Annotated in this window: 56 protein-coding genes and 1 riboswitch (2 of these 57 cut by a window edge); of the genes, 30 read left to right on the top strand and 26 right to left on the bottom strand. The window is 59.6% G+C overall.

Annotated features, from left to right (window positions below):
• From QD409_RS17060 to QD409_RS17025, 8 genes are all read left to right on the top strand, one after another.
• Nucleotides 1–665, top strand: partial view of a PLP-dependent aminotransferase family protein gene (locus QD409_RS17060; RefSeq protein WP_430763198.1) — the 3' end only. Its footprint begins 739 nt before the window's first position; 665 of the gene's 1,404 nt are visible here — the last part of the coding sequence; the start codon falls outside the window, past its left edge; it ends in the stop codon at nt 663–665.
• A gap of 206 nt (nt 666–871) precedes the next feature.
• Nucleotides 872–1,276, top strand: a complete 405-nt coding sequence (locus tag QD409_RS17055) for a DUF983 domain-containing protein (RefSeq protein WP_430763197.1) — start codon at nt 872–874, stop codon at nt 1,274–1,276.
• 768 nt (nt 1,277–2,044) lie between these two features.
• On the top strand, nt 2,045–2,929 hold the full coding sequence (locus tag QD409_RS17050; RefSeq protein WP_430763196.1) for a helix-turn-helix domain-containing protein: 885 nt from the start codon (nt 2,045–2,047) through the stop codon (nt 2,927–2,929).
• Between the two features lie 200 nt (nt 2,930–3,129).
• The gene (locus QD409_RS17045) at nt 3,130–4,215 is read left to right on the top strand and encodes an ABC transporter substrate-binding protein (protein WP_430763195.1); all 1,086 of its coding nucleotides are present in this window, start codon (nt 3,130–3,132) and stop codon (nt 4,213–4,215) included.
• A gap of 87 nt (nt 4,216–4,302) precedes the next feature.
• A complete protein-coding gene (locus QD409_RS17040; protein WP_430763194.1) occupies nt 4,303–5,124 on the top strand; it encodes an ATP-binding cassette domain-containing protein in 822 nt (273 codons plus the stop codon).
• Entirely contained in the window at nt 5,121–6,371 is a 1,251-nt protein-coding gene (locus QD409_RS17035) for a sugar ABC transporter permease (protein WP_430763193.1), read from the top strand. Before QD409_RS17040 ends, QD409_RS17035 begins: the two co-directional genes overlap by 4 nt.
• Before the next feature lie 25 nt (nt 6,372–6,396).
• Nucleotides 6,397–7,125: an SDR family oxidoreductase gene (locus tag QD409_RS17030; protein WP_430763192.1), complete on the top strand. Its 729-nt coding sequence runs from the start codon at nt 6,397–6,399 to the stop codon at nt 7,123–7,125.
• The gene (locus QD409_RS17025) at nt 7,125–8,756 is read left to right on the top strand and encodes an FGGY-family carbohydrate kinase (protein ID WP_430763191.1); all 1,632 of its coding nucleotides are present in this window, start codon (nt 7,125–7,127) and stop codon (nt 8,754–8,756) included. The genes QD409_RS17030 and QD409_RS17025 overlap by 1 nt, the downstream gene beginning before the upstream one ends.
• 19 nt (nt 8,757–8,775) lie before the next feature.
• On the opposite strand, the gene QD409_RS17020 is transcribed toward QD409_RS17025, so the two are convergent.
• Nucleotides 8,776–9,669, bottom strand: coding sequence for a LysR family transcriptional regulator (locus tag QD409_RS17020; protein ID WP_430763190.1), 894 nt, complete (start codon nt 9,667–9,669; stop codon nt 8,776–8,778).
• A 252-nt stretch (nt 9,670–9,921) separates the two neighbouring features.
• Here QD409_RS17020 and QD409_RS17015 point away from each other — a divergent pair, with 252 nt between their 5' ends.
• On the top strand, nt 9,922–10,320 hold the full coding sequence (locus tag QD409_RS17015; RefSeq protein WP_430763189.1) for a (R)-mandelonitrile lyase: 399 nt from the start codon (nt 9,922–9,924) through the stop codon (nt 10,318–10,320).
• Between the two features lie 95 nt (nt 10,321–10,415).
• Here the strand turns inward: QD409_RS17015 and QD409_RS17010 are convergent, their stop codons facing one another.
• Nucleotides 10,416–11,291, bottom strand: a complete 876-nt coding sequence (locus QD409_RS17010; protein WP_430763188.1) for a LysR substrate-binding domain-containing protein — start codon at nt 11,289–11,291, stop codon at nt 10,416–10,418.
• A 114-nt stretch (nt 11,292–11,405) separates the two neighbouring features.
• On the opposite strand from QD409_RS17010, the gene QD409_RS17005 reads away from it, so the two are divergent.
• The 5 genes from QD409_RS17005 to QD409_RS16985 all read left to right on the top strand — a co-directional run bounded on the left by QD409_RS17005 (nt 11,406) and on the right by QD409_RS16985 (nt 16,617).
• On the top strand, nt 11,406–12,314 hold the full coding sequence (locus tag QD409_RS17005; protein WP_430763187.1) for a DMT family transporter: 909 nt from the start codon (nt 11,406–11,408) through the stop codon (nt 12,312–12,314).
• 419 nt (nt 12,315–12,733) lie between these two features.
• Nucleotides 12,734–13,111, top strand: a complete 378-nt coding sequence (locus QD409_RS17000; protein ID WP_092847811.1) for a hypothetical protein — start codon at nt 12,734–12,736, stop codon at nt 13,109–13,111.
• Nucleotides 13,112–13,666: 555 nt separating this feature from the next.
• Complete coding sequence (locus QD409_RS16995) at nt 13,667–14,371, top strand: transcriptional regulator NanR (RefSeq protein WP_430763206.1); 705 nt, start codon at nt 13,667–13,669, stop codon at nt 14,369–14,371.
• A gap of 352 nt (nt 14,372–14,723) precedes the next feature.
• Entirely contained in the window at nt 14,724–15,596 is an 873-nt protein-coding gene (gene uppP / locus QD409_RS16990; protein ID WP_430763186.1) for an undecaprenyl-diphosphatase UppP, read from the top strand.
• Nucleotides 15,597–15,856: 260 nt separating this feature from the next.
• Nucleotides 15,857–16,617, top strand: a protein-coding gene (locus tag QD409_RS16985; RefSeq protein WP_430763185.1) for an IS5 family transposase whose coding sequence is annotated in 2 segments (ribosomal slippage) — nt 15,857–16,184 and nt 16,184–16,617 — 762 coding nt in all. Because the reading frame shifts where the segments join, the coding sequence is not laid out codon by codon here.
• Between the two features lie 18 nt (nt 16,618–16,635).
• On the opposite strand, the gene QD409_RS16980 is transcribed toward QD409_RS16985, so the two are convergent.
• The 4 genes from QD409_RS16980 to thiM are packed head-to-tail and all read right to left on the bottom strand — an operon-like array spanning nt 16,636 to nt 19,650.
• Nucleotides 16,636–17,400 (bottom strand): 3-oxoacyl-ACP reductase, encoded by a 765-nt coding sequence (locus QD409_RS16980; RefSeq protein WP_430763184.1) that lies wholly within the window; start codon nt 17,398–17,400, stop codon nt 16,636–16,638.
• Nucleotides 17,397–18,218, bottom strand: a complete 822-nt coding sequence (thiD, locus tag QD409_RS16975) for a bifunctional hydroxymethylpyrimidine kinase/phosphomethylpyrimidine kinase (RefSeq protein WP_430763183.1) — start codon at nt 18,216–18,218, stop codon at nt 17,397–17,399. Before thiD ends, QD409_RS16980 begins: the two co-directional genes overlap by 4 nt.
• A complete protein-coding gene (gene thiE / locus QD409_RS16970; protein WP_430763182.1) occupies nt 18,215–18,850 on the bottom strand; it encodes a thiamine phosphate synthase in 636 nt (211 codons plus the stop codon). The genes thiD and thiE overlap by 4 nt, the downstream gene beginning before the upstream one ends.
• Nucleotides 18,847–19,650: a hydroxyethylthiazole kinase gene (gene thiM / locus QD409_RS16965; RefSeq protein ID WP_430763181.1), complete on the bottom strand. Its 804-nt coding sequence runs from the start codon at nt 19,648–19,650 to the stop codon at nt 18,847–18,849. The genes thiE and thiM overlap by 4 nt, the downstream gene beginning before the upstream one ends.
• A gap of 47 nt (nt 19,651–19,697) precedes the next feature.
• Nucleotides 19,698–19,794, bottom strand: a riboswitch (TPP riboswitch).
• Nucleotides 19,795–20,029: 235 nt separating this feature from the next.
• Here thiM and QD409_RS16960 point away from each other — a divergent pair.
• Together QD409_RS16960 and yghU are read left to right on the top strand one after the other, a co-directional pair.
• Nucleotides 20,030–20,176 carry a DUF1127 domain-containing protein gene (locus QD409_RS16960; RefSeq protein ID WP_092847790.1) on the top strand — a complete coding sequence of 49 codons (147 nt, stop codon included), beginning with the start codon at nt 20,030–20,032 and terminating at the stop codon, nt 20,174–20,176.
• A 492-nt stretch (nt 20,177–20,668) separates the two neighbouring features.
• Nucleotides 20,669–21,544 (top strand): glutathione-dependent disulfide-bond oxidoreductase, encoded by an 876-nt coding sequence (gene yghU, locus QD409_RS16955; RefSeq protein WP_430763180.1) that lies wholly within the window; start codon nt 20,669–20,671, stop codon nt 21,542–21,544.
• A gap of 72 nt (nt 21,545–21,616) precedes the next feature.
• Here the strand turns inward: yghU and QD409_RS16950 are convergent, their stop codons facing one another.
• Both QD409_RS16950 and QD409_RS16945 read right to left on the bottom strand, forming a co-directional pair.
• Nucleotides 21,617–22,993, bottom strand: a complete 1,377-nt coding sequence (locus QD409_RS16950; protein ID WP_430763179.1) for a sigma-54-dependent transcriptional regulator — start codon at nt 22,991–22,993, stop codon at nt 21,617–21,619.
• Entirely contained in the window at nt 22,990–24,852 is a 1,863-nt protein-coding gene (locus QD409_RS16945) for a sensor histidine kinase (protein WP_430763205.1), read from the bottom strand. The genes QD409_RS16950 and QD409_RS16945 overlap by 4 nt, the downstream gene beginning before the upstream one ends.
• A 233-nt stretch (nt 24,853–25,085) precedes the next feature.
• Between QD409_RS16945 and QD409_RS16940 the strand changes: the two genes are divergently transcribed.
• The 5 genes from QD409_RS16940 to QD409_RS16920 all read left to right on the top strand — a co-directional run bounded on the left by QD409_RS16940 (nt 25,086) and on the right by QD409_RS16920 (nt 30,248).
• A complete protein-coding gene (locus tag QD409_RS16940) occupies nt 25,086–26,414 on the top strand; it encodes a dicarboxylate/amino acid:cation symporter (protein WP_092847772.1) in 1,329 nt (442 codons plus the stop codon).
• Nucleotides 26,415–26,737: 323 nt separating this feature from the next.
• Nucleotides 26,738–27,238 carry an NUDIX hydrolase gene (locus QD409_RS16935; RefSeq protein ID WP_430763178.1) on the top strand — a complete coding sequence of 167 codons (501 nt, stop codon included), beginning with the start codon at nt 26,738–26,740 and terminating at the stop codon, nt 27,236–27,238.
• A 316-nt stretch (nt 27,239–27,554) separates the two neighbouring features.
• Nucleotides 27,555–27,800: a helix-turn-helix domain-containing protein gene (locus QD409_RS16930; protein WP_430763204.1), complete on the top strand. Its 246-nt coding sequence runs from the start codon at nt 27,555–27,557 to the stop codon at nt 27,798–27,800.
• Nucleotides 27,801–28,254: 454 nt separating this feature from the next.
• On the top strand, nt 28,255–28,986 hold the full coding sequence (locus tag QD409_RS16925) for a response regulator (RefSeq protein WP_430763203.1): 732 nt from the start codon (nt 28,255–28,257) through the stop codon (nt 28,984–28,986).
• Nucleotides 28,983–30,248: an ATP-binding protein gene (locus QD409_RS16920; protein WP_430763177.1), complete on the top strand. Its 1,266-nt coding sequence runs from the start codon at nt 28,983–28,985 to the stop codon at nt 30,246–30,248. The genes QD409_RS16925 and QD409_RS16920 overlap by 4 nt, the downstream gene beginning before the upstream one ends.
• 857 nt (nt 30,249–31,105) lie before the next feature.
• On the opposite strand, the gene QD409_RS16915 is transcribed toward QD409_RS16920, so the two are convergent.
• From QD409_RS16915 to QD409_RS16900, 4 genes are all read right to left on the bottom strand, one after another.
• Complete coding sequence (locus QD409_RS16915; protein WP_430763176.1) at nt 31,106–31,756, bottom strand: hypothetical protein; 651 nt, start codon at nt 31,754–31,756, stop codon at nt 31,106–31,108.
• A 204-nt stretch (nt 31,757–31,960) separates the two neighbouring features.
• The gene (locus QD409_RS16910; protein ID WP_167667973.1) at nt 31,961–32,122 is read right to left on the bottom strand and encodes a hypothetical protein; all 162 of its coding nucleotides are present in this window, start codon (nt 32,120–32,122) and stop codon (nt 31,961–31,963) included.
• Nucleotides 32,123–32,205: 83 nt separating this feature from the next.
• On the bottom strand, nt 32,206–33,057 hold the full coding sequence (locus QD409_RS16905) for a helix-turn-helix transcriptional regulator (protein ID WP_430763175.1): 852 nt from the start codon (nt 33,055–33,057) through the stop codon (nt 32,206–32,208).
• Nucleotides 33,058–33,126: 69 nt separating this feature from the next.
• Nucleotides 33,127–33,354, bottom strand: a complete 228-nt coding sequence (locus tag QD409_RS16900; protein WP_092847924.1) for a DUF1127 domain-containing protein — start codon at nt 33,352–33,354, stop codon at nt 33,127–33,129.
• Between the two features lie 206 nt (nt 33,355–33,560).
• Between QD409_RS16900 and QD409_RS16895 the strand changes: the two genes are divergently transcribed.
• A complete protein-coding gene (locus QD409_RS16895) occupies nt 33,561–34,703 on the top strand; it encodes a M24 family metallopeptidase (RefSeq protein ID WP_430763174.1) in 1,143 nt (380 codons plus the stop codon).
• Between the two features lie 68 nt (nt 34,704–34,771).
• Here QD409_RS16895 and QD409_RS16890 read toward each other — a convergent pair whose 3' ends face one another.
• From QD409_RS16890 to QD409_RS16860, 7 genes are all read right to left on the bottom strand, one after another.
• Nucleotides 34,772–35,821: a DUF2278 family protein gene (locus tag QD409_RS16890; protein WP_430763173.1), complete on the bottom strand. Its 1,050-nt coding sequence runs from the start codon at nt 35,819–35,821 to the stop codon at nt 34,772–34,774.
• Between the two features lie 150 nt (nt 35,822–35,971).
• Nucleotides 35,972–37,030: an ABC transporter ATP-binding protein gene (locus QD409_RS16885; RefSeq protein WP_430763172.1), complete on the bottom strand. Its 1,059-nt coding sequence runs from the start codon at nt 37,028–37,030 to the stop codon at nt 35,972–35,974.
• 4 nt (nt 37,031–37,034) lie between these two features.
• Complete coding sequence (locus QD409_RS16880) at nt 37,035–37,865, bottom strand: carbohydrate ABC transporter permease (RefSeq protein WP_092847750.1); 831 nt, start codon at nt 37,863–37,865, stop codon at nt 37,035–37,037.
• 3 nt (nt 37,866–37,868) lie between these two features.
• Nucleotides 37,869–38,801, bottom strand: a complete 933-nt coding sequence (locus QD409_RS16875) for a carbohydrate ABC transporter permease (protein WP_430763171.1) — start codon at nt 38,799–38,801, stop codon at nt 37,869–37,871.
• 88 nt (nt 38,802–38,889) lie between these two features.
• Entirely contained in the window at nt 38,890–40,149 is a 1,260-nt protein-coding gene (locus tag QD409_RS16870; RefSeq protein ID WP_092847747.1) for an ABC transporter substrate-binding protein, read from the bottom strand.
• A 39-nt stretch (nt 40,150–40,188) separates the two neighbouring features.
• A complete protein-coding gene (locus tag QD409_RS16865; protein WP_430763170.1) occupies nt 40,189–41,355 on the bottom strand; it encodes a PLP-dependent transferase in 1,167 nt (388 codons plus the stop codon).
• Nucleotides 41,352–42,047: a FadR/GntR family transcriptional regulator gene (locus tag QD409_RS16860; protein ID WP_092847918.1), complete on the bottom strand. Its 696-nt coding sequence runs from the start codon at nt 42,045–42,047 to the stop codon at nt 41,352–41,354. Before QD409_RS16860 ends, QD409_RS16865 begins: the two co-directional genes overlap by 4 nt.
• Before the next feature lie 205 nt (nt 42,048–42,252).
• Between QD409_RS16860 and QD409_RS16855 the strand changes: the two genes are divergently transcribed.
• On the top strand, nt 42,253–42,507 hold the full coding sequence (locus QD409_RS16855) for a hypothetical protein (RefSeq protein ID WP_092847741.1): 255 nt from the start codon (nt 42,253–42,255) through the stop codon (nt 42,505–42,507).
• Between the two features lie 428 nt (nt 42,508–42,935).
• Complete coding sequence (locus QD409_RS16850) at nt 42,936–43,076, top strand: hypothetical protein (RefSeq protein WP_430763169.1); 141 nt, start codon at nt 42,936–42,938, stop codon at nt 43,074–43,076.
• A gap of 33 nt (nt 43,077–43,109) precedes the next feature.
• On the opposite strand, the gene QD409_RS16845 is transcribed toward QD409_RS16850, so the two are convergent.
• Entirely contained in the window at nt 43,110–43,784 is a 675-nt protein-coding gene (locus QD409_RS16845) for a helix-turn-helix transcriptional regulator (RefSeq protein ID WP_430763168.1), read from the bottom strand.
• A gap of 121 nt (nt 43,785–43,905) precedes the next feature.
• Here QD409_RS16845 and QD409_RS16840 point away from each other — a divergent pair, with 121 nt between their 5' ends.
• The 3 genes from QD409_RS16840 to QD409_RS16830 all read left to right on the top strand — a co-directional run bounded on the left by QD409_RS16840 (nt 43,906) and on the right by QD409_RS16830 (nt 46,891).
• Entirely contained in the window at nt 43,906–45,042 is a 1,137-nt protein-coding gene (locus QD409_RS16840) for an aminotransferase class I/II-fold pyridoxal phosphate-dependent enzyme (protein WP_430763167.1), read from the top strand.
• A 108-nt stretch (nt 45,043–45,150) separates the two neighbouring features.
• Complete coding sequence (locus tag QD409_RS16835; protein WP_430763166.1) at nt 45,151–46,437, top strand: DUF763 domain-containing protein; 1,287 nt, start codon at nt 45,151–45,153, stop codon at nt 46,435–46,437.
• 265 nt (nt 46,438–46,702) lie between these two features.
• Nucleotides 46,703–46,891, top strand: a complete 189-nt coding sequence (locus QD409_RS16830) for a hypothetical protein (protein WP_092847728.1) — start codon at nt 46,703–46,705, stop codon at nt 46,889–46,891.
• Between the two features lie 38 nt (nt 46,892–46,929).
• Here QD409_RS16830 and QD409_RS16825 read toward each other — a convergent pair whose 3' ends face one another.
• From QD409_RS16825 to QD409_RS16815, 3 genes are all read right to left on the bottom strand, one after another.
• Complete coding sequence (locus QD409_RS16825) at nt 46,930–47,658, bottom strand: esterase family protein (protein WP_430763165.1); 729 nt, start codon at nt 47,656–47,658, stop codon at nt 46,930–46,932.
• Nucleotides 47,655–48,614: an acetylxylan esterase gene (locus tag QD409_RS16820; RefSeq protein WP_430763164.1), complete on the bottom strand. Its 960-nt coding sequence runs from the start codon at nt 48,612–48,614 to the stop codon at nt 47,655–47,657. Before QD409_RS16820 ends, QD409_RS16825 begins: the two co-directional genes overlap by 4 nt.
• A gap of 68 nt (nt 48,615–48,682) precedes the next feature.
• Complete coding sequence (locus tag QD409_RS16815) at nt 48,683–49,258, bottom strand: GNAT family N-acetyltransferase (protein ID WP_430763163.1); 576 nt, start codon at nt 49,256–49,258, stop codon at nt 48,683–48,685.
• A 226-nt stretch (nt 49,259–49,484) separates the two neighbouring features.
• On the opposite strand from QD409_RS16815, the gene QD409_RS16810 reads away from it, so the two are divergent.
• The 3 genes from QD409_RS16810 to QD409_RS16800 all read left to right on the top strand — a co-directional run bounded on the left by QD409_RS16810 (nt 49,485) and on the right by QD409_RS16800 (nt 52,176).
• The gene (locus tag QD409_RS16810; RefSeq protein WP_430763162.1) at nt 49,485–49,763 is read left to right on the top strand and encodes a hypothetical protein; all 279 of its coding nucleotides are present in this window, start codon (nt 49,485–49,487) and stop codon (nt 49,761–49,763) included.
• A gap of 96 nt (nt 49,764–49,859) precedes the next feature.
• Nucleotides 49,860–50,087, top strand: coding sequence for a hypothetical protein (locus QD409_RS16805; protein WP_430763161.1), 228 nt, complete (start codon nt 49,860–49,862; stop codon nt 50,085–50,087).
• A gap of 343 nt (nt 50,088–50,430) precedes the next feature.
• The gene (locus QD409_RS16800; protein ID WP_430763160.1) at nt 50,431–52,176 is read left to right on the top strand and encodes a diguanylate cyclase; all 1,746 of its coding nucleotides are present in this window, start codon (nt 50,431–50,433) and stop codon (nt 52,174–52,176) included.
• Between the two features lie 80 nt (nt 52,177–52,256).
• On the opposite strand, the gene QD409_RS16795 is transcribed toward QD409_RS16800, so the two are convergent.
• The 3 genes in view from QD409_RS16795 to QD409_RS16785 are tightly spaced (at most 15 nt apart) and all read right to left on the bottom strand, a layout consistent with a single transcriptional unit that may run on beyond the window.
• Nucleotides 52,257–53,219: a Csu type fimbrial protein gene (locus tag QD409_RS16795; protein WP_430763159.1), complete on the bottom strand. Its 963-nt coding sequence runs from the start codon at nt 53,217–53,219 to the stop codon at nt 52,257–52,259.
• 15 nt (nt 53,220–53,234) lie between these two features.
• Nucleotides 53,235–55,649, bottom strand: coding sequence for a fimbria/pilus outer membrane usher protein (locus QD409_RS16790; RefSeq protein WP_430763158.1), 2,415 nt, complete (start codon nt 55,647–55,649; stop codon nt 53,235–53,237).
• Nucleotides 55,621–55,986, bottom strand: partial view of a fimbrial biogenesis chaperone gene (locus tag QD409_RS16785; RefSeq protein ID WP_430763157.1) — the 3' portion only. It continues 354 nt past the right edge of the window; only the last 366 of its 720 coding nucleotides appear in the window; its start codon lies beyond the right edge, outside the window — the gene reads right to left on this strand; it ends in the stop codon at nt 55,621–55,623. The genes QD409_RS16790 and QD409_RS16785 overlap by 29 nt, the downstream gene beginning before the upstream one ends.

The following is a 55,986-nucleotide window of genomic DNA, read 5'->3' as shown; positions in this document are numbered from 1 at the left end:
AAAATCCGCTGACCCTCACTGTTCCAGAGGGACGCCGACGGGAGATCGTCGCCGTTGCCCGGCGGTATCAGGTGCCGATCGTGGAGGATGATGCCTATGGCTTCATTCCGTTACGGGGGCCGCCGCCGATTGCCGCGATTGCGCCGGATCTCACCTGGCATATTGGCGGACTGGCAAAATGCATCGGGGCGGGGCTTCGCCTTGCCTATGTCGTCGTGCCCGATACCAGGAACGCGTGGCCTTTCGTCAGCGCCATGCGGACCGGCAATGTCATGGCATCGCCCCTTAACATGGCCTTGGCAACCCGCTGGATCGAGGACGGCACGGCAGACGGCATCCTGCGCTTCGTGCGAATGGAGGCCGCTGCGCGTCAAGAGATGGTGGCGAGCATATTGCCTTCCGGCAGCTATCGGGCCGATCCGATCAGTTTCAACATCTGGCTGCCACTGACCAACGGCTGGACGCGATCCACCTTCACCAGCCACATGCGCAACGCCGGCCTCGGCGTGGTGGCAAGCGATGCCTTTACCGTCGAAGGACCAGCGCCGGAGGCCGTCCGCGTTTGCCTCGGCGGCCCCGTTGGCCGCGATAGGCTGAAGGGTGCGCTGGACTTCATGGGCCACGCACTCGAAGGGCCTCCGGAAATGGCCGCCTCCTTTTTCTAGATCGATTGCTTCGTCGCGGCGCTTGGATTGAATGCATCATGACTGGAAACGACTTGAATAAGCCTTTGCCGCCCTGTCGTTACTTCCGGCTGCGTCATTCTGGCGAATGGACTCGCATATTGCCTTCAATGTAGCTATATTGAATGCAAACAATATGGCCATTGAATGCATCATGCCGATGGCCTTCATTTGAAAGCGAGATCGCCATGGATACCGACTATCCTCCGTTAAGCCCGTTGCAGACCGGCCTTCGCTGCCGTTGCCCGCGCTGCGGCCAGGGGCGCATGTTCGACGGATTTCTGACCCTGCGCAAACAATGTGAGGCGTGCGGGCTTGATTATTCCTTCGCCGATCCGGCCGATGGACCCGCATTTTTCGTCATCTGCTTTGCCTGTATTCCGAGTGTTCTTCTCGGTGTCTGGCTGGAAGTGGCCTTCTCCGTTCCGGTCTGGGTTCACTTCCTGGTGACGGGGCCATTCATGCTGGCGACCTGCATTCCACCGTTGCGGCCGCTCAAAGGTTGGTTAGTTGCGAGCCAATATTTCTATAAGGCCGAGGAAGGCAAGCTCGTCCGCCTGCCGGAAACCGAGACGCTGCACTCAGCAAACTAATGCCTGTGGGGATTCATCTTGAATTGATGATGGCTGCGGCAAGACGGATGATGGCAACACTTATGCCCTGTGGATGCGAATCTCATGATCGAAGTTAGATTCGACGATGGTCTGAATAAAAAATGAAGCTGCTGAAGCGGCAGTTTTGAGGTGGTGCACCTCACAATAGATAGTGTCAAGTAATAGCCTGGAAATACTCAAAATGGTGGATTGGTTCCCTATAGTCTTCATTCTGTTCAAGGTTCTCGTGTTAGGCACGGGCATGTTCTTCGCCATCAAGTGGCATCACGATCAAGGGAAGAAGAAATAACGAAACCAGCGGACCGTAAGCGCCCGCCGAACACACCCTTGACGCCTCAGATTAAAGCGGAAATTGAAGCGCGTCCCACACTCAGAGGCGAATCGGCCGACCTCGACTGCCTAGTCTACTATGGCTGCCGTTCTTCTCCGCTGTGTGTGTAACTGCAACTTTCCGATACTGGCGGCTGACCAGCGGCACGCCGGCTGTAGGTTCTTGTCAGCTTTAGGCAGAACTCTCTACGCTCTGCGCCGGATATCAATGCTTCGGCATCGCAGTGCCCATCCCGCACTGCACATTCGACCAAATAAGCTGCCCTTCATGTCAAAAAAGTATCGGTTGAGCGTACGAGGCGTAGTAGCGGCAGGTTGCTGCAAGGCGTAGATTTGACCTCATAGAAGACGTTATGGCCTCTGGGAGGAGGCGCCGCAGTCCTAGTAGCGTGCGGACGGACGAAAGGAGGTTGGCTGATGAATCCCGATTTGGAAGTGGTCGCGATCGGCAGCGGAGAATCCTTCAAGGCGTGGGAACACGGTTATCCCTACCGCACGGTTCGCTGGCATTTTCACCCCGAATATGAAATCCATCACGTCGTTGCGACCACCGGGCAATATTTCATCGGCGACTTCATTGGCGAATTCGAGCCGGGCAATCTGGTTCTGACAGGCCCCAACCTGCCGCATAACTGGGTTAGCGATGTTCCGGCCGGCGTGACGCTTCCCTTGCGTTGCCGGGTTCTGCAATTCTCCGAATCCTTCCTGGCAGAGGCGAGCCGGGTCTTTCCCGAGCTAGCGGCCTGCGCCGCCATGCTGGAAACGAGCCGCCGTGGCGCGCTCTTCACCCCCGAAACTGCCGCCATCGTTGGTCCCATCCTCGGCGAACTGGTCGAGGCGACAGGTATTCGCCGCATCGAACTTTTCATGAATGTTCTCGGTGCGATGAGCAGCGCCCAGGGGATGCGCACGCTTGCCAGCGCCGGTTATCAGCCCGATCCATCTGGCTTCATGTCCGCAGGCGTCAATCAAGCACTGGCTTACATCAACACGCATCTGACCGAGCCTTTCAGCGAAGGAGACCTTGCCGAGTTGACGGGCCAGAGCGCGAGCGCTTTTTCCCGCAGTTTCCGCCGCCATACGGGGATGGCGCTGGTCCAATATGTCAATCGGCTGCGTATTAACTTCGCCTGTCATCTGCTGATGAGCAAGGCTGAGATGACGATCACCGACATCTGCTTTGCGGCAGGCTTCAATAATATCTCGAACTTCAATCGGCGTTTTCTGGATCAGAAGGGCATGGCGCCCTCCCGGTTCAGATCCCTATTGGCACAGCATGCACGCGCGGTGGAGGCCGCCTAAACACAAAGGAGGACAGGGAGGAGAGACAACATCAGGCCAAGCGAACGGGCACCTGTGTCGCCCGAGGGTGAACGCTTGTCCAAAAACAACCGCCGCCTCGGTCTGACGATCGTTGTCGGGGAAAATCAAACAAGAGCATCGCGTGCGGACAGCCGTGATGATCGAGGGAAACCATTACCATTTGGAACGGAGAATTTCCAATGACTCATGTCGCACTCAAAATCGCCGGCGCAGCCGCGCTTGCAGTCGGCCTTCTGGCCGGCACGTCCGCATTCGCCCAGTCCGCCAAGGTGACGGACGCGACCGTCGCCTTCCTGATGCCCGACCAGAGCTCCACACGCTATGAAGAGCACGACTTCCCCGGTTTCCAGGCGGAGATGAAGAAGCTCTGCGCCGGCTGCAAGGTCATCTATCAGAACGCCAATGGCGATGCCTCGCGTCAGCAGCAGCAGTTTAATTCGGCAATCTCGCAAGGTGCGAAGGCCATCGTGCTCGATCCGGTGGACTCGACGGCGGCTGCTTCGCTGGTGAAGCTGGCGCAGAGCCAAGGCGTGCGCGTTATCGCCTACGACCGCCCGATCCCCTCGGCGGCTGCCGATTACTATGTCTCCTTCAACAATGAGGAGATCGGCAAGATAATCGCCAAGTCGCTGGTTGATTACCTGAAGGCAAAGAATGTGAAGGCAGGCGATGGCGGTCTTCTCGAGATCAACGGTTCGCCGACAGATGCCGCTGCCGGCCTTATCAAGAAGGGTATCCATGCCGGTCTTGCCGAAGGCGGCTATCCGGTCTTGGCGGAATTCGATACGCCGGAATGGGCACCGCCGAAGGCGCAGCAATGGGCAAGCGGCCAGATCACCCGCTTCGGCAAGAAGATCCTCGGCGTCGTTGCCGCCAATGATGGCACGGGCGGCGCAGCCGTCGCAGCCTTCAAGGCTGCCGGCTTCGATCCGGTCCCGCCGGTGACCGGCAATGACGCGACCATCGCCGGCTTGCAGCTCATCATTTCCGGCGACCAGTATAATACCATCTCCAAGCCGAGCGAGATCGTGGCTGCCGCTGCCGCCAATGTCGCGATCGAATTGCTCTCCGGCTCGGCACCGAAGGCGGACACGAAGCTCTTCGATACGCCGACCAAGCTTTTCACGCCGGCATTGGTCACGTCCGAAAACCTCAAGGCCGAGATCATCGACAAGGCGGTCAACGGCAAGCCGATCCAGACGCCGAACCAGCTCTGCATCGACCGTTATACCGATGGCTGCAAGAAGCTCGGTATCGGCAGCTGAGTTCTGCTCTTTCTCTGAACCCGGCCGCTGCGGCGGCCGGAAACCAAACGCATCCGATAGCATCTCAACCCGAGAAGGTGGCGAGTCATGAGTGACGCTTCCGACCAAAGAGCCCCGTCCGGCGAGCTTGTGCTCAGCCTCAAGGGGATCTCCAAGCACTTCGGCGCCGTCTCGGCACTGACGGATATCAACCTCGATGTGCATGCCGGCGAAGTCGTGGCGCTGGTCGGCGACAACGGCGCGGGCAAATCGACGCTCGTCAAGGTTCTGGCCGGCGTCCACCAGCCGAGTTTAGGCACGATCACGTTTCGCGGCAAACCGGTCACGCTTAGCGATCCCGCAACAGCGCTCGATCTCGGCATTGCCACGGTCTTCCAGGATCTGGCGCTTTGCGAGAACCTCGATGTCGTGGCGAACATCTTCCTCGGCCGGGAAATGAGCCCGATGAAGCTCGACGAGACCGCTATGGAAGTTCGCGCCTGGACTTTGCTCAATGAGCTGGCTGCGCGAATCCCGAGCGTTCGCATCCCGATCGCATCGCTTTCGGGCGGTCAGCGGCAAACGGTGGCAATCGCCCGCTCGCTGCTGCTGGAGCCGAAGCTCATCATGCTTGACGAGCCGACCGCAGCGCTCGGCGTGGCACAGACCGCCGAGGTGTTGAACCTCATCGAACGCGTCCGCGACAAGGGGCTCGGCGTGATCATGATCAGCCATAATATGGAGGACGTGCGCGCCGTCGCCGACCGCATCGTCGTTCTGCGCCTCGGCCGCAACAACGGGATTTTCTATCCCGACACTTCAAATCAAGAGCTTGTCAGCGCCATCACCGGTGCCGCGGAAAACTCCGTGTCGCGACGCGCCGTGCGGCGCCAGGCCCAACAGGAACAGAGAGAAGGGGGCCAGCCATGAGCCAGGATAGCAAGCAATCGACCCTGCTGCTCGATCGCAGCGACGTCCGGGTCAACCATGACACCGGGCTTGTGGCAACGATCCGCTCCTCCATCGACAAGGTGCGCTCCGGCGATCTCGGCTCGCTGCCCGTCGTTGTCGGCCTCGTCATCATCTGGACGGTGTTCGGCACACTCAACCCGACGTTCCTCTCCAGCAACAATCTCGCCAATCTGCTGTTCGACGCCTCAACCGTCGGCATCATCTCGCTCGGCATCGTCTGCATACTGATGGTCGGCGAAATCGATCTTTCCGTCGGTTCGATCAGCGGCTTCGCCTCGGCCATGGTCGGCATGCTTTGGGTGAATGAGGGCTGGCCGGTCGCTTTGGCGATCCTGGCGGCTCTCGTCGTCGGCGGCGTGATCGGCGCCATCTATGCCGTATTGTTCAACCGGCTGGGCATGCCGAGCTTTGTTGCCACATTGGCGGGACTTCTCGCCGTGCTCGGCATGCAGCTCTATCTGCTCGGTGCGACGGGTTCCATCAATCTGCCCTATGGCTCCGCGATCGTGAATTTTGGCCAGCTCCTGGTCATTCCCCGTCCGCTTGCCTATGTCTTCGCGCTCATCCCGGGTGTGGTCATGCTGGTTACCGGCTTAGGCACTGTGCGGCGGCGCAAGCGGGCGAACCTGTCGGCGCCTTCCGTCGCTGGCCTGTTGGCGAAGGCAGCCGTCATCACGGTCGCTTTGGAGTTCGTGGCCTTCTATCTCAATCAGGACCGCGGCATTCCCTGGATGTTTGCCCTGTTCGTAGTGCTGGCGATCGTCATGAATTATGCGCTGACACGCACGCAATGGGGCCGGTCGATGTCCGCCGTTGGCGGCAATCGCGAGGCGGCGCGCCGTGCCGGCATCAATGTGCGGCGGATCTATACCAGCGCCTTCGTTCTCTGCGCCATGTTCGCAGCCCTTGGCGGCGTGCTGGCGGCCGCGCGTCTGGCATCGGCCAGCCAGCAGGCGGGCACCGGCGACGTCAATCTGAATGCGATCGCGGCGGCCGTTATCGGCGGCACCAGCCTCTTTGGCGGTCGCGGCAGCGCCTATTCCGCTCTGCTCGGTATCATCGTCATCCAATCGATCGCCAGTGGCTTGACCATGCTCGATCTGTCGTCGGCGCTTCGCTACATGATCACCGGCGCAGTTCTTGCCATTGCCGTCATCGTCGACTCGCTTGCCCGCCGTTCCCGTGCCTCGCATGGGCGCGGCTGATTTCTTCAAGAAGGTAAGGATTGTTATGAGACAGGATTTTGCTGGCAAAGTCGCCGCCATCACCGGGGCTGCGTCTGGAATTGGGCTGGAATGCGCCAGATCGCTATTAAACGAGGGCGCCAGCGTCGCCCTCGTCGACCGGGCCGAAGGCAGCTTGAAAAGCCTTTGCGCTGAATTGGGGCCGAATGCCCATCCCGTCGTCGTCGATCTTCTGAACCCTGAGAGTGTGGCGACGATGATGCCGCAAATTCTCGATAAGTTCGGTAAGCTCGATATTTTCCATGCCAATGCGGGCGCCTACATCGGCGGCGAGGTCGCGGAAGGCGACCCAGATGCCTGGGACAGGATGCTCGATCTCAATATCAACGCCGCTTTCCGTTCGGTCCGGATGGTGCTGCCACACATGATCGAGCGCAGGACGGGCGATATCATCATGACCAGCTCGATCGCCGGCCTAGTGCCTGTGGTCTGGGAGCCGATCTACACCGCCTCCAAGCATGCCGTTCAGGCGTTTACGCATACGGTACGACGTCAGGTCGCCAAGCATGGCATCCGCGTTGGTGCCGTCGCGCCGGGTCCGGTGGTGACGGCATTGATCAGCGATTGGCCGCAGGCAAAGCTGGACGAGGCGATTGCCGCCGGCGGTCTCATGGAGGCGACGGAAGTGGCGGAGGCGGTCGTCTTCATGCTATCGAGGCCGCGTAACATCGTAATCCGGGATCTGGTGATCCTGCCCTTGAGTACGGATCTCTGATGACGGCACCTTATTTCATCGGCATCGATGTCGGCACCGGCAGCGCTCGGGCCGGCGTTTTCGGTGCGCATGGCCATCTGCTGGCCGCAGCCAAGCGCCCGATCACCATCTGGCACGAGACCGGCAGCATCGTCGAGCAATCCAGCGAACAGATATGGAGGGCTGTGTGCGACAGTGTCAAAGAGGCTGTTACAACGGCTGAGATAGCGGTCGATAAGGTTGCCGGCATCGGCTTCGATGCGACCTGCTCGCTGGTCGCCGTCAAGGCGGATGGCAGCCCCGTGGCTGTGGGACCATCGGGGGACGCCGATCGCAACATCATCGTCTGGATGGATCATCGCGCCGCTGGCGAGGCGGCGGAGATCAATGCCGGAAACCACGCGGTGCTGCGCTATGTCGGCGGCCGCATCTCGCCCGAGATGGAGACGCCGAAGCTATTGTGGCTGAAGCGAAATCTGCCGCAATCCTTCGCAACGGCAGACCATTTCTTCGATCTCGCCGATTATCTGACCTGGCGGGCAACGGGTTCGCTGCAGAGATCAGTTTGTACGGTGACGTGCAAATGGACCTATCTGGCCCATGAGAAGCGCTGGGACGCGCAATATTTCAAGGATATCGGCCTTAGTGAACTGGCCGATGAAGGCTTTGCGCGGATCGGCACCGAGATCGTTGAGCCGGGCACGGCGCTTGGCGACGGCTTGAACGAAGCTGCCGCCCGCGATCTCGGCCTTCCAGCTGGCACGCCGGTCGGCGCGTCTTTGATCGATGCGCATGCAGGTGGCGTCGGTACGCTGGGCGGCAAGGACGCGGACGGCAAGGCCGATGTTCGAAACAGGCTCGCCTATATCTTCGGCACATCGGCCTGCTCGATGGCGTCGAGCGAAGGGGCCGTGTTCGTTGACGGGGTCTGGGGTCCCTATTACTCGGCCATGGTGCCCGGCCTCTGGTTGACCGAAGGCGGTCAATCTGCGGCGGGGGCGGCGATCGATCATCTCGTCACGATGCATCCGGCGGCGGGAGATGCGCGTGCCAAGGCTGAAACGGAGGGACTGTCGCTGGTTTCCTGGCTCGACCGCTGGGCCATGAAGGCAGTTACGAACGCTTCCGACGCCGTGAGGCTTGCGCAATCCATCCAGGTCGTTCCCGAGTTCCTCGGCAACCGGTCGCCCTATGCCGATCCGGATGCTCGCGCCGTTATCTCCGGGCTTGGGCTGGAAACCGGTGTCGATGATCTGATGGCTCTTTATGTCGCCGGCCTCTGCGGCATTGGCTACGGCCTCCGGCAATTGCTCGAAAAGCTGGCACAGGATGGCATTGGCTGCGATCTCATCATAGCGAGCGGCGGCGCTGCCCAGAGTGGTCTCGTACGTCAACTACTGGCAGATACGACCGGTCGTCAGGTCGCCGTTGCCGATACCGAAGAACCCGTTCTTCTCGGTGCCGCCATGCTCGGCGCTACGGCCGGTGGACATTGCGGCTCTCTTGTCGAAGCCATGGCTGCCATGTCGAGGCTGGCGAAACGGTTTGAGCCGGCGGACGGTGCCGTCAAGGCACTGCATGAGCGGCGCTACGAAGCCTTCGAACTGCTTCAGTCGGCAGATCGCAGCATCCGCGCGTTGATGACATCTTAAGTCCTGCTGCGAAGCCGCATCAGCCGCGGTGGCGCAGGGCTTCCAGCACCACGGCAAAGGCTGAGGAGGGCTGGCGGCGGCTAGGATAATAGAGATGGTAGCCCGCCCAGGGTGGGCACCAGTCCTCCAGCACGCGAATAAGACGGCCGCTCTCGATATGCGGCTGTACCAGATCGCAGGGAGCATAGGCCAATCCGTAGCCGTCGACTGCAGCCGCTAGAACCTGCCGAATGCCGTTGAATGTCACCTGGCCGTCAACGCGGACCCGCAGCTCCTCGCTGCCCCTTTCGAATTCCCAGACATAGTTGCCGCCATGCGTCGGAAGCCGCAGGTTGATGCATCGGTGAGCAGTCAGGTCTTGAGGGACAACTGGCTTGTTGCGTCCCTCGAAGTAGGACGGAGTGCCGACGACTGCAAATGCCTGGTCGGGAGCGATGCGGACGGCGATCATGCCATTGGCGACCGTCTGGCCCAGACGAACGCCGGCATCGAAGCGCTCCGCGACGATATCGGTCAGGCCGTAATCATTGATGATCTCGACATGGATGTCGGGATAGTCCTTGAGCACGCCGGCAAGCTTCGGCCAGATATAGGTATCGACGGCATAGTCGACCGCCGTGATCCGGATGGTGCCGGCCGGCTTCTCGCGCAGTTCGGTGACGGCGAAGAGTTCGGCTTCGATTTCCTGGAAGCGCGGCGTCAGCGATTGCAGTAGACGCTCACCGGCGGGCGTCGGGCTGACGCTTCGTGTCGTGCGCGTCAACAACCTGACGCCCATTCGTTCCTCGAGCTGCCGCACCGTATGGCTGAGCGCCGATTGCGAAACGCCAAGCTGGGCCGCCGCGCGCGTGAAGCTCCGCTCTCTGGCAACCGCAAGGAAAAACAGCAGGTCGGTAACGTTTTCACGCAACATCTATGAGAATCCTTCATATGTCGGACGGTGTTTTTATCATGGAATAGCGGGGGGCAACATAGCGCACGGATGCGTGTGCGACCCGTTTTGCCTGGATTTCAGCGTTCCAATGGGCAATATTCCGGGAGGGACATTTATCATCATCGCTCATAAGTCTATGCATCGACGCCCCGCTATTGTTCTGTGGAACAGGCGTTAAATTAGCGCGATACGGTCGCGCCACTGCGGCTCATGACAAGGAAGGACGCCATCATGGATATCAACAGGAACGGTATGCAGCCCTCAGGAAAAGGCCCGTCGGACTGGTTCACCGGCACGGTGCGCATCGACCCGCTGTTTGCCGCCAACGAAGCACGCCGCGCCGCGGCCGGCAGCGTGACTTTCGAACCCGGCGCCCGCACCGCATGGCATACCCATCCGTGCGGCCAGACGCTGATCGTCACCGCAGGCCTTGGGCGCGTCCAGCGTGAGGGCGGTCCGGTCGAGGAAATCCGTCCGGGAGATGTCGTCTGGTTCGAGCCCGGCGAAAGGCACTGGCACGGCGCTTCGCCGACGACTGCCATGACCCATATCGCCATCCACGAACACCTCGACGGCAAGGTGGTGGATTGGATGGAGCATGTCACCGACGATCAATATCAAGGAAAGTGACGCCTTCCATCAAGATGAAGGTGTGATTGGCGTCTGCCGCGGCAAGAATAGCTGGCGGCAGGCGGTTCCCGCTGCGGTGACAACGCCTTGAAGCCCTATGGCTGCAGCAGGTTCGACATGGGCCGAAACGCTTCCCTGACCATGTCCGCAAGCTCTCGGATCGCCGCGCTCGAGTGATAAGGGTTACGGCGAAGCACGACGCGGGAGGAATCGACGGGGGGAAACCCATCCTCGAGGGTCAGCTCTCTGCAGCCATGGGGGATGTTGCTGCGCGATAGCGTCGAAACGGCAAGGCCCGCGAGAACGGCGCTCTTCAGGCCCGAACCGGTGTCTGCGATGAAGGCGACGCGATAGCGTAGGCCCGCCTGTTCCAGCGAACGCAGCGCAAAATCACGGCACCAGGTCGAATTCCGGTAGACCGCTATGGGCAGCGGTCTTGCCTCGTGCAGGCGGTGCACCAAGGAGGTGACCCAGACCGTGGGGTCGACGCAAAGAATTTCACCTGTCGTCTGGTTGCTCCAGTCGAAGACAACGGCGAGGTCGAGTTCGTCTCTCTCCAGGGCTGCAAGATTCGGGGCGGTATAGTCGCAGGAAACGGTTACCTCGACAGCCGGATGCCGGACGGCGAAGGCGGCAAGGGCCGCCGGGAGTATGGTCTGGCTATATTCCTCGGGAATTCCGATCCGTACCGGTCCGTCGAGCGGTTTGGTGCGGATAGTAGCGGCTGCTTCGTTCAGAAGCTCGATAACCCGCTGCGCATAGGGAAGCAGCTGATTTCCCGCCCGGGTCAGCGCGGCGCCCCGCGCATTTCTCTCGAACAGTGTTTCGCCGATCGTTTCCTCAAGGCGCCGGATCTGAGCGCTCACGGCGGATTGCGTGCGCCCGATGCGCTGCGCGGCAACGGAAAAATTCAACGTCTCGCTGATGACGAGGAAGGTTCGAAGCAGATCGCTTTCGATGGGTTCGCGCATGAACGACCACAAATATTTCTGATGGCTACTATCTCTACTATTCGTTTGCCTGATGTCAAATATCGGCGCACACAGATGGCATTCGATTCCTATTTTATCCTTGAGTCCTCTCAAATGACCTTCCAGCTTCCGGCCCGCTCCGCTCTAACCGGCGATTACGAGAGGGGTGTCATTCTTGTGGCGATCGCAACCCTGGCCTGGAGCTGCAGCGGCATCTATGCGCGGCTTCTGACCACCGACATATGGACGGCGATTGCCTGGCGATCGCTGTTCGGCGGCGTGTTCCTGTTTATCCCGAGCTTGTTCCTCGAAGGTGGGTTCTCGTGGCGCCAGTGGAGCTCGGTCTTTCGCCCTGCCGGTCTAGCGATGATCGCCTGTCAGGCCATCAGCCAGGCCTGCTTCATCGGTGCGCTCTACATGACCACGGTCGCAAACGTGACCATGATCTATGCGACCGCGCCTTTCATCGCCGCTTTCCTCAGCTGGACGATGCTGAAGGAGCGTGTGGCGAAGCGAACCTTGATTGCCGGAGCCATCTGCCTGATCGGCGTGGCCGTCATTGTCGCCTCGTCGATCGGCGGCGGCACCGGCGTCGGCGATCTGCTGGCGCTCGGCATGACGGTCACCTTCGCGCTCATCATCGTCATCCCGCGGATGGACCGCAGCGTGCCGATCCTGCCTTCTAGCATCGTCAGCGGCTTCCTCACATTCGTGATCTTCGTTCCTTTCGCATCGACGGCCGCGCTCGATGCCCATAACTGGTTCTTGCTGGCGGCCTTCGGCGCCACGAATTTCGCGCTTGCTTTTGTCCTGTTCCTGTTCGGATCGAGGCGAATGCCAGCAGCGGATGCGGCCCTCATCAGTTCTATGGAGATCGTGCTGACCCCCTTCTGGGTCTGGCTCATTTTCTCCGAGAGACCGCCAGCCGCGACGTTCATTGGCGGTATGATCATCTTTGCCGCGATCGTCTGGCACACAGCTGTCGACCTCCGTCAAAGCCGCCGCGCGCGCGTCTCAGCCTAGAAGACTATAGCCATACCATGACGAATGACGAGCTTTGCCTCGAGCTGAAGCCGCTCTCATGCAATCTCGGGGCTGTTGATTATCCCGCATCGATTGGCCCTTCGATGGTCGTTGCCGACCGCGATATTCGCGGAATCTCAGCTGCTGTCTGAGCAGGCACGCTCAGGATCCCGACAACGAGATTGCGGCGCGAGCGCTTTTCCGAATAGCCTGATCCAATGTGAAGGTGTTTTAGATTCGATAGTAATTTCCAGAAAAATCAATAGATTAAACGACAGTTTTGAGGATCTTTCGAGGATTTCCCCCTGCGAGGATGTGCCGTGGATCCATCATCGTCCTGAAACAAAATGTAACAACTTCAAACACTGCGTTACGTCCGAATCGGTATATTCGCCTCATCTCAAACAAGAGGCTGCTTGATGCATTCAGACAATTCGCCGTCCCTTTCGCAGACCGACGTACTAATTTGCCTGGACAATCAGCAGGCCGCGACGCGCATAGGTTCCGTCCTGTCGGAGCGAGGTCTGACGGTGGCGACCATACCCGCGACGGGCATTCAGGAATGGTTCGAGCCGAATGGCTGTCAGGTAGTGGTGACGCATACGGCGATGATCGGTGAGGTGCGCACCCGGCTGAAATTGCCGATCGTCAACCTCGAAGCTTTCATCTTCGATCGTCCAGACCATGCCACCGAAGGTGCCGCACGGCAGTTCGACGGCGATGCATTCATCAAGCGGGTCTTCTCGGTCATGGGTGACGCCCAGAAGCGCGCGCCGCGCGGATCCGTGCCAGCCTAACTTTGGCCGGCGTGATGGGCGCCTAAACGCGGCTTCGGCCCTACAGAGCATTTCCAGGAAAAGTGCGCAGCGGTTTTCTGTCCGGAATGCGTAAAAAAAAAGCAGGAAAATAGAGCGTTGTCGCGATTCGAAGAAAAGCGGAAATGCTCTCGGGAAATCTGCAAGCGCTCGCCCCTCATCAGTTTGGCTAGTTTCCCATCCCTTCGATCGGGCGCGGCACGCGCTTAGAAGTCGATCGGTTCTGCCGTCGTGCCTTAGTACCCCAGGCAAAGGGAGAGGCTACGGGCATGGTCCCGATCTAGATCCAAGTCTTCATCCGCAATCCGACGGCGAACTTTGACAGCAGTTCGCCTCAATGCTGCCCGAGGTTTCGATAGAGTAGGCAAGGGTGCTCCTTCCGCGGATGATTCTCGGATGGTGAAATCTGACATGATGAGAGCTTCCTGCTCTCCTAGCGATTTTTCACTCGGTGGCGGGCGAGTCGTCCGGTATGGGCTACCGCGGCGGTGAGCAAGAATCGATAGGGAAGAAACAGCCTTGAGCGCGCGGGGGTCCATGGGGCAGCCAGTCGAACAAATTGTACGCCGAAAACTTTCCGATGAAGTGTTCGACCGGCTGGAACGGCTGATCACGTCGGGTGAATTGAGGCCGGGCGATGAAATGCCGTCGGAGCGCACCCTTATGGAGCGCTTTGGCGTGGGGCGGCCCGCTATCCGCGAAGCCATGCAGACGCTTGCCAATATGGGATTGGTCAATATCTCTCATGGCGAGCGGGCCAAGGTGCTTGAGCTCACAGCGAAGTCCATCTTCCGGCAGGTCGATCTGACGGCGAAGATCATGCTGTCGCAGTCACCGGATTCACTGGAGCATCTGAAGAGCGCGCGCATCTTCTTTGAGCGCGGCATGACGCGCGAGGCGGCGGCGCGTGCGACTGAAAAGGATATCGCCGACCTTCGGGAGATTATCGAGCTGCAGCGGACTTGGCTCGGCCATCCTGAAGAGTTCATTTCTGCTGACATGCAATTTCACACGCGCATTGCCCAGATTTCCGGAAACCCGATCTTCGTTGCCTTAAGCGAGGCCATGCTGACCTGGCTGAAGGCCTACCAAACGGATATGCTGATCTGGACCGGCAACGAGGATTTTACCCTCATCGAACACGAGGAAATCCTCCTGCGCCTAGCCGAGAACGATGCAGACGGCGCGGAGCGGGAAATGCTGAAGCATCTGGAAAGGTCGCGCGCGTTCTATACGAAATGAAGCGCATTTTCGTCGAAATACCTCTGATGTCAGCCCCGCCGCGGCCCGATCTTCATCGCAATTTCCCTCGCTGCTCGGGGTATCGGGCTTCTATCGCGCTCCATCCGTCATCTCTGCCATGGGAAGGCCTTGCGCGAAGGTGATGGTCGAATGTCATGAAACCTAAAAACAAGGCTGGCAATTTCAGATAGAGTTCAGCCTGCCCAATTATCTTCGCCCTCGATTCCGAGCGCGAGATTGGCAAAGCCTCTGATAGGTATGGCCAGTAACGTGTCGGAAAACGGTTTCGCAGCAAAGTTCATCGCACCGTTCAGGTGCAAAGCCCCCCAAAGAGAACTGAGGATTTCGAAACGTGGCTGATGTTTGTACACAAGGCGTGGACACGGGCTTTGTCGCCCTGGGCTACGCCAAAATTGCTATTCTAGGCGTCGTGCAGGGCTTGACGGAGCTTCTGCCGGTCTCTTCCACCGCCCATATGCGCCTGGTGCCGGCCTTGCTCGGCTGGCAGGATCCGGGCTCGGCGTTTTCGGCAGCCATGCAGCTTGCCGCGCTGGCCGCGATCATCTCCTATTTCTGGAGCGACGTGCGCTACGTCACCTTCGGGTCGCTCGACGCCATCAGGCGGAGAGATTGGGGCTCGCCCGCCATGCGACTTGCGATCGCTATCGTGATCGCGACCATTCCGATCGCCATCGCCGGCCTGCTGCTGGCGTCTTCGCTGAATGCCTGCGGCACGTCGTTCCGCAGCCTGTGGGTCATCGGTATCGCCTGCGTCGTCATGGGCGTGCTTCTGGCCGTTGCGGAATTGTATAGCCGCCACAGAAAGAACATCGAACAGATGACGCTGATCGATGCGTTGTTTGTCGGCATCACCCAGGTCGGCGCTCTCGTGCCCGGCGTTTCGCGCTCCGGCTCGACGTTGACCGGCGCGCTCTTTCTCGGCCTGAAGCGCGAGGAAGCGGCCCGGTTCTCCTTCCTGCTTGGCTTGCCCGCAATCGCGCTTGCCGGCCTGAAGGAACTGTTCACGCTCTATAAGGCCCATATTCCAATGGAAGCCTGGTCCATTCTGATCGTCGGACTGATCGTCGGCAGCATCTCGTCCTTTGTAACCATCTGGGGACTTATGCGCTTCCTGGAACGGTTCTCCACCTGGCCCTTCGTGATCTACCGCGTCGTGTTGGGCGCAATTATCATCTTCGGCGTGCTGACCATGGGCTGGGCCTGACCGGCCGACCCGAACTGAGCTCAGAGAGAAAGATGGAGGCGTCGATCAAAAGTCAGCGCCTCCTTGTCGTTTTGCCTAGAGCATTTCCAGGAAAAGTGCGCAGCGGTTTTCCGTCGGGAATGCGTGAAGAAACAAGAAGATAGAGCGTTTTCGCGATTCGAAGAAAAGCGGAAACGCTCTAGGCTGTAGTGACGATTTAACGTTTTGTGGTTTCCACGCGGGAGCAAATCAGATTCAAGGCTGCCTTTTGGAGGTTGGTCATGGACGTGGATAGGCTCAGCGTTGAACAGTGGTCTCGCATCGAACCTTTTGTGCCGGGAGGGCGCAAAGGGCGGCGTGGACCGCGCTCAAACAACCGACGCTTCGTCGAGGCGCTGATCTGGATGGCCCGTTCGGGTGGACGTTGGCGTGATTTACCCGAGCGTTACGGCGATTATCAGACCGTCAAGCGGCGCTATTACCGCTGGATCGAGATGGGCGTTTTGGACGGACTGTTTGAAGCGTTGGCGCAGGAAGCCGACCTTGACTGGGTCTCGATCGATTCTACCTCCATCCGTGCCCAGCCCCAAGCCGCTGGAGCGCGGCGAAAAAGGGGGGAGCGGACGCCCAGGGCCTTGGCCGCTCACGCGGTGGGCTAGGCACCAAGATCCACACCGCCGTCGATGCCTTGGGATTGCCGGTGCGTTTCGTGCTCACACCGGGACATCGTGGCGATGTGATCTATGGCAAGCAATTGCTCCATGGCCTCAATCCCGGCCACGTCATCGCCGATAGGGCCTATGACGCAGAGCACTTTCACGACACTATTCTCGACGCCGGCGCCGTCCCAGTCATTCCGCCAAGACCCGAACGACGACGTCCGCATTCCTGCAATTGGCGCCTCTACAAGGAACGCAACCTTGTTGAGCGCTTCTTCGCAAAGCTCAAGCAATTCCGTCGGGTTGCCACCCGCTACGACAAACTCCTCGCCAACTTCAGAGGCTTCGTCATCATCGCAGCAATAACAATCTGGCTCAGATAGATAAATCGTCACTACAGCCTAGCCGAAGACCAGCCCGCCATCGACGATGAGGTTTTGTCCGGTCACCGCGCGCGCCCAAGGGCTGGCGAAGAATAGAACTGCATCGGCCGCTTCCTCCGGCGTGGTGACGCGGCGAAGCGGCGTATTGGCGGCGATGACATCGAAGACGGCTTCCGGCGTGGCGCTGCTTGCATCGGTCGTGCGCAGCAGGCCGCCCGAAACCATGTTCACAGTGATCCCGAGCGGCCCGAGTTCGGCGGCAGCTGTTCGGGTCAATGACAGGAGGGCCGCCTTCGCCGCCGTATAGTCATGGTAGGGCACGACGGGATTCTGGAAGAGGTTGGTGCCGATCGTGACGATTCTGCCAAAGCCATTTGCCGCCATCGCCGGCCGCGCCGCCTGAATAAGGTTGAGCGCCCCCTGCAGGGCCGTCTCGAGCTGCGTCGCCATCTCAGCCCAGCTCAACGCATCCAGTTTCGAGCGCGCATCGCCATTGAAGCTGAAATCGGCAAGCGCATTATGCACGACAGTGGTCGGCGCTCCGAAATGGGCGGTCACCTGTTCCACCAGCCGTTCCGTTTCGGTGAGGCTGCGCATATCGGCTTGGAAAGCCTTCGCACGATCGCCGAGCTGCGTCGCAAGCGTTTCCGCCTGCGCGCGGCTGGCTCGATAATTGATCGCGACCTTCGCGCCTTCGCGGGCAAAGGCTGCGGCGATTGCTGCTCCGAAACCACGCCCGGCGCCTGAAACGATAACGATCTGGTCCTTGATTGGCAGGCTCATCTCTTCACTCCTTCATTGTCCGCCCATAGCGCATGGAAATGCTGCACGGGCCCGTGGCCGCTACCGACCGAGAGCTGACCAGCGGCCGCGACAGCCTGGGCGAGATAGTCCTTAGCCGAGGCGACGGCTTCCGGAAGCGGTAGGCCCTTGGCGATCTCGGCGGCAATGGCGCTGGAGAGGGTGCAGCCGGTTCCATGCGTGTTCTTCGTCGGCAAGCGGTCGGTTTCGAACCAGGTGATGGTGCCGGCGCTTGCCAGCACATCGGGGCTCTCATCGCTTTCGAGATGACCGCCCTTCACGAGCACGGCTGCAGGGCCGAGCTTTGAAAGGGCGAGCGCCTGACGCGCCATATCTTCGCGGCTTCGTGCTTCGGGTTCGTGCAACAGCGCAGCCGCCTCGGGCAGGTTCGGCGTCACGACTGTCGCCAGCGGCAGCAGCTGCGTGGTCAGCACGTCGACGGCATCGGCGGCAAGAAGGGCTGCGCCGCCTTTGGCGATCATGACGGGATCAAGCACGACGGGGACATCGCGATGTCGCGTCAGGATCTCGGCAACGGCGCTCGCGATCGCCGCATTGGCGATCATGCCGATCTTGACGGCATCGACGCGGATATCGGCAAAGATCGCTGCGATCTGATCGGCGACGAATTGCGGAGGCACCGGCTGAACGCCGGAAACGCCCCGCGTGTTTTGAGCGGTCAGTGCGGTCAAAGCAGCCATTCCATAAACGCCGCAAGCCGAAAAGGTCTTGAGGTCGGCCTGGATGCCGGCGCCACCGGAGGGATCGGAGCCGGCGATGGACAGGACGTTACGGATCATTTGCGCGCCTCCCTGATGGCTTTGGCGATAAGGACTGTCGCGGCCGCGGGATCGGGCGTGCCGCATATGGCCGAGACAACGGCCAGCCCGTCTGCCCCGGCCGCCAGCACCGCAGCGGTGTGCTCGGCCTTCAGGCCGCCGATAGCGACCGTCGGAACCGGGCAGAGCTTGACGATGCCGGCGAGCCCGTCGAGGCCGATCGGCTGCTTGTGGTCGGGCTTGGTCTGCGTTGCAAAGACGGGGCCGACCCCGGCATAATCAACGATCCCCGCATCGATGGCCGAGGCGAGGGCCTCGGTCTCTACCGAAAGGCCGAGGATCATATCCGGGCCGATCATCCGTCGTGCCTCATGGGCATCCATATCCTCCTGGCCGATATGCAGGCCATCGGCGCCGATGGCGATAGCGGCCTCGACGTTATCGTTGACGATAAGGCGGGCATTACTACCGGCCAGCATCTGCTTGAGGGCAAGGCCGGTCTCGATCATGGCTGCGGTCGAGGCATGTTTGTCGCGCAGCTGCACGATGGTTGCGCCGCCGGCGAAAGCGGCACGGGCTGTTTCGACCATGCCGATATCAGCGCATAGGACAGGATCCAGAACGAGATAGAGTGAAAGATCGAAGCTTTTCATGCCGTCATGATCCTCGCTTTGGCGGATAGGGTCTCGGCGTCGAGGGCAGCCAGCGCATCGAGAAAGCGCCAGGAAAAGGAGCCGGGGCCATCGGCCGCCGCTCCGGCCTGCTCCCCGGCAACGGCAAAGACGGCGAGGGCCGCGACAGTCGCATCGAAGGGATTGTCGGGCGTGGTCGCCGCGAATGCTCCAACAAGGCAGGTCAGCGAGCAGCCGAGTGCCGTGACCTGAGGCATGAACGGCGAACCGCCGGCGATGCGTCGGGCCTCGCGTCCATCGGTCACGAAATCGGTGACGCCGGTGATGGCGACCACACATTCATGCCGTTCGGCGAGTTGCCTTGCCGATTCCTCAGCCAATTCGACGGGGTCGCGGCTGTCGACGCCCTGGCCGCGGCTGGCGCCACCGGCAAGCGCAATGATCTCCGAAGCATTGCCGCGGATGATCGTCGGCTGCAGCTCCAGCAATTGTGCGACCGCCTTGCGCCGGAAGGCCGTAGCGTAGTGAGCAACGGGATCGAGAACCCAGGGCTTGCCGGTCTCTCTTGCCGATCTTGCTGCGGAAAGCATGCCCGCGAGCCATCCGGTCGATAGCGTGCCGATGTTGATCGTCAGCGCGCCGGAGATGGTGGCGAATTCGGCGGCTTCTTCCTCGGCGTGGACCATGGCAGGGGATGCGCCGGCGGCGAGCATCACGTTGGCGGCGATATTCATCGCCACGAAATTGGTGATGCATTGTACCAATGGCGGGTTCGCCCGCATGGCGTCGAGTAGAGTGCCTGTCGTGGTTTGGTCCGGCATATCGCCCCTTTCAGGCGGGCGAGACGCATAGGGGCGCGAGCAATGTTGCAAAGCCCCGAGCGACTCCCTCCGCCAGCATGATCTGGTTCAGGTTCAAAGGGTGCTTCTCAGCCCGCCGAACAGCGGACGCCCCTGTCTCTCATCCCTTCCTTTGTCGCAGACAACGCCGGCGATGTCATCAGCAAATCGCAAGGGATGTGGTTGGCCGGTCGTGACGGGTGTCACCGGAGCCGCATTAATCCATGCACTCGATGCATGGGTGCAGTGAAGCCTTGGCGCTGCCAAAGAGCAGGAGGTTGGACTATATGTGTCTCATCGAAGTGAACGAAGCGCCAAGCACGGCAGCTCAGCTTCGAATGCCCAAGGAAAGGGGATCATCATGAACGTAGCACGCTCTTTCAATAACTGGCGCAAGTACCGTCAGACGGTCGCTGAACTGGGCCGTATGTCTACCCGCGAACTGCACGATCTGGGTATCGATCGCGGCGAAATCCGCAATGTTGCCCGCGCAGCCCTCGCTGGCTGACAGTCGGCAAGGCTAAGTTATAAGCTGTATTTTGCGAGCGCCTGCCTCCTCCCGAGCAGGCGCTTTTGTTTTGTCCGCATGAAAGCCCGAACCGTGCTCTCTGCCGAAAAATGCTCCAGTCGAGCTTTCTGCTTTTCGCATAGCGCATAGCTGTCTTGCAAAGAAATGCCTATCAACTGAGCAAAAGACTGGTATGTTTAATCCATCGAAGCGATGCACCTCCTCCCGCATCCCTTCGCTTTGCAGGCGCCCTTCTCCTCCTCCCAAGGTCGTCTGCGTGAACAGCGGAACTCCTCCTCCCATCCGCTGTTCGGTTCTTGAAGAAAGCCTGCCGCACCTCCTCCCGCGGCAGGCTTTTTTGTTCTGTCCAAGACCATCAAAGGCATCGCGTGCGCCTCTCGTAAAAATGAACCGACGTCACTATGTGCGACAGGCGTAGCGCGCTACATCGAAGATCACCTCAACCTGATTCACCGAACAAGGAGGATGCCCATGACCGGTTCTGCCGAGTATACGCCGCCGAAGATCTGGACTTGGAACAAGGCGAATGGCGGCCAGTTCGCCAATATCAACCGTCCAATCGCCGGGCCGACCCATGAAAAGGAATTGCCTGTCGGCCGGCATCCTCTTCAGCTCTATTCGCTCGGTACGCCAAACGGCGTGAAGGTCACGATCATGCTCGAGGAGCTGCTGGCGCTTGGTCATAGGGGCGCCGAATATGACGCCTGGCTGATCAGGATCGGCGAAGGCGACCAGTTCGGCAGCGGCTTCGTCGAGATCAATCCGAATTCGAAGATTCCCGCTTTGCTCGACCGCAGCGGCCCCAAGCCGATCCGCGTCTTCGAATCCGCTTCAATTCTGATGTATCTCGCCGAAAAATTTGGCGCCTTCCTGCCGACCGAGCAACCGGCTCGCGCCGAATGCCTGTCCTGGCTGTTCTGGCAGATGGGCAGCGCACCCTATCTCGGCGGCGGTTTCGGCCATTTCTATGCCTATGCGCCGACGAAGATCGAATATGCGATCGATCGTTTCGCCATGGAAGTGAAGCGCGAACTCGACGTGCTCGATCGTCGCCTCGCCGAGAGCGAATATATCGCCGGCAGCGAATACACCATTGCCGATATGGCAATCTGGCCCTGGTACGGCGGCCTTGCCAAGGGCTGGCAGTATGGCGCAGGCGAATTCCTGCAGGTCCAGGATTACAAGAATGTTCAGCGCTGGGCCGAGCAGATTTACTCGCGCCCTGCCGTCAAGCGCGGCCGCATGGTCAACCGTATGTCGGGCGATCCTTCCGGGCAATTGCGCGAGCGTCATGATGCCAGCGATTTCGACACGAAAACACAGGACAAGATCGAAGCCGTGGGCTGACCCTTAGATCCTTGCCTTGATTCAGGGATGCTCGCGGCTCAAGGCCGCGAGTTTTCGTTTTGGAGTGCCTGCTTACGAGCCCTGCCGTTCGCTTCCGTCAAAACCCGCAAAGTCACCTCTGACGATGCCGTGGCGCTGAAGCTTGTCGTAGAAGGTCTTCCTCGGAATCCCCAGAGCTTCGATAGTGCGGCGGACATCGCCGTTGTTCTGCGACAACGTCTCGCGAATGAGCTCGGCCTCATAGCGCTCCATCCGGGCGGGTAGGGATAATGCTGTATCCGTGGCAGGCGCGTCACCGGGTTTCGGCGCGGCTGCGGTTTCGAGGCCGAGCACCAGGCGTTCGGCAAAATGGGAGAGCTCGCGAACGTTTCCCGGCCAGTCGTGCTGCAGCAAATGGCGGCGGGCTGTGCTGGAAATGGCCGGCGGCTCGCGCTTGAAGCGATTGGCGGCACGCTCGGCAAAATAGCTGAAGAGTAGGGGAATATCATCGCGCCGCTCGCGCAGCGGCGGGATGGAGAGCGTGACGACATTGAGGCGATAATAGAGATCCTCGCGAAAATCCCCACGCTGGGCGGGATCGCCGAGATCGACCTTGGCCGCCGCCACCACCCGCAGATCGACGGGGCGAACCTCGTTCGTACCGAGCGGCGTCACTTCGCGCATTTCCAGCACGCGCAGCATCTGCACCTGAATCGCCGGCGGCATGCTTTCGATCTCGTCGAGAAACAGCGTACCGGCGCTTGAATGTTCGATGCGGCCGATGCGCTTCTTCTGCGCGCCGGTGAACGCGCCCGGCTCGTGGCCGAAAAGCTCGCTCTCGATCACGGTTTCGGGGAGTGCCCCGCAGTTCAGCGCAACGAAATTGCCCTTTGCGCGACGGCTCCAGCGATGCAGCAGGCTTGCCACCACTTCCTTGCCGCTGCCCGTCTCACCGGTCACAAGCACATCGACGTCCGTATCGGCGATCTGCCGCAAGGTATGGCGCAGCCGCTCCATGGCCGGAGTCTGGCCGATCAGCGGCAGATCGCCCTGCGCCTGCTCGGCGGCGAGGCGGAGCGAGCGGTTTTCAAGAACGAGCCGGCGCTTTTCTGCGGCTCGCCGCACGCTTTGCACCAGCCTGTCCGTGGCAAACGGCTTGGCAATGAAATCATAGGCGCCATCCTGGATGGCCTGCACCGCCATCGGAATATCGCCATGGCCGGTCATCAGGATGACGGGCAGATCGTCATCGCGTTTCTTGATGTGGGCAAAGAGCTGCTGTCCATCCATTTGCGGCATGCGGATATCGGAGACGACGACCCCGGCAAAACCCGGTTCGAGAGCGCCTAAAGCGTCGCTCGCCGCAGAGAAGGCCGAGACGGCAAAGCCTGCCAGTTCCAGCGTCTGCTTCGTTGCCTTCAGCAGATCCCTGTCATCGTCGATGAGAAAGACCGGAGAGCTGTCGTTCATGTCGTGGCCTTGCGCAAATGAATGGTGAAACGGGTTCCGCTGCTGCTGCTTTCGACCTCGATACGGCCGCCATAATCGACGACGATATCCTTGGAAATGACAAGGCCGAGGCCGAGGCCCTTTTCCTTGGAGGTATTGAACGGCGTGAACAGCGAGTCGAGGATTGCGGCTGGAATGCCGGGTCCGTTGTCGGAGATGATGATCTCGACGTCATCCGACGTCTCGTCCACCGAGACTTCGACCTTGGCGTGATCCCGGCCTTCGAGGGCTTCCAGCGCGTTCTGAAAGAGGTTAATCAAGACCTGCTCAAGCCGGATCCGGGTGCCGACGACGTTGACCCCCGTCGGCGGCAGTTCAATCTTGAGGGCGTCGAGGCGGCCAGCGAAACGGCTTCTGAGCAGAACGACAGCACCTTCGATGACGCTTCTCATGTCCACCGGCTCGGGCGCCGTTCGTCCCTTCCGGGCAAAGGCCTTGAGCTCCTCGGTGATCGTTCCGATCCGCTCCGTCAGTGCCGCGATGGAGGATAGGTTCTCCTTGACCGGTTCAGTCTGCTGCCGCTTGAGGAAGACGCTGGCATTCTCCGCATAGGCGCGGATCGTTGCGAGGGGCTGGTTGATTTCATGGGCGACGCCGGCCGCGACCTGACCGAGAATGGCAAGGCGGTTGGCCTGCACGAGATCCTGTTGAACCCCCTGCAGCTTCGCCTCTGTCGTGCGGTGATCGGCAATCTCCGCCTCCAGGCGATCGCGCGCGCGGCTGAGATCTTCGGTACGTTCGAGTACCCGCCGCTCCAGCTCCTCGCGGGCGATCCTGCTGACGGCGATCTGCATCGCAGAAACATCACGCCTGCGCAGCAGGAAAGCTGCGAATGCCAGGATCGGCAGCAACACGGTCAAAGTGAGAAAGCGTGTCTCGCGCACCGAGGACGCTATCGCCTGGTCGGTCGGTATCAGGTAGCCGAGCCGCCAGGGTGTCGATGGGATCGCGGTCGTCAGCTGCAAATATTCGGCGGCACTGCTGCCCGGCAAAACGGCGCGCATAATGGTCGCATCCGGACCTATGGGCTTGGGACGGCTGATTGGCAGCTGCGAGAGGGGTGCCGCGCCAAATTGCAGGCTCTTTCGAATCGCGGCGGCTTCCTCGCGTGAAAGCGGCCCCGCCGCCATGAAGCGCCAGGAGGGCAGGCTCGTAATCAGCACGATACCACGTTCGTCGATAACGTAAGCAGGGCGTCCGGTCTCGCTCCAATCGGCTTCCAGCTGATCGAATTCCATCTTCACCACAACGACGCCCAAGGCCGAACCGGCATCGCCGACGCGACGGGAAATATAGAGGCCCGGGCGATTGCTGACGGTGCCGAGCGCATAATGCTCGGCTGTTCCCGCCTCCATGGCTTTACGGAAATAGTCGCGGAACGAATAATCATTGCCGACAAAGCTCAGCGGCTCGCGCCAATTGCTCGAGGCCATGGCGATGCCGTCCTTGCCGACGACATAGAGAACCGAAGCGCTCGTGCCGGAGACCAGGCTTTCCAGTTTGCGGTCAAGAGCGATGACGGCATCGTCCTGCCGTCTTGCTAGTGCATCGCGCACCTGTTGATCATCCGCCAGCAACAGCGGCAGTGCGCGCGGACGCTCAAGCACCGCCCGCAGGAGAGCAACCTTGAGGTTCGCATCCGTATGTCCCTGCCTTTGCAGCATTTCGAGGGCTGTGAGGCGACCGTAATAGCTGGCACCGTACAAGGCGGCGGCGATGATGGCTGCGCATAGCAGCGCAAAGACAAGCCAGACCTGCCGGGATCGCCGTCCCAGTTGCTCTGGTGTCAAAAATCGTCCTGTCGCCGGCTGCTGCAGCATTCTCACATTGTGCATGTTTTCGCGCACGGCGCAATTCTTGCTGTGTGGATTTTCGCACAAATCCGGAGGCGCATTTCAGCTGAGAGAATTTAAACTCATATAAATCAATGGATTATCTCGGTGCAATTCATCTGGCACGCTCATTGCAAGGAAAAATGGAACAGTCGGAGGCTGTTGAATTCTAGTCGTCGCCCGGAGGGCCGAGAGATCGGTTGGGCTTAACGGAGGACATCATGATTGCTCCCATCGCTGCCGCCGAAACGCGCGGCAAACTTCCCTTTTACCGGCATCTCTATGTGCAGGTCCTGACCGCAATCGCCGCCGGCATTCTGCTTGGCCATTACTATCCGCAGTTTGGCGCGTCGCTGCAGCCGCTCGGCGATGCCTTCATTAAGCTCGTGCGCATGGTCATCGCACCCGTCATCTTCCTGACGGTCACCACCGGCATTGCCGGAATGTCGGATCTGAAGAAGTTCGGCCGTGTCGTCGGCAAGTCTTTCATCTACTTCCTGACCTTCTCGACCCTGGCGCTGATTGTCGGCCTCATCGTCTCGAACGTCTTGCAGCCGGGCGCTGGCATGCATATCAATCCGGCGACGCTGGATACGAAGGCAGTCAACAATTATGCGGCGCAGGCTCATGATGCCTCCGTCGTCGGCTTCCTGATGAACATCATTCCCGACACGATCGTCGGCGCCTTCGCCAAGGGCGATATTCTCCAGGTGCTGTTCTTCTCGGTCATCTTCGGCATCGCGCTCGGCGCTGCCGGCGAGCGCGGCCGTCCCGTAACCGATTTCCTGCAGGCGCTGACTACCCCGATCTTCCGCATGGTCGCATTGCTGATGAAGTTTGCTCCGATCGGTGCCTTCGGCGCCATGGCCTTCACCATCGGTAAATACGGTATCGGCACGATCGCCAATCTGGCATTCCTGATCGGCACCTTCTATGCCACGTCGCTGCTGTTCGTGCTCGTCGTGCTCGGCGCTGTCGCCCGCTACAACGGCTTCTCCATCCTGGCACTGATCCGCTACATCAAGGAAGAGTTGTTGCTCGTCCTTGGCACGTCTTCCTCGGAAGCCGCATTGCCCGGCCTCATGAACAAGATGGAGCGTGCGGGCTGCAAGCGCTCGGTCGTTGGCCTCGTCATCCCAACGGGTTACTCCTTCAACCTCGATGGCACCAACATCTATATGACGCTGGCGGCACTCTTCATTGCCCAGGCGACCGATACGCCCTTGTCCCTCGGCGACCAGATCCTGCTGCTGCTCGTGGCCATGCTGAGCTCCAAGGGGGCGGCCGGCATCACCGGCGCGGGCTTCATCACGCTGGCCGCGACGCTTGCAGTCGTGCCTTCGGTGCCGATCGCCGGCATGGCTTTGATTCTCGGCATCGATCGCTTCATGTCGGAATGCCGTGCCCTGACCAACTTCGTCGGCAATGCGGTCGCTACGATCGTGGTTGCCCGCTGGGAAAACGAACTCGACCAGACCAAGTTTGCCGCCGCCATGGCGGGGCAATTGAGTGAAGAGATCGAGATACCGGCGTTGCAGGCGGCAGAATAAGCCTCCCGTCGATGCCCCCAAGTGCGAAACGGCCCCTCTCGGGGCCGTTTTCAGTTTCAGCGCCTGACTGGATTGTCAGCTCCTGCCCCGATCACAAGGCCATGATCAACAGCTGCCTTCATAATACTGTCATTGCAACGGCTCACAGCATGATGCTGACAATTGCGAATTTCGGCAGAGCCGCAGAAGGGACAGGAGGGCAGCGTGGCGCAGAAAGTTTTGATGAGCACGCGTCTGCGAATTTCGCGGCGGCTTTGCGGCGGGCGGCGAGGTCGCGGGTAGTCGGCAGCATGGCGTCTTCATTGTCAGCGCAGGAAAAGGCCTTGAGGCGTTCAGAGAGTTTTCTTTCCGAACTTGCATTGCATGCGGACGCCCTGCTTCATGGCCCCGTCTACGAGCAATATGCCGCCATCTGCTATAGAAGGGTGCCGGAGCACCGTACTGCCGAGGTTCTTATGGTCACGAGCCGGGAAAGCGGTCGCTGGATCGTGCCCAAGGGATGGCCGATCAAGGGCAAGAAGCCGCACGAGGTCGCAGCAATCGAGGCTTTTGAGGAGGCCGGCGTGCGCGGCAAGGTGAAGAAGAAGCCTTTCGGCTACTTCACCTACCTGAAGCAGCTTGGCGACGGCAATTGCGTTCCCTGCGTCGTCGGATTGCACCTGCTCGACGTCGAACAGGTTTTTCAGGATTTTCCCGAAAAAGGCCAGCGCCGTAGCGAATGGGTCTCCTTCATCGAAGCGGCAAGTCGCGTGCGCGAACCGGAGCTGAAGGGGCTTCTGCTCGCAGCCGAACGAAAAATATCCAAGTCGAACGGTAAAAAGTAGCCGAGCCAATAATGCCTTGAGGGCTGGGTGCCGTGTTCTTCCCATTTGCGGCCAGCGCTTATTCAGTTTGAGTGATGGTGCCTGTAGTTGTTGCCTTGCGATAATGCAACCGAATGTTTGTCCATTCTGACCGTGCCAAGCGAGCTATATGCCAGGATCTCAGCTGCCATGCGCTTCGATGCTTGCCTATGCCGCATTGATGCCTATATTGACCCAGCGCTCGGCCACATTTGTTTGGGTCGTTATGCTCCATGGCTGCAATAGCTGCCTTCACCCGGCATTGATTTTGCCGGTGGACTTTGGAAGGAGAAATTTCATGTCCATTACTCAGAATAATATCGATAGTTCAAAAGCTTCCACCGTTCCGCATGGTGAAATTGCAGCTGCTGTGCGGCAGGCGCGGGAAGCTATCGGCTATACGATTGCTGATCTGTCTGAGACCTGTGGCCTCACCAATGAGGAAATTGTTGAGATCGAAGCCGGCGCCGATGCCGATCCGGCAAAACTTCGGCGGATCGCTGCCGCGTTGCAGGTTCCGCCTTCGACTTTCTTCATCTTTTGACTTAGAGGGCGCGCCCCGGCGCGGGGTGCGCCTCTAAAGCCCTTGCGGCGGGAAGTCCGCAATCAGTTCAGCGCCCATATCTTGCTTGAGTCTCGTGCCTCCAAAATAATTTGGTCGTCAGCGGTAGTCTGAACTCTTCCATCTCATCTTCGGTCCCCATATCGATTGCTGACTAGCCGCTGGAATGACCGATTCCTCTTCGGCGCGGAGGTGGATTGCCACGGTCAGATCTTCGGCTTTCGGGCTGGAGTGTCGAACGGCTAAGGGTGGCGTGATATAGTGAGCGTGCGCACCTGTTTTGCTCGATGGCATTATTTCATTGCTCAACATTTCTGCCTGCGGGAATTTTGTAAACTAACGTTTCCCGCGTGGGAATTTCCGTATTCATGCCGCAAAACCCTTCTTTTCAGCGGATCTATAGTTTGTATAACGGTTGGAAAATGGGATGAAATCTATGAATGCGATCGCTGCGCCGGATATTCTGATAGTCGATGACGACCACGAGATCCGCTCGCTCCTCAGCCGATATCTGGAGGAGCAAGGTTTCCGCGTGTCGACGGCAAGTGATCTTCGCGGCTGCAACGATGCGCTCAACCGCCGCCATCCCGATCTGCTGGTTCTCGATGTGATGCTCCCGGACGGGTCCGGGCTCGATCTCTGCCGCGACCTCAGAAACCGCCGTCCCCGGGTGCCGGTCATCCTGCTGACCGCGCTCAAGGAGGACATCGATCGAATTCTCGGACTTGAGATCGGAGCCGACGATTATCTCGGCAAGCCATTCAATCCGCGCGAGCTGGCGGCGCGTATTCGCGCCGTCCTGCGTCGCACGACTGAAGATCTCTCGATCGAACCCGAACAAAGGCGATTCCAGTTCGGGGATATGATGCTCGATCCGCAGCTTCGCCGCGTGACTAGAAGCAATGGCGAGGTCGTCTCGCTGACCGGAGCCGAATTCGATCTGCTCAAGGCATTTCTGGAGCGTGCCGGCCGATTGCTGTCGCGCGATCAATTGCTTGACCTGACGCAGGGGCGCGATCGCGATCCCGCCGACCGCTCGATCGATGTCCTGATGAGCAGGCTGCGCCGCAAGCTTTCCGAAACAACCGACGAGCCGATCTTCCGAACGATCCGTAACGGCGGCTATCAGCTCGTCGTACCGGTGACGGCGATAAAGGGCGATTCATGAGGTCGCTGGGTGCGCGTCTGGCGCTGCTCCTGCTGACGGCCATCGTTCTGGTCGTCATCTCCTCGTCTTTGGTGGCAAGCCTCGTCATGCGGGGTCCGCGCCCGGATATGATGATCCAGCCCATGGCCCGTCAGCTCGCCATTCTTGCGACCTTCGCGGAGAAGGACAGGGCCTCGGCGACATCGGCTGGCCTGGTGGTCGCGCCCGTTCCCGCCGATGGCCCACGCGATGAAGAACTGTCGCGCTTTCTCATGGAGGCGCTGCTTCGCATCTCCGGCATGCGTCAGGCGATCATATCCCATCAGTCGACAGGCGAGATGATTGCGTCGCTGAAGCTCGATGACGGGACATGGCTTATCATGCCGATGCCGCAGCACGGGCCGCCGCCGGGGGGCTGGAAAATCCTTGCGGAATGGCTAGGCCTGATCATCATCGGCAGCGTGCTGGTTTCGATCTTTGCCGCGTCCAAGCTCATGAAGCCGCTGCGTTTGCTGGAGCAGGCAGTGGCGGCCGTCAACCCCGACGGCACGCTGCCGCATATACCGGAAACCGGGCCTGGTGAAATTCGTGTTACCGCACAGGCGCTCAATGGTCTGTCGGCCAGGGTAAAGGCCGCCACGGAAAGCCGCATGCGGCTCGTTGCGGCCGCGGGGCATGATCTCAGGACGCCAATGACGCGGATGCGCTTGCGAGCGGAATTCATCAAGAACGATGAGGAGCGGCAGAAATGGCTCGCCGACCTCGAGGAGCTCGACAGGATCGCCGATAGCGCGATCGGGCTGGTGCGGGAAGAGATCTCCAGCGACAGCCTGGAGCAGGTCAGGCTCGATGCGATCGTGAAGGATATCGTCACGGAACTCAAGGCGATCGACATGCACGTCGAGAGCGGCGAGCTGGAACCTGCGACGATCAGCGCTGGGCCGCTGGCGGTCACAAGAGCACTGCGCAATCTTCTCATAAACGCTGCCACGCATGGCCAATCGGCGATGGTGACTGTCACGCATCTTGGCAGCAGGGCGGTGGTGAGGATCACCGACACCGGCCCTGGCATTCCCGAGGAGCGCCTCAATCAGGTCTTCGAGCCCTTTTTCCGTATCGACATTGCCAGACAAAAGTCCTTTCCCGGCGCCGGTCTCGGCATGGCCATCGCGCGTGAAATCGTCACCCGCTTCGGAGGAGAGATCACCGTGCGCAACCGGCAACCCAAGGGCCTGGAGCAGGTGGTGTCATTCAAGAGCGCGGCTGGCAGATCCGCGAGCTGAGCCGAAAGCCAAATTGCTGTGAAGCGCACTGCGGCCTCTCCTTGAAGTGAAGGCCAAGACACTTACTGAAAATATGATCCGGATCTCCCGTGGCTAGGGAGAAACACGGACATTATAGTGTTTCCGCACCCGGTTTTAACAAATGAGAGCGCTCCAGTTCAGCATCGGAGTTTTGCGTAGAGAGAGCTTACTTGTGTAATGTTTTCTACATTTCAGAAGATGGTAATATCAAATTAAGTTTGCAGAACTTATCAAAAGGTAATACTCAAGTGGAAAAGCCAAGACACCAAATTTCTCTAAAACGCCCCATTTGAGAAACATTCAGAAATATTTAAAGCATCGACTCCTGTAGAATTGCAGTCGATCACATGCTTGGCTCAATCAGGCTTTGATCGCCCCGCGTACCCGGCTTCGCCATGGCGCCCCCAACACGAATGGCGAAGCCGGATTACAGCTCGGGCATGCCGAGACCCCCCCGAATAGTTCGTCCCTGGATAGCGCGGAATATCGTACGCCTTGCAAATTGCTGACCTAAGTGCCGCAGCGTGGGCCGCGGCGCTTAGGATAAGTGCGCGAGGCACCTGAACTTCGGGCTGCTTCCATCAGTGGGAGAATTGCAAGGTTTTTGTCGGTTTGGCCTCAGCCTTGCCGTCTCAATATGATGGCAGGGCATTTTGGAAAAGGGCGCGAGGCTCGCGCTATTGGCCCGGGAACGCCGGGCGGGGCGCTCCCGGGCCATTCGGCCCTTTGACGGGCCGCTCCTTCCAACCGACAAGGGCGTCCGGGGGGATCTCGATCGGTTGGAAGAGGAGAGAAATAGCCTTGGTTATCTAGCGAGTTCCGGCCGATCGGGCCGTCTAGCGTCGATCACGAAATGCATGCGGTCCGGGAATGAGGGATCGCTCGACATTCTCCAGCTTTGCAAGTTGATCGGCGGTCAGCGCGCTGCGCAGGGCTGTGGCCTTCTCCTTCAGGACAGTTGCCTTAGCGGCTTGATCCAACGCGAAGTCGGCCATGCGTTCGCCAAAGAGTTCCTTCTGCCTGTCCGGCTGGTTGTCGCCGTCCTGGCCGGACGGCGGTGCAGCATCCTCATTCGGGAGCGGCGGGCCGGGCGGCCGATGCTTCGGAAACGCCAGAAAATCTGTCAGTGCGTTGGTGTAGTCCCTCCACGCATCGAGTTGGGCGCTGCGAATGCCGATCAGCGTTTCCATGGCCGACAGCTTGCCGGCAAGCTCCAGTGCCGGATTCGGCCCGCGAGGAAAGCCGCCGGGCGGGCCGAATGGCGGCATGGGCCTGCCGTCACCAAAGCCCATCATCGGTGCTCCGAAATGCGGACCAGGCCCCGGCCAACCGGCGGGTGGTGCCTGGTCCGGCGCGGGCTGCGGGGCTTCGATGCCGGCTGGAGGCTGCGCCTCCGGTGTTGCGGCCGGCCCGGCAGCAAGAGCAGAAGCGGCTATACCGCCGATCGCTGCTATCATCAAAGTTGCGACGATGTGTCGTTGCCTCATGTTCAGTGCCTTCATTCCGATTGACTGATGCTGAGGCTATCGAGGCCGTGTGAACGCAATAGGTCCTGACATTTCCGAGTATTTCTTGGCAAGGGAATGTTGCGAACGAAGTTTGCTGGGAGCCGCGCGGCAACACTTCATTACAATTTCATCTACGAAAGAAGCCGCGCCCAAGGCGCGGCTTCTACCAGTTGAGCTGCGCCTCTATTCCTTGCTGACGGAGGACGCCGACGTCGATTGATCGGCTTCCCGCAGTGCGACGGCACATTCCTCGCAGCAGACTTCGACCGATTTGCCGCCAAGATTGACCTTAATGGTATCGGCGCCAAGTTCGCAGTCGCAGGCAGCGCATGTCGTCTTCTTCATGTCGTGATCCTTTCCCAAGCAACTCCCCAATAGGGGGCAGGATCATCAGATCACCGAACACCGCGTCGGCGCTGTCGAAATCTTTAGCGAGCTGTATAGCGCTTTGGCTTCAATTGTGCCGAGTGCTGGAATTCAGCCGGAGTCAGACCATAGGTCTGCTTGAAACTGGCGCTGAAATGGCTGTGGCTGGAGAAACCAAGATCAAGGCCGAGCATCGTGAGATCGTCACACTGGCCGAGAAGGTCAAGGGCACGCGCCAGGCGCAGCCGCAATTGATAGCGATAGAGTGGCACGGCCTCGACCTGCTGGAAAACCTGCGTCAGGTACACCGGCGATACGCCGACTTCCTTGGCGATTTCGGCAAGCGTCCATCGACGGGCGAGGTCCGACGACAGGACAAGCTTCGCGCGATCGACAAGCTTCTGCCGGCCAAAGCTCGCGCCGGCCGCATGCGACGTCCGCTCACCGAGCGAGCGGCGCACCAGTGTCAGAGCCAGGGTCTCGCCCTCGAGGCTTTCGGCTATATTGCGGCTCAGCCCATGCCGAAGAAGTGCGACCAGGGCCTGGGCGCGCGGGTCGATGCGACGGCGCTGCCGGCGAAAGATAAGGTCTTCGCCGGTCTGCACCTGGTCAGTCGGCGCAAGTTCGTGAAGGACGGCCTCGTCGATAGAAAGATCGAGACAGGAATCTCCGCCTTCGACAGGGTGACTGATCCTGTAGTCCTGTCCGCGATTGAAGAACACGACCTGATTGGCCTCGGCAACCACATCGTTTTGGCCGATATGGCGCTTGAAGACGCCGCGGTAGGGATAGACGAGGCTTGTTCTATGCGCACACTCCTCGTCGCTCTTGTGACGGCATTCGCCGTTGCACACGACATCGCGGATAATAACCGTATTCGTTTTCAGCAGCAGAGCTGTCGAAATCAGTGACATTCCGCAATCCCCATTGTGCCGCAGATGCCGGTCGCGCTGCATAAAGCTAGCACGTCCTGCATCATCCTTTTAGTATCGGCTGTAAATATGAACGTCGCTCCCGGCCTGACCGCGTGAAAGGCCTATATCCTTCAGCTGATCGTCCGAAAGCTCCATGAGTGCATTTCGGTTGCGCCGTTCTGCCACCTTGCGTGCAAGCAGGCCCGCCACGCCCATGAGCGCTGAAAGCAACTTGCGTCGCGGTTTGCTTGAAATGCGGATGTGCGCGGAAGGAATTGCGATGCCTGGAGTTTGCATGATGATCTCCTCGATCATGTGTTTCGATGGAGACAATCAACCACTGGCGCCGCATTCGCGCTGTCAGATAATTTAGCGATCGCAATGCTGACTCCGCGGCCGTTTTCGTTGTCGACATTTTGCCCACAAGGCTATTAGTGTCGAAATCATCGCGCCGTGTACGGCGCAGAACGCATTCGGCTGAGAATATTGAGGAGAGTTGAGGAATGTCGTGGCAACATCCAGTCCCCAGGATCACCGAAGAGGAAAGGCAGGCGCGCCTTTCGCGACTTCGCCAGGTTCTTGAAGCGGAAGGCTTGGCAGGTATGCTGCTCGGGCCAAGCGAGAGCCTGCGCTATTTCACCGGCCTCGTCTGGCATGCAAGCGAACGCTTTCTTGGGGCGCTGGTGACGCCGACCGGGCTCTACTACATCGTCCCCGGTTTCGAGCGCAGTCGTGTCGAGACCCTGCCGCATCTGCCGGCCGAAATCCTCGTGTGGCAGGAAGAGGAAAGCAGTGCAGCCCTCGTCGCAAGTCTGCTCGGCGATCGCGGCATTCTCGCGCTCGACGACAGCATGCCGCTCTTCTACTACCATGCCCTGGCTGCAAAGCTCGGAGCCGAAAGGCTGACGAATGGCGGGCCGATCATCAATCGCCTTCGCCGGATCAAGTCTCCGGCCGAGATCGCGCTCATTCGCTATGCGATGAACCTGACGCTTGACGTCCATAAGCAGGCTCACGCTCTGCTCAAGCCGGGCATTCGCGCTTCCGAAGTCGTGGAATTCATCGATCGGCGGCATCGCGAAGCTGGCGCTTCCGGCGGCTCGACCTTCTGCATCGTGTCCTTCGGCGAGGCGACGTCGCTGCCGCATGGTGCCGATGGTGATCAGACGCTCCGTGAAGACGATGTAATCCTGGTGGACACCGGCTGCCGGATCGATGGCTATCACTCGGATCTGACGCGAACCTACAAACTGGAGGCCGGCGATACCGCCTTCGAGGAAGCCTGGGCAATCGAGCGCGAGGCGCAGCAGGCGGTCTTCGACGCCGCCAAGCTCGGCGCTGCCTGCTCTAGCCTCGATGATGCGGCTCGCGCAGTTCTTGCGAAACATTCGCTAGGGCCGGACTACAAGATGCCAGGATTGCCGCATCGCGCCGGCCATGGCTTGGGACTGGATATCCACGAAGAGCCCTATATCGTGCGCGGCAACGCGACTCCGCTTGCCGCAGGCATGTGCTTTTCGAACGAGCCGATGATCGTCTTCCCGCAGAAATTCGGTATCCGTCTCGAGGACCATATCTACATGACGGAAGACGGGCCGCGCTGGTTCACTCAGCCATCCAAGGGGCCGACCGAGCCTTTCGCCTGATGACGGATCAGCCCGGCGCTCGCGCGCCGGGCAACGCCGGACATTGGCCTCTATTGCTGCCGAAACTCTCACCCCTGGAATGGGATGGTCCGTCCGGGTTGCCTGGCCTGTTCCTTAGTATAGGAGACGCCGTGGACCTTGAGGCCCTGTGCGTCGAGCAGAGTGATGATCCCGCCTTTGTTGGATAGGGCGACTGGCGGCTGGATTTCGACGACCTCGGTCGCGCCTGCAGCGATCGAGCCGCTCAAGGCCATTGCGTTCTTCTGCTTGTCCTTGATTTGCCATCCCGTGAGATCGACGGGCACATCGGCTGTATTCAGCAGCGTGACGGTCTCTCGCTCCGGCGTCTTCACGTCGTTGACATAGGCCGCGATGATACGCACCAGCCCATCCGGGACATCGAAGGTGGGAATGGCGTCGCGATCGATCGGCGCGTGCGGCAGGTTCGGATGGTCCGCATCCTGCTGAACGATGACCGAGCCATCCGTGTCGTGCGAATGCCATGCCTGTGTCTGGAATTTCATGAAGATGGCGACCCATTGCTGCTCGCGGGGGAATTCCAGTATCAGGCCGCCATCCTGCCAGGGACCGTTTTGAGAGGCATATTTGCCGGGCGGATTGCCTTGGTTGAAATGGATATCATGAATGCCACGGCCGGGCTTGAAGCCGAAATATTGGTCCGCCTTGTCGTTCTCAGGTCCCCAGGTCTCGCCGAAAGCATAGATCATCGCCTGTTCGTCCGACATGGCGCGCTGGATATAGCTATCAATCTTCTCGTTGAGATCATTGTCCGGGCCTGCCGCAGAAATCGGAAGCGGCTTCAGTTCCCAGGGCTGCATGAGGTTGCCACGGATAAAATCGAGCGCCACTCCGCCGGGCTGGCTTGGCGTCGGGTGCAATCCCTCCGGCAGTTCCGCCAACTGCGCCGTGATCGGATGCTCGAAACGCGAGCGCACGAGGAATTCGACCTCGCTCCCGTCCTGCGAGCGCACATTGATCGCAATGCGGTACAGCGTTCCGTTTTCCGAGACCAGCACTTGATAATGTGGGCTTGAGCCGGTTGCCAATCGGTTGTTGATGGGCCGGCCCTTGAGAACGGCGTAATTGTTGAGCGGCATGACATCCTCCCGGAGCTATTGAGGAGTTCATAGTGTCGCATCAGAATGAAACTTCTGCGACACCGGCAGCCGTCAAATACGCGCGTCAAAGTTCCATCGGTCTGGCACCGCGCGAGGTGCTCTAAGCGATTGTGGTAGCAAGGACGGCGTTCAAGCCGCCCTTTTTCCTTCCTCGTCGAAGACATGCAGGTGCTGCGACGGGAATGTGACATTGACCCGGTTGCCGGCACTCAATGCGGTGCGATCCAGCGTGAACACTTTGAAGGGCAGGCCGTGCAGCGAAAGATGCAGGATGATGCCGAAGCCGGTCGGCTCTATGAGTTCGACATTGGCAGCCATGCCGGACGGGTCGGAAGATAGCACGACATGCTCCGGGCGAATGCCGAGCGTCACCTTCGTCCCTGCAGCCAGTTTCAGCGGCTCCAAAAGCGGCACGAGCGTGCCGTCCTTGAGTTTGACGCCATTTCCCTCATAGGTCGCATCGAGGAAGTTCATGCCGGGGGACCCGATGAAGCCGGCAACGAACAGATTGGCAGGACGATCGTAAAGCTCAAGCGGGCTGCCGACCTGCTGCACCACGCCGCCATGCATGGCTACGATGCGGTCCGCCAGCGTCATCGCCTCGATCTGGTCGTGGGTGACATAGATCGACGTGGCTTTAAGATCGCCGTGCAGCTTCTTGATTTCGGCGCGCATCTGCTCGCGCAGACGGGCATCGAGGTTCGAAAGAGGCTCATCGAACAGGAAGGCTTTCGGCTGCCGTACGATGGCGCGGCCCATGGCAACACGCTGACGCTGACCGCCGGAGAGCGCCTTCGGCCGGCGTTCCAGCAGTGGGTCGAGACCGAGCTTTGCTGCCGCGTTGGCGACGGCCTTGGAGATGGTATCCTTCGCCATCTTCCGCAGCCGCAGGCTGTAGCTCATGTTGCCGGCTACATTCATGTGCGGATAGAGCGCATAGGATTGGAACACCATGGCGATGTCGCGATCCTTCGGATGCAACTCGTTGACACGTTTCTTTTCGATGCGGATTTCGCCGCCGCTGATGTCTTCGAGGCCGGCAATCATCCTCAGCAAGGTGGACTTGCCGCATCCCGAGGGACCGACGAGGACGACGAACTCGCCGTCCTTGATCCTGAGATCGATGTCGTGCAGCACCTGCACGTGGCCGTAGGCTTTCTTGACGTTCTGGATATCGATCGATGCCATTTGACTAACCCTTGACCGCGCCGGCCGTGAGACCCTGCACGAGATAACGTTGGATGAGCAGGAAGAAGAGTGCGGCCGGAATGAGTGCCATGACGCCCGCTGCCATCATCTGCCCGAAGTCCACGGAGAATTTCGAGACGAAGGTGAGAAGCCCGACCGGGAAGGTCGCAGCCTGGTTGCCGTTGATGAGCATCAGCGCAAAGAGCAACTCGCTCCACGCCGCCGTAAAGACGAAGCCGAGCGTTGCCGCGATGCCGGGCAGGGTGAGCGGCAGGATGATCTGCCTGAAGGCCGTAAACTGCGTCGCGCCGTCGATCATGGCAGCCTCTTCCAGATCCTTCGGAATGCCGTCGAAGAAGGACTGCATCAGGAAGGTGGCGAAAGGCACGTTGAAGGCCGTGTAGACGACGACGAGGCCGGTCAGGCTGTTCGTCAGATGCAGCGGCGTCAGGATCTTGAAGATCGGCGCGACGAGCATGACCAGCGGAAACATCTGGGTCAGCAGCATCAGCGCCACGATCCAGTATTTGGCGCGGAAGGTGAAGCGCGAGAGCGCGTAGCCCGACAAGGAAGCGCAGATGGTGACCGCAATCGCCGTCGAGGCGGAGACGATCAGGCTGTTCTTGAAGAAGGTCGGGAAGTCGCTGTGCTGCAGCACGAAGGAATAGTGTTCCCAGGTCGTGCGCGACGGCCACATGCGCACGCCTTCCGTATAGAGCAGGTCATTCGGCGTCACCGACACCTTGAGCAGCCAGAACAGCGGAAAGAGCGCGAAGACGACATAGCAGAGGATCGCCAGTCGATGTGCAATGGTGGGGATGATGGATCGTCTCATGGCTCAATCCTTCAGCAGGGTCTGCCGCAGCAGGATGATCAGCATGGAATAGGCAAGCAGCAGCACCAGCAGAACCAGGGCGATGGCCGAGGCATAACCGAAATCCAGCCGCCTGAACGCCTGCGTGAAGATGTAGCTGGCGACGATCTGCGTGCGGTCCGCCGGACCGCCGCCTGTCATGACGATGATCAGGTCGGCGAAGTTTGAAACCCAGACAGTGCGCAGGAGCACCGTGATGGCGATCGTCGGCGCGAGGAAGGGAAGGGTGATCGAGCGGAAGCGTTCAAACCAGCCGGCGCCATCGATCGAGGCCGCCTCATAGAGATCGCGCGGGATCGCCTGAAGTGCTGCCAAAAGCGTGATCGCGAAGAAGGGAATGCCCCACCAGACATTGGCGACGATCGGCCCCCACATTGCATATTGCGGATTGGAAAGGATATTGCCCGGCTCGCTCATCAGGCCGAGAGCATAGAGCCAATGCGGTATTGGGCCGATGACCGGGTTGAACAGCCAGGACCAGTTGAGGCCGGCGAGGAATGAGGGAACGGCCCAGGGCAGGAACACCAAGGCCTGCACGATAGACCGGCCGACGAATGGCTTGTCCAGCAAGAGAGCCAGGATCAGCCCGAAGACGAACTGCAGAGCGACCGAAGCACCGGTCCACCACAGCGTGTTCTTCAGCGCCCAGTAAAAAGCGCCATCTTTTGCGAGGTCGCGGAAGTGCTGGAGGCCGATGAAGCCGCCGGAAAATGGATTGAGCAACTGGATATCGCGAAAGGCATAGGAAACGCCGATCGCTAGCGGCACCAGCATCACGGCAATGATGAGGATAAGGGCAGGCGCGCTGTAGAGATAGGGTTCCGAGGCGTCGGCGAGGCGCTTCAGCCACGGTCTGCGGTCATGCCGCCCGTCGAGCGTGTCGGCGATCGAAGTCATCTGCAAGAGTTCCCGTTCGCGGCGTTCGGACGCCGTCTGTTTCAAGGGCAGGAATGGCGGCGGATCGCTCCGCCGCCGAACACGCGGGTTATTTCTTGGCGAGGAATTTCTGCTGCGCCTTGGTCAGATAGTCTGCCCACTGGTCGGCAAGGTCCTTGGCCGAGATGTCGCCGAGCATCGCCTGCTGCGAGGTCTTGATGGCGAGCGAATCCTTGAAGAAGGCGAATTCTTCGAGATAGGTCGGCATGACAGTGGGAACGGTGTTCTTGTCGGCCAGTTCCTGGAACCAGCCCTTGAACTGATCGCCGGCGTAGAAGGGGTCCTTTTCCGCGGCCGTGTAGGCCGGGAGAGCGCCGATCTTCTTGTTCCAGGTGAGATTACCTTCCGGTCCCTCAAGCGTTTCGATCAGCTTCCAGGAGAGATCCTTGTTCTGGCTGCTGGCGAACATCGACCAGCCGCCATAGCCGATGGTCGGGAAGGATTTGCCATCCGGACCCTTCGGCAGCGGTGCGACGCCGAAATCGTCCTTGCTCATGCGCTCAGCGACGGCGATCAAGGCATCCGGATCCTGATCGAGGAAGGCGCAGGTGCCGGAATAGAAACCGGCGACGACTTCGTTGAAGCCCCAGTTGACGCTATCCTTCGGCGCGTATCCCTTCTTGTAGAGATCGACCATCCATTCGATGCCCTTGGCCCAGCCGGCGCTGTTCATCGTCGAAGTGCCGTCATCCTTGAAGTACTTGTTGTCGCCGGCCATGGAGGCGGCGAAGATCATCCAGCCGTTCAGGCCGCCGGGTCCGCCACGCATGCAATAGCCGTATTTGCCCGGCAGCTTCGAGACTGCCTGCGATGCCTTGACGAAATCGTCCAACGTCTTCGGCGGCTCGCTGACACCTGCGTCCTTCAGAAGCTTCTTGTTGTAGAACATGGCACGCAGGTAGAAGCCATAGGGCAGCATATAGGCCGTGTTCTTCACGTCGCGACCGAGCTCGAGGGCTCGCGGCGTCAATTCCTTCGTGTGCTCCCATTTCGCCAGGTAAGGCTCGAGGCTCTCGAGCATGCCGTTGTTGCCGTAGAGCGATAGCCAGGTGTCCGGCATTTCCATGACATCGGGCGTGTCACCGGCCGAGACCATGGTGGCGAACTTCTGGAAGGCTTCGTTCCAGGGCAGGGAGATGATGTCGACCTTGGTCCCTGGGTTGGCGGCTTCGAACTTGGCGACGATCGACTTGAGCGTCTCGGTGCGCTCCGGGCTCGTGATCACCTCCACCAGCTTCAGAGTCGTGCCGGCAAAGGCGGTGCCCGCCATCATGGCAGTAAATAGTGCTGCTGTTATCAGTCTTTTCATGTTGTTCCCCTTTTAGGTTTTCCTCACAGGTTGCTTAATTCACGAGGCGGCGGCGATTGCCTCCTCGAGTTCCCTCCACAGGGCTTCGGTTCCTTCGAGGCCGATATGGAGACGCACGGAGCGCGCGTTGATGCCGAATGCGTGTGCGGAATTCGGCTGAGCCTTTTGCTGCAGCACGACTTCGCCCGGCACGATCAGGCTTTCATGTCCACCCCAGCTCACACCCAGTTTGAAGAGCTTGAGGTGGTTGGCGAAGGTGCGGACATCGACGCCTTCGTGGAAGATGAAGGAAAACAGGCCCGAGGTTCCGTTCAGGCCGGCGGGCAGGCGGTTGGCAAGGCCCGGATGGCAGACCTGCTCGACGACATCGAGCTCCTGCAGCCGCTTGGCGATCGTCATCGCCGCAGCCTCGTGCGCCTTCATGCGGATCGGCAGCGTGCGCAGACCGCGGATCAGAAGCCAGGCGTCGAAGGGCGAAAGCTTGCCGCCGAGATAGGGATAGGCTTCGGCCTTCAGCCGCGCGATCATCTCCTTCGAGCCCGCGACCACGCCGGCGACCACATCGCTATGACCACCGAGATATTTGGAGGCGGAATGGATGACGAGGTCGACGCCGAGCTTCAGTGGCTGCTGGAAATAGGGAGTTGCCCAGCTGTTGTCGATCATCGAGACGACGCCATGCTGCTTGGCAAGCGCCGCAAGCGCGCCGACATCGTGCGCTTCCATGATCCAGCTGGTCGGGCTTTCCATATAGAAGACCTTGGCGCCGGGAAGCGCCTTGGCGACGGCTTCCTCGTCGCGGCCGTCGACATAGGTCACTTCGACCTTCATCCGCTTCAGAACGGTGCCGAAGAGGCGGAAGGCATCGGGATAGACATGCTTGACCGCAACGATCCGGTCGCCCGGCTCGACAAAGCTCAGAACGGCTGACGAGATTGCCGCCATGCCGCTGGCGAAACCGAGCGCATCCTCGGCCCCTTCGAGCTTTGCCAGCATTTCCTCGAACATGCGTACCGTCGGGTTGAGGCCGCGCGTGTAGATCGGCCGTACCTTTTCGCCGCGGTAGGAGGCGATCATCTCATCATAGCTGGAGAAGGTGAACAGCGATGTCTGGAAGATCGGTGGTACCACGGCTTCGGCGAAATTGCCGTCGTCATGGGCCGTGATGAGGGATGCAAGTTCGAACGGCTCTAACCCGTCAGTCATTTGGACATTTCCTTGATGTCTTCCTCGACCACGTCGAGAATTTTCAGTGTTTCGGCGCGCGCTGCCTCGGGATCCTGATCGACGATGGCGTTGAACAGCGTGCGGTGAAAGGGAAAGGACCGGCGGGCAAAGTCCTCCCGGTCGAAGGGGTGATCCCAGAAGCGCTCGAAGGTTTCGCGCATCTGCTCGAGAAGTTGCCTGAACAACGGATTGTGCGTGGCGTCGTAGACCGCCAGGTGAAACGCAAGGTCCTCCGGTCCGGAAGTGCCCTTGGCGATGTGGACGCGCTCCATCTCGTTGAGCTTCTGCTCGATGATGACGACATCTTCGTCGGTGCGCTTTCGCGCCGCCACCATGCCGGCCTCGCATTCGATGCCGCGGCGGACCTCGAGCGTCTGCAGCAGCGCGTCACGCAAATGCGGGGGATCCAGCGAAAGCGGCATATGGATGGTCGCCTTGGAAACGGGCTTCAGCAGATAGGTGCCGCTGCCTTTTCGCGATTCCATGACCCCCAACGCCTGGAAATAGGTGATCACTTCGCGGATCGTCGAACGCCCGACGGAAAGTGCCGTCATCAGCTCTCGTTCCGTCGGCAGCCGATCGCCCGCCTGCAGCTTCGAGGACTCGATGAAGCTCGACAGCGCGTCGATGACTTGCTGCGTGCGGTCGATGGAGGGAAGTGGTGTGAGCATGGCCTTGGTCATGAATGCTAAATTGGTCTGACATCTGCCATCAGGTCAATCCCTTTTTTGCAGAAAATACGATTTTTTCTGTGGTCGATATTGTCCGGCTTGCAATCTCTGGAATTGGAAGGAGGAAGGGAAGTCGGCCGCAGCCTTCAAGAGCGTCGGCAGCGCTGATAAAAGGAGCGCAATATGAGTCCCGGATTGGAAGAGAATGGCTGCGCGAGATCGATATTCACGGAAACTGGAATGCGCGAAATGTGGACACGCCGGTTTTGCTGAGGTTTCGGAGACCGATGACCGCCGCACATCCGGTCGCGACTTCAAGATCGATGAGATGCCCCGAGGCTTTTCCACCGAGCGACAGTCGCCCGATCCGCGCAAGCATATGATGAAGTGCCGCTGCGGCGCCGTCTTCCGGTTCGAACAGGATACGGTCTATGCGCCCGGCGGCGAGCCGCGCCGATAGCAAACCGTATTCAGAAAAGAAAAAAGCCTCGCAGAGGCGAGGCTAAGCTTGTGTCGCTCCGGGGAAATCGGAAGCAACGCGGCGTGGTTTAATCGCGACCGTTCATTCCGACTAGGTCACTATTGGCGATTACGGTACGCTCGCATAAAAAAGCTCTGCGAGTTCTTGGGCTCGCCCACTGGTAGAGTCCTCAGGGCCGCTGTCTTTAAACCGCTCCATGATTGCATGGGTAGGGATTGTCTTCCAAAGGATGTAGGAACGGGATCGCCAAACCATCTTGGCGTGCATCAGTGTTCAGCTACCGTTCATTTGGGCGGAGGCAAAAGGCATGTACCGCAACGCCTTGCGGTCGTCGAGGTCCGGCTTCCGATCGGCTTTCCGATCCGGTCGTCGGGCCTCGCAGATACTTAAAGAATTTGGATATTCGCATGCGACTGCTTCTCGCTTTCATCGACTGGGTTCGCCGCCGCCGTCAACGGCGACTGGAGCGCGAGACGATACAATATTCGGCGGATGATCCGTGGGTCCTGCAGCAGATCGAAAAATTCGAGCGAGAGTTGAAGCGTTAAAGCGACGGCGATCGGGCGTCGCCGGTCTCGCGTCTAGTCTTCAGCCACCAGCAGCTTCTTTTGCCGAGCTTCGCGCAGATGCTTGTAAACGGTTGCCCGCGAAATGCCGAGCAGGCGGCCGAGATAGGGCACCAGATTGCGGATGGAAAAATAGCCTTCCTGTTCCAGCCGCTCGACCAGGGCGGCGTGATCTTCCTTGGCAAGTGCGGAGGCTGCAAGCCCTCGTTCGCCAAGAAAATCCGCGATGGCGGCGTTGACGGTTTCCTGCCAGTCGGCATGGAAAAGCGCCGATGGCTGAGCACCTGCCCCTTGAAAGGCCGCTAGCAGGTTCAGGGCGTCGCGAGCCGCTTCGATCGGTGCGATATCAAAATTGATGCACAGCAATCCGTAGGGTTCGCTCGTGCCGTTTCGCAGTACTGCAGTGATTGACTTGAGCTGCCGTCCGTCGAAATTTGTCTTGCGATAAGGTCCGACAACATCGGCGCCAAGCGATCCGATATCCTTCAAGTCGGCAAGTGACGAGCCGCCGACATCGCGCCGTGAGATATTGTTGGCGATATAGGCGATCGTCTGCGTTTTCAGGTCATGAATGACGACTTCCGCATGTGGCTTGAGCAGGATCGCGACGGCTTCGGCGACGGACGCGAACTGTAGCACGTCGTCTTGGCCAGGCGCTGTTTCGCTATTCAGGTCAATCTCTCTCGACATTGCTTCTTTCCGACTGCGATATTTACATTCAGTCTATATTTGACAAATTGTCAATACGCCGCTAATTTCGCGCCAATAAATGTCGGCGCGGATGTGCTGATCATTTTCGGAGAAGCGACCCATGCCGGCCTTGCCAGATTTCAAGCTTGAAACCTATTTCTCGAAGTGGGAGTTCAGCGCGCTCTACCATATGACCGCATCCGACGCGCAGAGCATGACCATGGCGGAATTGCTCGACATGGCAACGCCGGAACAGCGGCAAGCCCATGAGAACCTGTGGTTGGGATATACCGAAACCTTCGGCTCTCCGGAGTTGCGCGATATCATCGCTGGTCTGTATCAACAGATGCAACGGGCGGATATTCTGTGCTTTGCGGGCGCGGGGGAAGGCATCTATATCGCCATGCATGCGCTTCTCGAAAAGGGTGACCACGCGATTGTCGTGACGCCGAACTACCAATCATCCGAAACGATCCCGCTCAGCATCTGCGACGTCTCCGCCGTGGCGCTTGATCCGCAGGACGGCTGGTCGCTCGATATCGACGCCGTGGGTGCCGCTATTCGGCCCAATACCAAGCTGATTTCGATCAATTTTCCGCATAACCCCACGGGCAAGGTCCTCGAACGGGAGAGATTCGACGCGCTGATCGATCTTTGCCGTCGGCACGGTATCTGGCTCTTCAGCGACGAGGTCTATCGGGGTCTCGCCGTCGAAGGCCGGGCCATGTTGCCGGCCGCCGCTGATGTCTATGAGCGTGGTGTATCGTTGGGCGTCATGTCGAAAGCCTATGGGTTGCCGGGGCTGCGCATCGGCTGGATCTCCTGCCGTGATCATGGCCTGCTTTCGAAGATGGAGCGGATGAAACACTATCTCTCCATCTGCAATTCCGGCCCGAGCGAGAGCCTGGCGAAGATCGCTTTGCTCAACGCCGACAGGATATTGGAGCGCAACAACCGCCTGATCGCCTCCAATCTGGCAAAGCTGAAATCGCTGTTTGCCGAGTTCGAGCACCTTTTCGATTGGTACACGCCCGATGGCGGCTGCGTCAGCTATCCCCGCTACAAGGGTGCGGACGGCGTCGAGACTTTTGCGCGGGAGCTGGTCGAGCAGGCAGGCGTGCTACTGCTGCCCGCCAGCCTCTATCGATCGGATCTGAAGGAGACGCCGGCCGACCGATTCCGCATAGGTTTCGGCCGCGCCAATATCGATGAAGGCATTGCGGCGATGCGCTCCTACCTGCTTCGCAATCGCGCTTGATCCTTGCCCGCGTCCGTAGCGGACGCTTGTGGCAGACGGAGACGAATGGATGGCGCAAATCAGCCGCCGATACTACAATGCCGTCACCGAAGATCGAGAGTGACGACATTGGCGCAGAGAGCTGGCAAAGCTGACCTTCCATTGCATGGCGGCCGCGTGCCGCGGTGGCTCGGCGACCGGATGACACGACTGGGCGCCGTGATCACCGAGGCGATCGTGCAGCACTATGGACGCGATGAGTTGTTTCGTCGGCTGGCCAATCCCTTCTGGTTCCAGTCATTCGGCGCCGTCATGGGCATGGACTGGCATTCCTCCGGCATCACGACAAGCGTGCTCGGAGCATTGAAGCGCGGGCTCACGCCGCTTTCCGGCGAGCTTGGCATCCATGTTTGCGGCGGGCGTGGCGCACAGTCGCGCAAGACGCCTGACGAATTGCTCCATATAGGCGATCGGGTCGGCATCGATGGAGCATCGCTTGCCAGCACAAGCCGGCTGATCGCGAAGGTGGACAGCGCGGCACTCCAGGACGGGTTCGATCTCTATCTGCACGGCTTCATCGTGGCGGATGACGGCAAATGGGTTGTCATTCAGCAGGGCATGAACGGCGATCGGCGGCAGGCCAGGCGATATCACTGGCTTTCCGAGGGTTTGGCCAGTTTTCTGGATTCTCCGCATGCAGCAATCGAGGGAAGGGAGCAGGGAGAGATCATCAATCTTGCCGATCGGCGGGCCGAGCGCTCTCGCCAAGGCCAGCTGGATTTGCTCGCGTCGCTGGGGCCTGATAAAATCATTCGTGAATTCAAGGTTCTGGATGGAGAGGTTCCAGTGGTTCGCGAACAGGACGCGCAACCAATGTTGCCATATCTCATCATGCCCGCCCATCATGATGTGCGCGAGGAGGATGTGAACATGCGGCGCCTGCATGGAAATCTTGCGGCTGCTGCGGATCGCGGTCCGGTGGATTTCGAGGATCTGCTTCTGACGCCGGGTGTCGGCGCGCGCACGGTGAAGGCACTGGCGATGGTTGCTGAGGTCGTGCACGGCGCCCCCTGTCGCTTTTCCGACCCTGCGCGCTTCTCGCTTGCCCATGGCGGCAAGGATCGTCATCCCTTTCCGGTCCCGTTGAAAGTCTACGACGAGACCATCAACGTGATGAAATCCGCCGTCAGGAAGGGGCGCTTAGGCCGGGATGAAGAGCTGGCGGCTCTCAAGCGACTGGATGACCAATCGAGGGTTCTGGAGCGCTACGTCACGGGACCCGATCTTAAGGAAATCGTTGCCGGCGAGTTCGATAGATCCTTCTCTTATGGCGGCCGCAGCGTCTTCGGCTGGGAGCCCCCGACGGATTCCGCAGACGATCGCACACCGAGCGACTTCCGGTCGTCCGGGCGCTGAGCCGACAAATTGGCGGAAGACGGTAGCTCGCCAAGGCCGCTTTGATGTTAACTTCTATCGAGATATGGCGGGTCACATCGTTGCTGGTTTTGGCGCCGATGCAGCCACGGCCGCCGATTATCGTCCGTCATCGACGTACAGCCAATTCGCTATTGCAGCCCCCAGAATTGATTAATGGACGTAGTTAATTTTTTAACAATTGCGCGGCTATTGATGGAACAGAACGTGGAATCGAGAGTTTCCGAGCGAGGCCGGAGGATTAGAGATGAATTTGAAGATCGTCACTGCGCAGTCGGAAGTCGAGACTGATGATACCGGAACCTATCCGGATGGCATGGTCGAGCGCATGCTTATAGACTTCTCCGCGAGCTACGAGCAGCAGCACCGCAAATCCCACGAGCGTGACTATGGCGCGCGCAAGGCGATCAGGCCCATTCCGTTCGGTCTGGTCTAGTCTCGCCGGCGGCTGGTGCCGCTCAAGCCTAGAGTAGCTCAAATATAGAGCGGGGCCATTCTGCGCCATGCGCCAGCCCTGTGCGCGCGACCATTCCAGACATGCAAGTGGTGGCCGATTTGCTTGTCCGCGAGCAGCCGGCTGAGATGGCGATTGTTGTCGAAGAAAGGGTCGGCGTCGCCGATCGTCAGCACGATATCGACCTGCCTCAGCCTTTCCAGCTGCCATTCGCAGGCCAGTCCGGGCAGGAAATGCGTCGGCGTATGGAAATAGATATCGTCGTCATAATAGCCGTCGAACAGATCGGCAAAGGATTCAATCTGCATCGTCAGATCGTAGCGGCCTGAAAAGGCGACGAGTTTGCGAAAGAGATGAGGGTGGCGGAACACCAGGCTGGCCGCCTGGAAGGCCCCGAGGCTGCAGCCATGGACGATCGTGCATTCATGGCCGTTCTTCTGCGCCATCAGCGGCAGGACTTCATTCAGGATGTACTCCTCGAAAGCCCTGTGTCGGCGAATGCGTTCTGCAGGATGCTGGCCATAACCGTAGAAGGTTTCTCCGGCGAGCCCTTCTATGCAGTAGAGCTGAAGATGTCCGGCGTTCAATTTTTCCGCGAGGCTGGCGACGATGCCGATCTGCTCATATTGCCAGAAGCGCCCGTCTCTCGTAGGAAACATCAAGACCTTGGCGCCGGCGTGGCCGAACACCAGAAGCTCCATGTCTCGTTCCAGCCGCGGGCTGTACCAGCGCAGATATTCGCGGTTCATGACACCTTGAAAAAATGTCCCACCTTATCTCGCAGAATTGCGTTCTGCTCATCCATAGCATCATATTCGAAATGGCCGGCGTCCAGGATGAAGATTTCGTTAAATTTCTGCGTCGCATTTACGACGGCGAATTGGCAAGGCGGCGCCACGGCGGGGTCGAAAAGGGCAGGCGCGATGAGCATCGGCACCTTGATGCGGCTTGCTGCGATTGCGGCATCGAAAAAGCGCAGAGTCTCGAGCACGCTTCCGTGTTTCTCCTGATAGATCTGCACGGATTGAGCACTGCCCACGGTTGGCAGGGTGAGCCAAAGCTGCCGATGGCCGAATGTCGGTACGATGAGGTGACCGCGATCGATGCGGGCGTCGTAGGGGATCGCGAGAGCGCCAATGCCGCCGCCGAAGCTGATGCCGCTGTAGCCGATGCGGCCGGCAATCCACGGATAGAGGGTTTCCAGGGTTGAAACCGCAAGCCAGAGATCTTCGACGCAGCCGCCGATGACGTAGGTATCGCGGCTCTCTATGCCGCAAATGACGTGGCCCGAAGCATCCGCTGGAATTTGCAGGCAGGCGCTGAGAGACAGGCCGCGGGAGCAGGGAAACAGTACCGCTGTCTCTTCCAGCGGCAGATCAAAATCGGGTTGGTCTCTTCCGCCATAACCATGCCCGACGACCAGTCCCCGCCGCACCTGCCCCTTGCGGGGAACAAGAAGCCAGCCGTTGATTTGAAACGATCCGGTCGATGTGAAGCTGATATCGAAGACATGCCAGTTTTCGTGGCGCAGCTTGCCGTGGCGGAGCCTCGGTTGTGGATCGACCGATATGGCAGCACTGTAGCGCTTCTGCCAGAACGCGTCGAAGCCGGCCGGCGCCTCCGGGAGCTCGATGGAGCGGAGCTGTTCGAGTTGCATGCCATAGGTTGGGTCGAAGGCGAATGGGTGGACTGTCGGGATGCTCATAAGCGCGTTTTCGCGTGAATGCGCCGACGGCGCAAGGCCGAGATTCCGCTCCCCACCGGTTCCGATGTCTATTGCCCCGGCCTAGCGACGCGATAAAGCACATGTGGTCGCAAGATATGCCCCGGCGGCACCGTGATGTCGTCAAAGTCGCCATCTTCGACACGAGCCATGCCGATCTTTTCCATCGCCTGCCGGGATGGCAGGTTGATGCTCGACGTGTAGCCGATCACGCATTCGGCACCCAATTGCTGCCATGTGAAATCGAGACAACGATGGCTGGCTTCCGTGGCATAGCCCTGCCGCCAATGGGCCTGTCCGAGAATCCAGCCGATCTCCAGCGGGAAACTGCCCGGAACTTCCGGTCCCGGACGCGACAGACCCGCGCCCCCAATCAGCACACCGTCGGCTTTACGCTCGACGGCAAGGAATCCAAACCCGTCCCGCATCACTCGTTCATTGGCCTCGTCGATCAGCTTGTCCGTTTCCGCCGCTGTCAGCAGGCTCGGGTAATAATATTGTCTCACTTCGGCATCGGCATTGATGGCAGCGAACGGCGCACGATCCCGATCTAACCAGGGCCGGAGGATGAGCCGGGAGGTTTCCAGAGTAAGCATCATGCCCCTTGCAATAAAAATATTCGACATCACGTAGCCTGCTGCGCCCGCTCCTCCGGCATCGAGGAGTTTCGCGGCATCCCATCCATGAACCCGTGCAGAAAGTCCACCGCTGCGTGCAATCGGCGTCGTTCAGAAACGCACCGATATGCATCCGCTACGACCTGATGACATACAACGAAAAGATGAGGCAAACAGCCTGGTATTCTTGCGGGCCGAGGTCGCCTGCGCGTTACTCTTGGGGTATACTGCGTCCATGATCAGGATCTTAGCAGCACTCGTCGGAATCTCGATTGCGGGCTCGGCATTGGCGGGGCAGGGCCAGGTTGTTCCAGTCGCCGACAAAATCCAGGATTGCTCGAATGCTGCCGATCAGGTGCTATCGAAGACAAAGGGGCGCTTGCTGTCCGTCAGGCCGCGCGACAACCGCTGCATTGTGACCGTGATTGTACAGCATGGCGAGCAACGGCCGGAAAAGGTCGTCGTCCGTGTCGACTATATCGATACCGATTCTAATCAAGAGAATGGCCAATAGCTGCGAGTGGTAAAGGGGATCACGTGAAAAATGGGCGATATCATCCCGTTCAGGCGCACGACGAGATATAGCAAGCGGCTTGATGAACAAGCTCGCATGGAAAGAGAATTGCTGCTTCCCTTCGCGAAGGTGGAAGCGTTCCATGCAAATTCGGCGAAGCTCTTGGCATTGGACGCTACGCCCAAGACCGGCCTTCCGTTGCACGGCATTGCCATCGTCCTCGGTACGTTCCTCGTCTACGCGCTTGTGATCTCGCATGTTGTCGGACAGGCCCATTATTCGGCCCGCGCCAACCTCATGCCCGCGGTTTTCGTGGAGAATTAGGTCTCCCCGAGGCAAGCATAAACCGCGCGACTGCAGGTTTCGCGGCGAACTAAGCCCGGCAAGCAAGCCGCGTCTGACGACGTAATCCCGGCACTTTTCTTCCCTACGGCGCTTCTACTGGCATGGGCGGTGTCTGTTCTCTTCTGTGTTGAGAAGCCCGTCCGGGGTGTCGGCGATCGCGGCAGCTCGGTCGTCCGACTATGAGAAATATTTAAGCCTGTTCGTTAAGTGAAGATTTCACTGAATCTGGTGTAGTCTAGATCAGGTGCTTGTTTGTGGAGTGCATTCCTTGTCGCGGCTTAGAATTCAACAGCTGCAATGGATCGGAGCCATAGCTGTTATCATGGTTTGCTTGATGATGGCCGGCTCGACAATTGCCTTCAGCTTGTCGGATTACATCAATTACAAACGAGGCGTGACGGAATTCAATCGATTCCATGTGGCGTTGCATGCAGCCGCGGCGATCTCGCGGGAGCGTGCGCCGGCAAACAGTCTTATGAGTGCTCCCGAAGAACAACAACCGCCGTTTGCCGCTGCCCTGAAAGAGAGCCGGGAAGAGACCGACCGGGATATCGCTGCCATAGAGACGCTCTTTCGGACGGAGATCGATACATCGCCGGAGATGCATCGCGCATTCGTAGCTGTCAAAGCTCAATTGGAGACTGGCAGAAGTGCTGTAGATGCAGTCGCAGCGGTTCCGTACAGCGAGCGAAATGGAGCTGGTATTGCCGACGCCATCCAGGCGATGTTCCGTGCTGCGGATCGCGCCCAGACCTATCGCGACGTGGCTGGACGCTCGATTATCGCTCTGGCGCCGGAAACGAGTGCCGAGGTCATACTGACCTCCCTGGCCGGAACACTGAGGGAGCGTGCAGGTCGGGTCGGATCCTATGTCGTGATGATGCTGATCTCCCAGGGGCAGGCGCGCTCCCACTATCGCGTTGCCTTCGACGGCGAATTGAATCGGCTCCTCGAAGTGAATGTGCTGCTGAAAACCTATGCTCCCGGCGCCCTTCAATCCCAGGAGATCGCCCAGCTGCTGGATCAAGTGACCGTAAACTACTTCGCCAGGTCCTTGCCCTATGCGCAACAGGTAGCTTTTGAGCTCAATGGCGGCAGGCCGCCCACGCCGGCTGAATTCGGCGCAAAATACGTTCCAGGACTGAAGTCGACGGAAAAGCTGCGCGAGGAGATCGAAAGCAGCGCGCTGACCTCTCTGGAGAAAATGCGGGAGAAGGCCTTCAACATCATGCTGGTCTCAACGCTACTGGCCGGCACGGCGATATCCGTCATGCTTGGATTGGCTTACGTGCTTGGACGATCGCTTTTCCGGCCGATGCTTGCAGCCATACGGCAGATCGAGGATATCGCTGCCGGTAATCTGCTGCAGCCGCTACCCATGCCTCACGCGGGGCACGAGGCGCGTGAGATGTTCCAGCGGCTCGATCTGCTGCGGGAGCAGCAGCGTTTCAAGCGCCATCTGGAGGTGGAGCGCAAGTCGATGACGGAGGAGCTGAGGCGCCTCTCGCAAACCGACGCGCTGACCGGTCTTCTCAATCGCCGCGCACTTGGTGAAGCCATGGAGGAACTGTTTACAGATTCCGGAGCCGATTTCGGCGGCATTGCCATCATCATGTTCGACATCGACCACTTCAAGTCGATCAACGATCGCTATGGGCATGCCGTCGGAGATCTGGTGCTTCAAAGGACGGCGCAGATTTTGACCCCCTATGCGCGCGCGCAGGATCTATTCGCTCGCTATGGCGGCGAGGAGTTCATCATCGTATTGGTCGGTGTCACTGAGACCTTCGCCCATACCACCGCAAAGCGGCTGTGCGAAACCCTTGCGCAGACTGTTGTCAACGAGGAGCACGAGCTGACCGTCACCGCCAGCTTCGGCGTCGATTGGCGAGCAGAATGCGCCTCGGGGCAGTGGGAGGAGCTTGCAGCCGTTGCGGACAGGCGGCTCTATCAAGCCAAGCGGAACGGTCGCAATATGGTTTGTTTCTCCGATATGCCGGAGGAAGAAGCAGCGGCACCCGCCGAGGAAACCCGGCCGCGTGGCGCAAGCGGCGCGGATGCGGCGTGATGAGGCAGCCTGTTCAGTTGCCGAAGGGTGACGCAGCTTATCCAAGACCACTGCCATCAGCCCTTTAGCCACAATCTCGATCAGTAGGTAAGTGTGACGACCACCGTGTCGGTGTAGCTGCCCGGAGAGGGTGTCGTCTGAGGTGGCACACGACCATACACCGTCAAAAGCTGTGCCGCTCCGGTGCCGGTCCCAGCCACGGTACTGCCGGGTGTATTGGCGTCACCCCAGGGCTGTGAGCGGTTCGAATCCTTGTAAAGGCCATAGGTCACGGTCTCCGTCCCCTTGGACATCTTTCGCGCCGTCGGTGCAGCGCTCGCGTTGCCGCCATTCAGCGAGATCGTATAGGTCGTGCCTTGCGTACAGGTCGCCGTCACCGAGCCCGTTGCATCGACATTGGTGTGCAATACGCCCTGCGTCCCGAAATTGACGTTCTGGATGCTGACCAGACAATTAGCGGCGACACTCGCGCTCACGCTGAACGGAGCCGTTCCCACCGAACCAGAAGGGGAATCGCAATTGGTGGCGCTGCTGTAGCTGTAGTAAAAGGAAGTGTCTGTGGTCGAGAAATTCGATGTAAAAGCGCCCGCCGCCGCCGTCGGTTGACTGCCTAGGACCGTACCGTACAGGGTCATGCTCCCGGTTGCCGCGCTCAAAATGCCTCCGAGTATGGTCATGGTCATGGCGAAGGCAGGCGCCCGCGACGGATAGGACCAGGTGCTCGATCCCCAGATCACCGTTCGGCCGGAATCGGAGTAAATCTGATAATTTAATGGATTGGTTCCACTCACCATCTGCCGGGCCGTTGCCGAGGAAGCGCCGCCGCTGCCCGGTCCCAAGTTCGGGCAGATGAGGATACGCCTGCCGCCATCGAGGAGGCCGCCGGTGCAGCTGATGTTCAACGTGGCGGTTGAGGTCACGGGATTGCCGGACAAAGTATCGACGGCGCCAAAATTCATGTTGGTGACGGTGAAATTGCAAGTCTGCGCAAAGGCTAGCGATGGCAGCAGCGCGACGAGGAGAAAGGCAATGGAACGAAACATTTTTTCAACCTCCTCTCAGAAACATCTCACATTGTCGATCGCGACCTGCTCTCCACGCTTTGCCTCGTAGGTGAACTGGGCGTGGCACATGCTTCCGTCTTCGAGTGATACTTCGATCGAGTTTCGCTCGTGCAGTCCCCGGATATAGGCCTGGCCGTCATAGCCGATGACGAACTCCTCATCCGATCCCTGCAATTTGCCGCTGAGACCGGCGGGCAGAGGTGCGCCATTCTTATCCCCGATCGTCACAAGTGCTGCCTGAGGGGCCTCTGCCACGCCGAACTTGACCACGACACCGCTACGATCCGCGGGGACAACGACTTCCTTCGTCGCCGGTACATCGGCATCGACGGGAAGGTTCTTGGGATCGATGGAGACGGTATTCGGCTCGTAGGAATTGAGGTTGGGCACCAGGATGCGGCCGTTTTGGTTGGTCTTGCCGACCGGCCTGTTCTGCTGCTGGACCTCGACATCGGGGGCGCCGACATCGACGACGGCAAAGGCATCGTCGATGCGGTTGGTTGTGAAGACGCCGCCGCCGGCAGCTGCAATGGCACCGTCCATGCGAACCGTAGCGCGCGCATCCCGATCTTGCTGCTGAACGCCGGCTTCGACTTGCCCGAAAGGCGCCCGGTAGCTGACTGCCGCTTCCCGGTTCCTGTCCTGCCCCTCGGATGTGCGCAGCCGCCAACCGAAGCTGCCATTCTCCTGCTGCATCGACTTGGAAACGTCGGCAACCAAGGCGAGCCCGTCAGGCCCGCTCTGAACGCCGGTATTGGCGGTGATATTGCTCCCGAACGGGATGGAGAGACCGGCAAAGACACCGAAATTGCTGCGCTCGTCGAGATCGGTGAATGCGGTGGCGTATAGCGTCGCGTGCTTGAAGGTTTGACTGTAGGAAAGGCTGGCGATGTTGCTCTTCGTGCCATCAGCGTTTTCGAGCCTCGTGTAGGAAAGATTGAGGCTCGAAAGGTCCAGCGGCGTCGGCGCGCTCACAGTGATCTGGTCGATCGCGCGCGGCACGCCTGTGCTGAATATTGTGAATTCACCTGCGGAGCTCGCCGTCGGTTTGGCGGATACGGATGCGATGTCATCGTAATCGTCGAAGGCGCGCTGCACGCGCGCATAGAGGGCCCATCTGTTGTGGTTCAGTTCGAGCGAAGCATTGACGAGCGCGCCGGAGCGATCTCCGCTCTTGCTTGCTGCAGCCGCAACCGAGGCCACGCCCCAGGCACCCAGTGGGAAAGCGGCGCCCGCGCCGCCATTCAGCAGATCCGTTCCGCCCTCGAAATGGCCCTCCAGCGTCAGCCAATCGGTCAGGCCGTAGCGAGCGGTGGCAACGCCCATGATCCGGTTGTCATAATCGTCTGATTCCGTTCCGAAATTTCGACGGGGGACACCAAGTTCGGCCGAGAAGTCCATAAGGCCGCGCCGCAGAAGCCGGTTGGAGGAATAGAACGGCAACGTCTGGGTCGTCTCCCGCCCAAGGCTGTCGCGCAGCACGACCGTTGCTTGTCCGCCGCCTGAAAAGACGGGCAGATTGGTCACTTCGAACGGCCCTGCGGGGACGTCGCCCGAATAAGTCCTGACATTCTGGGCATAGATCTCGAGCGTCGAGGGGACCGCAGCAGTTCCGGCGAATGCCGGAAGAGGCTGGGTCACCAGATCCGAGCGCAGGGAGAAATTGCGCTGAAATTGAATGCCGCCGAAATAGACCGGCCGCGTCCATGAGAGCCCGCCGGTCGTCAGGTCGCCCGCACGATAGGTGATCAGATTTTTCGCATCGGAATAGCTCCAGGTCGTATTGAGGCGGGTCACGCCGTCGAGGCTGCCGTTGGAGTATCCGGCGATGAAGGATTGGCTGAGCGTGCCGTAGGGACTGAAAAGCCGGGCGTCGAACGATCCGGATATTCCCTGGAATATGCTGGAGTCATTTTTGAAAAGGCTATTGGAGCTTGCATAGAGAGAATAGTTGAGCACGGCGCCATAGCCGGCCTGGGGTGTCTGGGCCTTGCTCTCCTCCTCTTGCCTGACGTTGATGACGTGAGGCGCGCGCTCTTTGTCATTCGCCTGAATGTAGACCCGCTGGGTCGGGTCATCGACCTGATATGACAAGCCGGGCAGTGCGCCGAGTTCAATGAGCTTGTCACCCTCCGCGTGTGCCGGGGGCTTTATGCCGACCTCGCGCAGCTCCTCGGCGGTTGCTGCAAGCGAGCCGTTCGGGTGCTGTTTGAAATTGCCGATCATCTTTGTTGAGACGTTGTTGATGAATACTTCAAGGTAGACGTCGCGCGTGCCGGCGGACTGGTCGGCGGTGGCACCAGCGGCTGGCAGATCGGGAACTTCCTGAGCACGCAATGCCGAAACCGAGAGAAAGATGCTTACAAAGACGGTGCCGGCCTTAGTTTTTCGCGACGGCGACGTTTGCATTGAACGGCCCAAGATCGCTCTGGCCTTGCAAGGTGATTGTCCCGCCCGCGAGATATTTTGCCGTGGCAATCGGCCATTGCATCGTCGCGCCGCCAAGGACGTATCCGACCAAGCCGCTACGGCTGGCGATTTTCGCGGATCCCTGAGTGAGCGTTAGGTTCGATAGCCGGAAGCGGCCGCCGCCATTATTCCTGCCGGTCAAAAGCAGGCTGTTACCCTGCTTGCTGAGGTTCCAGGAGACTTCGGCCGGTTTGATATCGGCCCTCTTGAAAAAGACGGGAATGGAATGGCGCATGATCAGCGTTACCGTTCCGGACCGCGCGAGCTTCGGATCCGG

It is taken from the genome of Rhizobium sp. BR 315 (genome assembly GCF_050577975.1).
Taxonomy (GTDB): domain Bacteria; phylum Pseudomonadota; class Alphaproteobacteria; order Rhizobiales; family Rhizobiaceae; genus Rhizobium; species Rhizobium miluonense.
This window is presented reverse-complemented; position numbering and strand designations above follow the sequence as displayed.

Bases quoted from the DNA above. Each gene is read 5' to 3' on its own strand.
- QD409_RS17015 (WP_430763189.1), top strand. From the start codon at position 9,922: ATGGATATCAACAGGAACGGTATGCAGCCCTCAGGAAAAGGCCCGTCG.
- yghU (WP_430763180.1), top strand. From the start codon at position 20,669: ATGACCGGTTCTGCCGAGTATACGCCGCCGAAGATCTGGACTTGGAAC.
- QD409_RS16790 (WP_430763158.1), bottom strand. From the start codon at position 55,649: ATGCAAACGTCGCCGTCGCGAAAAACTAAGGCCGGCACCGTCTTTGTA.
- QD409_RS16800 (WP_430763160.1), top strand. From the start codon at position 50,431: ATGGTTTGCTTGATGATGGCCGGCTCGACAATTGCCTTCAGCTTGTCG.
- QD409_RS16980 (WP_430763184.1), bottom strand. From the start codon at position 17,400: ATGAGCCTGCCAATCAAGGACCAGATCGTTATCGTTTCAGGCGCCGGG.
- QD409_RS16880 (WP_092847750.1), bottom strand. From the start codon at position 37,865: ATGAGACGATCCATCATCCCCACCATTGCACATCGACTGGCGATCCTC.
- QD409_RS17045 (WP_430763195.1), top strand. From the start codon at position 3,130: ATGACTCATGTCGCACTCAAAATCGCCGGCGCAGCCGCGCTTGCAGTC.
- QD409_RS16915 (WP_430763176.1), bottom strand. From the start codon at position 31,756: ATGAGGCAACGACACATCGTCGCAACTTTGATGATAGCAGCGATCGGC.
- QD409_RS16910 (WP_167667973.1), bottom strand. From the start codon at position 32,122: ATGAAGAAGACGACATGCGCTGCCTGCGACTGCGAACTTGGCGCCGAT.
- QD409_RS16890 (WP_430763173.1), bottom strand. From the start codon at position 35,821: ATGCCGCTCAACAATTACGCCGTTCTCAAGGGCCGGCCCATCAACAAC.
- thiM (WP_430763181.1), bottom strand. From the start codon at position 19,650: ATGCCGGACCAAACCACGACAGGCACTCTACTCGACGCCATGCGGGCG.
- QD409_RS16995 (WP_430763206.1), top strand. From the start codon at position 13,667: ATGGGGCAGCCAGTCGAACAAATTGTACGCCGAAAACTTTCCGATGAA.
- QD409_RS16960 (WP_092847790.1), top strand. From the start codon at position 20,030: ATGAACGTAGCACGCTCTTTCAATAACTGGCGCAAGTACCGTCAGACG.
- QD409_RS16845 (WP_430763168.1), bottom strand. From the start codon at position 43,784: ATGTCGAGAGAGATTGACCTGAATAGCGAAACAGCGCCTGGCCAAGAC.
- QD409_RS17050 (WP_430763196.1), top strand. From the start codon at position 2,045: ATGAATCCCGATTTGGAAGTGGTCGCGATCGGCAGCGGAGAATCCTTC.
- QD409_RS16930 (WP_430763204.1), top strand. From the start codon at position 27,555: ATGTCCATTACTCAGAATAATATCGATAGTTCAAAAGCTTCCACCGTT.
- QD409_RS16795 (WP_430763159.1), bottom strand. From the start codon at position 53,219: ATGTTTCGTTCCATTGCCTTTCTCCTCGTCGCGCTGCTGCCATCGCTA.
- thiE (WP_430763182.1), bottom strand. From the start codon at position 18,850: ATGAAAAGCTTCGATCTTTCACTCTATCTCGTTCTGGATCCTGTCCTA.
- thiD (WP_430763183.1), bottom strand. From the start codon at position 18,218: ATGATCCGTAACGTCCTGTCCATCGCCGGCTCCGATCCCTCCGGTGGC.
- QD409_RS17020 (WP_430763190.1), bottom strand. From the start codon at position 9,669: ATGTTGCGTGAAAACGTTACCGACCTGCTGTTTTTCCTTGCGGTTGCC.
- QD409_RS16805 (WP_430763161.1), top strand. From the start codon at position 49,860: ATGGAAAGAGAATTGCTGCTTCCCTTCGCGAAGGTGGAAGCGTTCCAT.
- QD409_RS16900 (WP_092847924.1), bottom strand. From the start codon at position 33,354: ATGCAAACTCCAGGCATCGCAATTCCTTCCGCGCACATCCGCATTTCA.
- QD409_RS16895 (WP_430763174.1), top strand. From the start codon at position 33,561: ATGTCGTGGCAACATCCAGTCCCCAGGATCACCGAAGAGGAAAGGCAG.
- QD409_RS16850 (WP_430763169.1), top strand. From the start codon at position 42,936: ATGCGACTGCTTCTCGCTTTCATCGACTGGGTTCGCCGCCGCCGTCAA.
- QD409_RS16870 (WP_092847747.1), bottom strand. From the start codon at position 40,149: ATGAAAAGACTGATAACAGCAGCACTATTTACTGCCATGATGGCGGGC.
- QD409_RS16830 (WP_092847728.1), top strand. From the start codon at position 46,703: ATGAATTTGAAGATCGTCACTGCGCAGTCGGAAGTCGAGACTGATGAT.
- QD409_RS16945 (WP_430763205.1), bottom strand. From the start codon at position 24,852: ATGCTGCAGCAGCCGGCGACAGGACGATTTTTGACACCAGAGCAACTG.
- QD409_RS16815 (WP_430763163.1), bottom strand. From the start codon at position 49,258: ATGTCGAATATTTTTATTGCAAGGGGCATGATGCTTACTCTGGAAACC.
- QD409_RS17005 (WP_430763187.1), top strand. From the start codon at position 11,406: ATGACCTTCCAGCTTCCGGCCCGCTCCGCTCTAACCGGCGATTACGAG.
- QD409_RS17025 (WP_430763191.1), top strand. From the start codon at position 7,125: ATGACGGCACCTTATTTCATCGGCATCGATGTCGGCACCGGCAGCGCT.
- QD409_RS17035 (WP_430763193.1), top strand. From the start codon at position 5,121: ATGAGCCAGGATAGCAAGCAATCGACCCTGCTGCTCGATCGCAGCGAC.
- QD409_RS16820 (WP_430763164.1), bottom strand. From the start codon at position 48,614: ATGAGCATCCCGACAGTCCACCCATTCGCCTTCGACCCAACCTATGGC.
- QD409_RS17010 (WP_430763188.1), bottom strand. From the start codon at position 11,291: ATGCGCGAACCCATCGAAAGCGATCTGCTTCGAACCTTCCTCGTCATC.
- QD409_RS16940 (WP_092847772.1), top strand. From the start codon at position 25,086: ATGATTGCTCCCATCGCTGCCGCCGAAACGCGCGGCAAACTTCCCTTT.
- QD409_RS16810 (WP_430763162.1), top strand. From the start codon at position 49,485: ATGATCAGGATCTTAGCAGCACTCGTCGGAATCTCGATTGCGGGCTCG.
- QD409_RS16925 (WP_430763203.1), top strand. From the start codon at position 28,255: ATGAATGCGATCGCTGCGCCGGATATTCTGATAGTCGATGACGACCAC.
- QD409_RS17000 (WP_092847811.1), top strand. From the start codon at position 12,734: ATGCATTCAGACAATTCGCCGTCCCTTTCGCAGACCGACGTACTAATT.
- QD409_RS16920 (WP_430763177.1), top strand. From the start codon at position 28,983: ATGAGGTCGCTGGGTGCGCGTCTGGCGCTGCTCCTGCTGACGGCCATC.
- QD409_RS16885 (WP_430763172.1), bottom strand. From the start codon at position 37,030: ATGGCATCGATCGATATCCAGAACGTCAAGAAAGCCTACGGCCACGTG.
- QD409_RS17055 (WP_430763197.1), top strand. From the start codon at position 872: ATGGATACCGACTATCCTCCGTTAAGCCCGTTGCAGACCGGCCTTCGC.
- QD409_RS17030 (WP_430763192.1), top strand. From the start codon at position 6,397: ATGAGACAGGATTTTGCTGGCAAAGTCGCCGCCATCACCGGGGCTGCG.
- QD409_RS16840 (WP_430763167.1), top strand. From the start codon at position 43,906: ATGCCGGCCTTGCCAGATTTCAAGCTTGAAACCTATTTCTCGAAGTGG.
- QD409_RS16825 (WP_430763165.1), bottom strand. From the start codon at position 47,658: ATGAACCGCGAATATCTGCGCTGGTACAGCCCGCGGCTGGAACGAGAC.
- QD409_RS16905 (WP_430763175.1), bottom strand. From the start codon at position 33,057: ATGTCACTGATTTCGACAGCTCTGCTGCTGAAAACGAATACGGTTATT.
- QD409_RS16875 (WP_430763171.1), bottom strand. From the start codon at position 38,801: ATGACTTCGATCGCCGACACGCTCGACGGGCGGCATGACCGCAGACCG.
- QD409_RS16855 (WP_092847741.1), top strand. From the start codon at position 42,253: ATGGCTGCGCGAGATCGATATTCACGGAAACTGGAATGCGCGAAATGT.
- QD409_RS16950 (WP_430763179.1), bottom strand. From the start codon at position 22,993: ATGAACGACAGCTCTCCGGTCTTTCTCATCGACGATGACAGGGATCTG.
- QD409_RS17040 (WP_430763194.1), top strand. From the start codon at position 4,303: ATGAGTGACGCTTCCGACCAAAGAGCCCCGTCCGGCGAGCTTGTGCTC.
- QD409_RS16865 (WP_430763170.1), bottom strand. From the start codon at position 41,355: ATGACTGACGGGTTAGAGCCGTTCGAACTTGCATCCCTCATCACGGCC.
- QD409_RS16860 (WP_092847918.1), bottom strand. From the start codon at position 42,047: ATGCTCACACCACTTCCCTCCATCGACCGCACGCAGCAAGTCATCGAC.